Below are 56,216 nucleotides of genomic sequence, written 5' to 3'. Positions count from 1 at the left end.
CAAAGGCCCGCGAGGATGGCCGTTATTCCCGACGTGTCGGCGTCGGTCAGTTCGGTCAGGTTGCCGGTGCCCATCATCATCTCGATATCCGGCCAGCGTCGGCGGGCCTCGATGAAGCGTCCAAGCGAGGCGGCGAAGCCGAAATGAATTGGGTCGAGAACTGGATCAGCGATAAAGGATATACCGGCGCTTTGCGCCGCTTCGATGGCACGGCCGAGAGAAAGGAGGTCGCCGGGCACGGCTGGAACGAGAACCGGTTTGGCCTTGTGACGCGTGGCAATTGCGATGGTTCTTTCGTTGAGGCTCAGAAGATAATCGGCGCCGGAGCGGGCGGCGAGTTCCAGTTCATCGGCATTTGCTGAGTCGACGCTGACGCAAAGCCCCTCGGCCTTGATCCGCCCGATGGCTTCTTCCAGATGGGCAAAGGGCGTATCTGGAAGGCAGCCCAGGTCGATCACATCGGCGCCGCCGTTTGCAAGCGCTCGAGCTCTTGTTAGCAGCGCCTCAAGCGACAGGGTCGATGCGTCGACGATTTCAGCGAAGATGCGCATCTCGTGGCGCGACAGATCCGGTGGCTTTCCTGCCCGGCCAAGGTAAATGGGCAGATCCGCCACCTCGTCAGGTCCGCGCACGAAAGGGATGCCGAATTCGTCGCCCAACAGTTCCAGCCGACCTCTGAACCGACCCGGCAAGACCACTCGGTCCGCCTTCAACGGCCGAGGCAAGCGACGGCTGACGATTTCTTCCGTCATCAGGGCGGCAACCTTCACGCCGATGTCGATGATCTCGTAGGTGAAGGGGGTTTTTCCCAATCCGGCGAGAATGTTTTCAAGCCTGGCCTTTGCCAGGTGCCCGGTCAGGAAGACGAGATGCTCAGCCACGACCGTCGATCTCTCCTTTCCGCCGCGCCACCGCCAGCTCCAGATCCACAAAGGATTCTACGACCTGTGTGCGCTCGAAGGTCCTAAGACGGGCCGTGTTCTCAAGATCGATCGGCCGCGGATAGACCTTCACCATTCCATGCGGGGCCATTGTCTCCAGCTCGGGGGCGGTGTCGCAGGCAAAGACGATTGATGGAAGGCGGCATTTGCCGGCCTGTGCGTAGACATTTGTAGCGATCGTGTCGGAGATTCCCGCCACGCATTTGGCAACGGTATTGGACGTGGCAGGCGCGATCACGACGCTATGATAGACGCCGTGATAGAATTCGCCGACAGGGACTGCGCTTGCCGTCTTGTCGTGAAGCACGCGTGTCGTGTCTGAAAAATCGAGCTTCAGCCCATACATCCTGAGAACCTCGTCTGCGGCCTTGGTCACGAACACGTCGCAATCATCGAGCGAGCGGATCAACTCGAAGCATTCGACGAAGAAATGACCTGACCCGGTCAGCACCCAGGCCCATCGCGGCGTTCGAAGCCGCGTCATCGGCACGTCTCTGTGCGAGCTTCATCGGCCAACCCGACGCGGCGCCCGGGTATGCGGGTCATGGGTAGCGCTAGCAGTTGCAAACGTAGCGACGAAGGCCCCGCAATGTACAAGACAGTCTCCTTCCCTAGCAAGTGCGGCAGCATGGCATCGACGACGCCATTGTCAACGAGCGCTTCCAGATGGTTTGGAACCATTTCCGGATCGACCTGCTTGCACAATAGCAATTTTCGACTTCCGATCTGCCTGCACAGCCAGGCCGCAAGGGAATCCGACGTCACATCCCAAGACTGTGCGATGTCGGCGTTGCGGGTCATCTGGGATGGCAGCCATACCGGTATCGCGCCTTGCGCAAGAATGGCCTCGAGGTCGCGCAGCGACCGGGCCGGTTGAAAGCGCGGATGCCGCTCGGCGATCACGATGCCGAACTGATCCATCGCGAGAATGGCCATCGCATGTGCCGCAGCATTTGAGAAATGCATGGTATTTTGCGAAACGCGCACCTGGTCGGCAAACGGTCCGCCGCCGGGAACGATCACCAATGGCAAGCGCGCCGATGCCAGCACTGAAATCCATTGTTCCATCTCGATGCGGCCGGCCGTGCTTCCTCCAAGCTTGACGACCAGCGGCTTCATATCACTTTCCTTGCTCAATCGGCCCTTGCCGCTACGACGCGAAGCGGCTTCGACAATCGGGCGCTTTCCCTCTTGCGCTCGATCTGCACGCCAACGCCGCCCGGTCCGAGTTCCAGCTTTTCTACTCGCACGACGACACGAGCCACACGGGGGTTCTCAAGGATGAACGCTGCAGCCTGCTCGGCAAGCGTTTCAACCAGTTCGACATGACCACGGCTGACGATCGCCCTTATGCCGTCCATGATGAGGTCGTAAGAAACGATATGATGCATGTCCTTCGGATCGCGGGTGAGGCGAAGGACATCCGCCGTCACATCGAAGCGGACCTTCTGCTTTTTGCCATGTTCAAAGCTGTAAGCGCCGATGTCGACCGGCAGGACGAAATCGCGTACGAAGATCTGGTCGGTGCCGAGATTGTCCCCAGCCGGATCGGGAAAATATCCTCGTGCCGCCAGGAGTTCGAGATCGACGTTCGGCGTTTTTTCAAGTGGCCGCTCCCCAGGAATGAGAGTACGGATCCTCGCCGTGGCTTCAGCGTCCAGATCGGCGTTCCTGGACAGGCCCTCGCACAGCGCTCCGCGAAAGCCTAAGAAATCCGGCTTGCCCGGCAGCAGGCGTGGGATGTCGGGTGCTTCCAGCGAGCCGGCAAGGCCTGTCATCAATCCGTTCCGTTGCCCCTGCGCCACAAAATCCGAAATGCGATCTGGAGGAATGTGATCCAGCAACCGTCCCTTCGATTTGTCATCCGTATCCAGCATCACGCCGTAAAAGCCCGCTTTTGCAAACGATGTCATGGCGTTCTCCTCGTATCGATGGTCGGCAAATACAACGGCGATCAACCTCTTACGGCCAGCAACATCCGCCAGGGCCTGCGCATCCGCGCCGATGCGAGACGATGGAAGAAACCCGATCTTGATGAAGTCAACGCCTGTGGCGGCCACCTCCTCGACCCTTGCCCTGAGTGCCTGCAGATCGCCGCCAAGTTCGCCGCAGGCGGCGCTCACCGGCCGTCTGCCGGACACGAAATCGACGACGTCGATGATTTGCGCGATGTCTGCCGCCCCGAGCGCGCCGCGTAACGGATCCTTCAGATCGATAATGTCCGCACCTGCCTGCAGAACGATCTCCGCCTCCTTGCGATTTTGAACGCTGGCCAACATCAATGTCATGGCATGTCTCCGCAGCCGCCGCATTTTTCCCAACCGTGGCGGGAAAAGGTGAGTGCAAGTATTGAGTTTATGGGGGATTGGACTACAAACATAGTGGGCACCTTATCGAGACAACGCGTCCGCCTTCGTTGAAGCCGGCGCGAAGCGTGGTATGACCATGAAGAGTATGGTGCCGAATACTCTTATCTTTTTATTCGCTTGTTTTTCGCTGCTCGTCAATGCGCCGCAGCCGATGGCACAGCAAAATCCCGCCAGCGAACCTGCGACGGAAATCCGCATAGGATATCTGCGCGCCTATGAACCACAACTTGCGCTGTCGGTCCTGGATGTTCCCCCGCGCGATGAAGGCGTTGCCGGAGCCAACATTGCCATCAACGACAACAACACGACCGGCAGATTTCTGGGCCAGTCGTACAGCCTGGATGTGGTAGAGGCGAAACGGGAGGAGGATGTCGTCCCGGTTTTTAAGCAGATGCTGGCGCGCGGCGAGAAATATGTGCTGACCGACATATCGGCCAAACAGTTGCTCTCCATTGCCGATCTCGCCAAGCAGAACGGCGTGCTTCTCTTCAATGTCGGCTCGACGGATGACATCCTGCGCGAGCAGGAATGCCGCTCCAACGTCTTCCACACCGCTCCGACGCGCACCATGCTTGCCGATGGCCTGGCGCAGTATCTGATCTGGAAGCAGTGGCGCAATTGGGTGCTGCTTTACGGTTCCCACGAACCGGACCAGCTTTTTGCCGATGCCATCCGGCGCTCTGCCAAGCGTTTCGGCGCGACGATCGTCGAGGAGCGGCTCTACAAGGATACCGGCACGGCCCGCAGGACCGACAGCGGCGTGGTTCAGGTACAGCGACAGATGCCGGTCTTCACCCAGGGACTGCCCGACCATGATGTCGTCATTGTTGCGGACGAAAGCGAGGTGTTTGGTAGCTATGTTCCTTTCCGGACGTGGGACCCGCGGCCCGTCGCCGGCACGGCGGGCCTCATTGCCTCGTCCTGGCATCCGGCCAGCGAACAATGGGGCGGCTCTCAGATCCAGAACCGCTTCGTGAAGGCGACCGGACGACGCATGCTTGGCAAGGACATGCAGGCATGGACGGCAGCCCGCATACTCGGTGAGGCCGCGACGCGAACCAACGGCAACGATCCTGCTCAGATCGAAGCCTTCATCAAAGACGAGAATTTCTCACTGGCCGCCTTCAAGGGACAGAAGGTGAGCTTCCGTCGCTGGAACTGGCAGCTCCGGCAGCCCATTCTGCTCGGTGATGGGCGCGGTGTGATCTCCACCTCGCCGCAGGAGGGTTTTCTTCACCAGTTTTCCGAACTCGACACATTGGGCATCGACCAACCGGAGACAGCCTGCAAATTGAACTGAATACGTAATGGGAGGAGAGAATGCGCAGACATGTTTACCTGCTTGCGGGAATGATCGCCGCCGCCTTGTATGCGGGACCGTCTCTGGCCAACACCGTTTATGTTTCGAACGAAAAGGACAACACCGTCACTGTCGTCGACTCCAAGACGATGGAAGTCACCCAGACAATCAATGTTGGTCAAAGGCCGCGCGGCATTACGATCTCGCATGACGGAAAGCACCTTTATGTCTGCGCGAGCGACGACGACACCGTCGAGATCATCGATACTGCAACGCTTCAGATCACCGGGACACTGCCTTCCGGTCCGGATCCGGAGCTCTTCGTGCTCTCGCCTGACGGCAAGACGCTCTATGTCGCAAATGAGGACGACAATCTAGTCACCGTCATCGACGTCGACAAGAAATCCGTGATCACCGAGATACCGGTCGGCGTGGAGCCAGAAGGCATGGGCGTCAGCCCCGACGGAAAGACGATGGTGAACACATCCGAAACGACGAACATGGCGCATTTTATCGATACCTCGACCCATGAGATCGTCGCCAACGTGCTCGTCGATTCGCGCCCGCGCTTTGCCGAATTCAAGCCGGACGGTTCACAGGTCTGGGTCTCTTCGGAGATCGGCGGAACCGTCTCCGTCATAGACAATGCCTCCAGGCAAATTGTCAAAAAGATCACGTTTGAGATCCAGGGCTTGCGCTCGGAGGCGATTCAGCCCGTTGGCGTGCGGATATCGGCGGACGGCAAGAAAGCCTATGTCGCCCTCGGCCCGGCCAATCGCGTGGCGGTCATAGACACGCAAACCTATGAGGTCGAGAAATATATCCTTGTCGGTCAGCGAGTCTGGCAGTTGGCCTTCACGCCCGACGGCCAGCACCTGATCAGCACGAACGGTCTTTCCAACGATATCACCTTCATCGATACGGCGAGCGACGAGCCGGTCAAATCCGTCACCGTCGGCGCCATGCCGTGGGGAGTGACCGTAGCCCCCAACTGATAGCCGTTCTGATTTCCAAGAGGAGGACAACATGAAACTCGCAGTCACTGCTTTTGCAATTCTTATTGGCGCTCTTTCTACGCAACAACCGGCCCTTGCCCAGTCCGGTGATGACGACGACGGCGATCCCGCGCCCAAGGTTACGCGCGCAAGCCAAAACGTGCCGGAATTGGTCCTCGGATCGAAGGACAACAGCTACGCAGTGAACCGGAAGGACTTCGAACTCGTTTCAGGACAGGGCTACCGATGGAAGATTACGTCGGCAGCCGGCCTTGAATACAAGTTCGTGACCGATCTGTTTCGCAATGTGTGGATGAACCAGATCGTCATCAACGATCTAGAGGTTCATATGAATGGGGCCCCGGCATGGCTTGAATTCGATTCAGAAGGAACGATCAACGTGCAGTTTTCGACAGTGCGGCCGGGAGAGTACACATGGTCGGTTCCCGACCTGGCCGACAAGGGCATGACAGGCAAGATCATCATCAAGTAGGACCCCGGGCGTCTTGCTCGCCTGCGGCAAAGCCGCTTGTGAAAGGCATATCCAATGAAGCTTGAATCCCGTTTGGGCGAGACATACGACAGGCAAGAAAGTGTGGCGGTCGCCGCACTCGAACTTGCCTCCGTCAGCTATAGCTATGGGCAGCGAAAAGCGCTCGACAACGTGTCATTTTCCATAGAACCTTCGCGCTTCACCGTTCTCCTGGGGCTTAACGGTGCCGGCAAGACGACGCTTTTTTCACTCGTTAGCCATCTTTTTTCGCCGCCGGCGGGCCGCATCCGTGTTTTCGGCCAGGACATAGATCGCAATCCCGGCCCCGCACTCAGACATCTCGGCATCGTGTTCCAGGCTCGCACACTCGATCTCGATTTGAGCGTCCGACAAAATCTTCTCTATCACGCCTCCCTGCATGGCATCGGTTCGCGCGTGGCGCGACAACGCATCGACGAGCTTCTTCACTCCATCGACATGAGCGACCGCATCGAAGAAAAGGTCCGTGGTCTGTCCGGCGGCCAGATCAGGCGTGTCGAGATTGTCCGGGCCCTGCTGCACCGGCCTTCCCTGCTGCTCCTCGACGAGGCGACGGTCGGGCTCGATATCAAATCGCGTGCGACCATATTGAAGGATATTCGAGCACTCGTGGAACGAGCCGGTATCAGCGTACTGTGGGCAACCCACCTGATCGACGAAGTTGGTCAAGCGGATCAGATCCTGGTTCTGGATCAGGGAAGGCTTATCGCCGATGGTCAGGTTCCGGCCATTCTTGCCCACACCGGCACGGAGACCATCAATCAGGCATTCTCGAAGCTTACCGGCATCACAGACATGAATATCCGCGGAGGAAGGCCATGAGCGACGCGACCGGAATGTTGGGCGGTGCGACCGTCGAGAAATGGAATGGCTTTACGGCGATCCAGTACCTCGTCTGCCTGAGGGGCATTCTGTTGCGCGAATGGCTGCGCTACCTCTCACAGAAGGAGCGTTTCATCTCCTCGCTGGTGCGGCCCCTGCTCTGGCTCTTCATATTTGCAGCCGGCTTCCGGCAGGTGCTTGGCGTTTCGATCATCCCACCATATGAGACCTACGTTCTCTACGAGGTCTATATCACCCCTGGATTGTGCGGAATGATCCTCCTCTTCAGCGGCATGCAGTCCTCCCTGTCGATGGTCTATGACCGGGAGATGGGCAATATGCGTATCCTGCTCGTCAGCCCATTTCCGCGCTGGTACCTTCTCGTGTCAAAGCTTTTGGCCGGCGTTGCCGTTTCGCTTCTCCAGGTCTATGCATTCCTTGCGATTGCCTGGTTTTGGGATGTCAAGGCGCCGATCGCCGGCTATTTCATGATCCTGCCTGCGCTGTTTTTGTCAGGGCTGATGCTCGGGGCGCTGGGGATGCTCTTATCATCGCTTGTCAAGCAACTGGAGAATTTTGCAGGGATCATGAATTTCGTGATCTTTCCCATGTATTTCGCCTCCTCGGCACTTTACCCGCTCTGGCGGGTTCAAGAAGCAAGCCCCCTGCTCTACAAGATATGCCTGTTCAACCCGTTCACCTATGCGGTCGAACTCATCCGCTTCGCCTTTTACGCGCGCATCGAATGGACATCGCTTGCCGTCGTTCTGGCCGTCACGCTTGCCCTGTTGGGGGGAGCCATCCTGGCCTATAATCCCGCGCGTGGCCTGACAGTCCGCAAGCAGGAGATGGGAGCAAGCCAGTGAGCCGACGCTTTTTCGTGATCGCAACGCTCGCTGCGCTGTCTGCGGCATCGGCGGCACATCCCGGGCCAAACAACGATCCCGACTGGCCTTGCGTTCAACGCAAGGTGCCTGAACTTTCAATCGGGCAGGTGTGGAACGCCGGCGAGCTTCCCGAAACGGCCAAGCAGTGGGACAAGGACCCCCGTTTGTCCGAGCTCGCCGCCGAACTCGTCAAGCGCAGCAATCCGATCGATGATGCCCGCAAGCAAATTTCCGATTACATCGCATCGCTGCCCAAGGATCAGGCACAAGAAAAGCTGGAGCAGCTTTTCATGGGCGTATTCGATAAGATCAACATAGAACGCGGCCTGATCATCTCCGGCATTTCCCGCTATGCCGAAAGTCAAAGGCAGCTTGCCGCCGATCTCAGAAAAAAGGCAGCAGAGGTCGACAAGATGCGCACGGCATCTGATGCCGATCAGACCGAGCTTGCCAGGCAGACGGCGCAACTGACATGGGAAACGCGCATCTTCGAAGAGCGTGTCCAGTCACTTTCTTATGTCTGCGAGGTTCCGACAATGATCGAGCAGCGCCTTTACAGCCTCTCGAATATCATCAGCGAGATGATGCAAAGGAACTGATCTTGCCGCCAACAGCACCATCTTCACAAAAGCGCTGATTGGCTGCGAATGGCCGAGCTCTCTCGTGTCGCGATCAAGCCGCCGGCGCGACCGCGACGCGTCGAGGTTCGTTGGCGTATAAGATGCTCAACGCTGACGGGCAAGCGGTTTCTAGCGCGACTGCCGGGGCACTTCAGCGGCGAGCGCAGATGCTGCCGTGCGCAAGCCATCCAGCGGCGAGGGTTCCTGCGAGGCGAAATCGTAGAGACAGGACGTCGAAAAGATTGCCCCGCTTAAGATAGATATGATCAGCAGTCTCATTTGTCCTCCGCAAACCTGGGGGAGCCATGGCTTCATCCGTTGGCGTTGCGCCTTTTCCGGCCGCCGCAGACCTCTGCGCTGCGGCGGCCGCTTGCATTACTCGACGATCTTCAGTTCCACATGGATGTTGTCGCGCGTCGCCTTGGAATATGGGCATGTCTGATGCGCTTCCTCGACGAGGGCCGTTGCCAATGCCGGCTCGATACCCGGCAGGCGAACGTTAAGGCGGGCCTGCAGAAAATAGGCGCCGTCACTGGTTCCGAGATCGACCTCGGCATCAACGGAAAGATCCTGAGGCAGCTTTACCTTTTGCTTGCCAGCAGCAATTCCGATTGCGCCGATGAAACAGGCCGACCATCCGGCGGCAAAGAGCTGCTCGGGATTGGTACCGTCCCGATTGCTGCCGGGAGGCGAGAGCCTTATGTCCAACTGACCATCGTCACTGCGAGACGCCCCCTCGCGGCCGCCGGTGGTCCGGGTCTTGCCGGTATAAAGAACCTTATCGATCTTCGTCATTTCCAAACACTCCTTTGCTGCGTCGCTGGCGACGTCGTTTTGGGAAGTGTGATTTGCCCGATCGACGTATCGGTCATGTTTTCAAAACGACCCGAAGTGTAACGAAACGTAGCGATCCCCTGGTCAGACACCTTGCTGTACAGTTAAGGGTCGTCACAGAAATGGCGTTATAAGGTTTGCTTTCTGTTGCACGAACTGGTGCGAACCGGGCCCCATGAGGCCGCCATCACAGGGATCGCAAAGTTTTCAAAGAGACAAATCGTGTCGCGCATCTTAGCAGTGATTGAAACCTAGAGCTTGATTGACTGGCCCGCTGCCAACAGCATTGAGGTCAATTCCACGGCGCCGGTTGCCACGCCAAAGGCCCCCGAAGAGGCAAGCAATGCCTTCCTTGCCGGCCTCGGGTCGGCAGGATCAACGAAGCCTATGGCGATCATGCCGGCGGAGACGGCTGCCGCAACGCCGTGCGGGCTGTCGTCGACCATGACGCAGTGTGCCGGTCTTGCCGCGAATTTCTCGGCGCAATGCAATAAAAGGTCCGGGGCAGGCTTTGGCAGCGCCACGGCCTCGGCACTGAAGACCCCCGGGTGAAAGCATTGCCAGAGATCGAGCCTGCCGAGGCTCGCGCGAAGCCGGTGCATCGTACTGTTCGAGGCGACACATTTCGGCCGCGTCAGGCTGGCGACGATGTCGCCGATGCCAGCCATTGGCGTCAAGGACCGTGCGAATTCGGCGTATAGCAGCCGATGCCAGGCTTGGAAGACGTTTGCAACATCACCCAAGCCGTAGTCGCGGACGCACATGTCGCGGATCACCGTTTCTGAATTGCCCGTGAATTTTTCATGGGCTTCGGAAGGGGTGATTGCAACGCCCGCCTCCTGCAGGGCTTCGGCAAGTGTGCGGCTTGCGATCGGCTCGCTGTCGATGAGCACGCCGTCGCAGTCGAAAATGACCAGGTCAATGTTCTGAAGGGGATCGGACTTGGATTGATTGGTGGCGCGCGTTTTGTCTGTCGCAGATAAGGACACTGTTCACGAACCCCGTATGCCAAGGGCAAGATCCGGCCTGTCGGTTGTGATCTGCCGGACGGGTTTGGCCAACCAATAGGCAATGTCGGCACTGTGATTTGGCACCCATGCGCCGAGCCGGTCAAAAGGAATGAGGGACGTTATTTCGTCCCAATGCGTGGCAAGAAGAGACTTTTCGACGGCAATGATGTCGGCGAGCTCTTCCATTTTCTTAAGGCCGGATCTGAGCCCAACTCGCTCGGCGGCTGCGTGGTCGAATGACGACAGCGTCCGGATATGAGGCGCAACCTCACGGACAGTTTGAAGAACGCCGGCGTGAAAGCTTGTCAGGAACGAACGGCCGGCAAGCTCAAGGCCATCGACGAGATTTGCCACCCTGCGCTCAAGGCCCGGATAAGCATCCCCCCTAGCATCCGACTTCAGCTCGATATGCAGCTCAAGGGCGCTGCCCTTGAATATCTCGAGAACCTCTTCAAGCGTCGGTATCGCCTGCCCATCGCTGTCTTTCAGCGTGACGCTTCGGTGCTCGCCCGGAGCAAGGTCGAAGACCGGTCCGGAGTGATCGGTCGTGCGATCAAGCGTTGCGTCGTGGATGACGAGAAGTTCGCCCGAACGGGTCAGATGTACGTCGAATTCGACGCCTTCGACTGGCATTTCAGCCAGTTTGCGGAAGCCAGAAAGGCTATTTTCGGGCCAGAGATTGCGGCCGCCGCGATGGCCGATGATGAAAACCATATCGAACTTGTCCTTGTTGTCTGGGCAATGGCTTACTTGCCGGAATCCACCAGCCCCTTGGTGAACCAGCGCTGCATGAGGAGAATGATGAGTGCCGGAGGCAACATGACGAAGAGAGCGGCACTCATGGCGATGTTCCATGCAGGCACCGAATCCGACACCGGAACAAGTTCCTTAAGACCCAGAATTGCGGTGGCCATCGTCTTGTCGGTGGTAAAGAGCAGCGGCCAGAGATACTGGTTCCAGCCAAACAGAAAAAGGATGATTGCAAGCGCCGCGATGTTGGCGGTTGAAAGCGGCAGCAGTACATCCTTGAAGAATTTGAAGGGGCCGGCGCCATCGAGTTTCGCCGCCTCGCACAGCTCTTCAGGCACTGTCAGGAAGAACTGGCGGAAGAGAAATGTCGCCGAGGCGGAGGCAATCAGCGGCAGGATCAGACCTCCATAAGTGTTCACCATGTTCCACTTCAGGGATGTTTCTATGCTGTAGCCGGTCAGATTTTCCAAAAGGCCTGCAAATCCGGTGATGCCGGAGAGCCAGCGGATCGGGCCTGCAGCGTCGGCGACGGCCTCGTAAGTCGGAATAATGCGGACTTCCACCGGCAGCATCAAGGAAACGAAAATCAGCCAGAATGCGGTCATGCGGAACGGGAAGCGGAAATAGGTCACGGCAAAAGCCGCAATGAGCGAAATGGCGAGTTTGCCGATGACGATCCCGCCCGTCACGATGATCGAGTTGAGGAAAAGCTGGGCGAAATCGCCCTGCCTCCATGCGATTGCTACATTGTGGATAAAATGCGAGCCCGGCACGAGCGGGAAAGGAGCCCGCTGCACCTCTTCCAGTGTGAGCGAACCTGCCACGAAGGCAAAGTAAAGCGGCAAGCATACGAAAGCTGCGCCAACCAGCAGAACGGCGTGACAGAAGATCGAAAGCCCGAGATTGCGTTCACCCATGGCTACACCTGATAATTGACCTTGCGCTCAAGCGCACGGAACTGGAGGACGGTGAAAAGGACCGCGACGATCATCAAGATCACCGACTGGGCAGCTGACGAGCCCAGATCGAGCTGCACGAAGCCGTCCTGATAGACCTTGTAGACGAGGCTGTTTGTGGCGCCTGCAGGCCCGCCACGTGTGACGGCATCGATGATGCCGAACGTTTCGAAGAGGCCGTAGACGAAGTTCATGACGACGAGGAAGAACACCGTCGGTGAGACGAGCGGCAGGGAAATCGTGAAGAACCGCCGAACGGGACCTGCCCCATCTAGCTTGGCAGCTTCCAGCAGCGAGACCGGAACTGCAAGCAATGCCGCAACCAGGAAGATGTAGTCATAGCAGACGTTCTTCCAGATGGACGCAATCGTTACCAGCAGCTGTGCATCGAATGGCCGTCTGTTCGGATCCCAGGCAATGCCCAGCGAATGCAGGAACTGTGCGATCGGACCGACAGCCGGATTGAACAGAAAGGCCCAAAGCACGCCGGATATGACCGGCGCAATCGCATAAGGCATCAGGATGATACTCTTGTAGATGCCGCGGCCGCGGATGATGAAATCCGTGGCGAATGCAAAGAGCCCCGCAAGGCCAAGCGTTGCAATGTTCTGAAGCAGCGTGAACCAGAGCGTAAAGAGGGCGCTGCTTCTATATTCAGGGCTTGCCAGCAGCGTCTGAAAATTCTTCAGGCCGACGAAGATCTGCAGGCCACCGAATGGGTCGACCTGTACGAAGGCGAGCGACAGTGCCTTGTAGGAGGGGATGAAGAAAAAAAACAGCAGGATCAGCAACTGAGGCGCAACAAGCAGGGCAGCGAGCCACGGCTTGTTGAAATGCGCAGCCTTGAGACCCGCCTCGGGAAAGCGCGCTGTTGCCAGGCCGGACAATGGCCTTCCCAGGATGCGGAGGCGCCCTGGAGCGCCTCCGATGACCTCCACTGAGCTATTTCCCCGCATGGAGCTGCTCATATTGGCGAAGAATCTGGTTTCCGCGGGCAGCCGCTGAATCAAGCGCCTGTTGGGGGGTTTTCTGCCCGGTCCAGACCCCTTGGATCTCTTCGACAAGAAGCGCCATCGACTGATTGTGGTTGCCAAAACGGAAGCCGCGGGAATTATCGTCCGGCCTACCGCGGGACAGCTGCAAAATGGCGATCTCACGCGTCGGATGCTCCTTGTAGTAGCCCTCCGCCTTGGCCTGCTCGTAGGCTGCGTTGGTGACCGGCACATATCCCGTCTGCTTGCTCCACCAGACCTGTGTGTTCGGCGAAGCGACGAAATTCAAAAAGGCGGCCGCACCCTTGTATTCGTCCTCGGATTTCCCCTTGAGTACCCAGAGCGCACCGCCGCCGATCGTGCTGTTCTTCGGTTCGATGCCCTCCTCGTGCGGCAGGAAGGTCGCGCTCCATTTGAACTTTGCGCCCGCCTCCACAGCAGCATGGGCGGCCGTCGAAGCGACATAGGTCGAGCAGGTGCCCGAGATGAAGAGCTGATCGGGAGAAAGCCCCTGGCCGGCGATCTGCAAGACGCCGTCATCCATCCACTTTTTCAAGCGCTCCACCTGACCGACGATCAGCGGGCTCTTGTTGAAGACGAACTCGGTATCGAGCCCGCCAAAACCATTGGCCTTGGTGCCATAGGGCTGGTCCTGTATGGCCGCATAATTCTCGATCAGGCTCCAGTAGAAGTCGTTGGCAAGCGCCATCTGGCACTTCGAGATGCCTTTTTTCTTGATCGCATAAAGCTGCTCTTCGACTTCCTGCCAGGTTTCACCCGGCTTTTCGAAGCCGGCCGCCTTGAACTGTTCGGCATTGTACCAGAAGATTGGGGTCGAGCTGTTGAACGGCATGGCGGCAGGCTTGCCGTCGATGAGATAAAAGCCGGCAACGGGTGCAACAAAATCGTTCCAGTTGATCTTGTAGCCCTCCCGCTCCATGAGTTCTGGAACCGGAATGATCGCACCGGACCGCTGCATTGTCAGGAAGCCGCGTTCAGCAGCCTGAACCAAAACAGGCTGTTGGCCAACGCGATAGGCCGCAACCATTGCAGCCATCGTTTCCTCATAGTTGCCCTTGCTGACACCGACGATCTCATATTTGTCCTGAGACGCGTTGAAATCGGAAATCAGCTGCTTGGTGATCTCGGCAAGCCGGCCGCTGGCGGCATTCCACCATTCGACTTTGACCCGGTCTGCGGCGAGCGCATTTCCTGCGATGTGTAAGCTTAAGACGAGTGCGGCGGCGCCAGCCGCAACGCTCTTGAAGATCCGTCCGAACTGGCGGTTTTCTGAAGCCTTGTCTGTCATCTCGTTTTTCCTCTCCATCGCCCGCTGTTTGTGCGTCGGCTTTGCCGTGCGCGGCTGACCCCTCCCAAGGTGGCGATGAAAACAGGTTAGGGGCGACTTGTTACAAATGTCAATAGCGTGTTACAAATGCATGACAGGTACAAGGGAGGAACGAATGGCAGCCATAGAACTCATCGATCTGAAGAAGAATTACGGTCAGGTTCCAGCGGTGAAGGGCGTCAACCTGACTGTCGCTGACGGCGAAATGATCGTGCTTGTCGGACCTTCGGGCTGTGGCAAGTCGACGCTTCTAAGAATGATTGCCGGCCTCGAGAGCATCAGTTCGGGGCATCTGCATATTGCGGGAGCCGATGTGAGCAACGTCGAGCCCGCAAAGCGCGATATCGCCATGGTGTTCCAGAACTACGCGCTTTACCCGCATATGACGGTTCGTCAGAATCTCGAATATGGACTGAAAAATCGCCGTGTCGCGCGCGCCGAAATCGACCGGCGCATTGCCGAAACCGCAGCCATACTGGAAATCGGCCCATTCCTCGAGCGCCGTCCACGGCAGCTGTCCGGTGGGCAGCGCCAGCGCGTCGCAATGGGCCGGGCAATCGTTCGCAATCCCGCCGCTTTCCTATTTGACGAGCCGCTTTCGAACCTCGACGCCAAACTGCGCGTCCAGATGCGGGTGGAAATCCGGCGCCTGCAGCGGCGGCTGAAGACGACAAGCCTTTACGTGACGCATGACCAGCTGGAAGCCATGACACTTGCTGATCGTCTTGTTGTCATGAATGGCGGACGGATTGAACAGATCGGAACCCCGGTCGAAGTCTATCAGCGCCCGGAATCGATCTTCGTCGCTGGCTTCATCGGATCGCCGCCCATGAACTTCGTTGATCTTAAAACGAACGGCTCCATTGCGGCGGAAGAACTAACCATGTCCGCGCACGCCGATATGATCGGCATTCGTCCAAATGCCATCAGGTTCGGCAAGACCACCTCGCCTGCCCTTCGTTTCAAGGGCCAAGTCGAGTTCGTCGAAACGGTAGGCGACGAAAACCATGTCCATCTGCGCCTTAACGATGCGAAGAACGAACTGATTGTGGCAAGCATTGCGGGCGACCAGAGACTTTCGGACGGTGCGACGGTCTCATGCTTTGCCCTGGCAGACAATCTTCACCTCTTCAACAGCGCGACGGGCCGGCGGGTCAACTAGCAAAAATGCGCAAAAAAACCGCCGGATCACGGCAATTGACAAGGGCGGCCGATCTGGTGCCCATAACGGCGAAAGCAGAGGTTGCGAGAGCGGTCCAATGACACAGGCAAAGACGGCCGGCGCGCCAGTTGCACTTCCCGACGAGCAGATGCAGGTTCGTGTGGTATGGCTCTACTTCATGGAGGGCCGTACGCAGGGAGAGATTGCCGACGCGCTTTCGACCAACCGGCTCCGTGTCAACAAGATCATCGCCGAAGCCCGACGATCCGGCCTTGTGACGATTACCTTGAATTCCAGGCTTACGTCCTGTGTCGAGCTCGAACAGACGCTGGTCGCGGAGTTCTCGCTGAGCCGGGCGATCATCGTGCCAACACCTTCAGATCCCGATCTCATACCCGTTCTGCTCGGCCAAGCGACGGCAGATTACATCGCCCAGCTGCTCAATAATGGGAAGCTGTCGGGTATTGGCGTCGGCTGGGGAGCTACGCTGCGGGAAATGGTACGTCATATGCCATCCATGCGCCGGCCCGATATTTGCGTGAATTCGGTGATGGGTGGACTCACGCATGGCATCGAGATCAACACATTCGACATCGCAAGCGACCTCGCCCGCCACCTGAATGCGCAGTGCGCCTATCTTGCAGCTCCCATTTACGCCGGCAGTCCGGAATCCAAAACGGCAATCGTAACCCAGGACGTATTCCAGGCTGCTTTTCGGCAGATTACCTCAAACGATCTTGTCGTGCTCAGTATAGGCGACATGACCGAGCGATCGCTTCTGATGCGCTACGGTCTGCCGCAAGACGTCACGATCGACGAGCTTGTCGCGACCGGCGCTTGCGGCGATGTTCTGGCGCAATTCATTGACAGGAACGGAACCCCCATCGACCACCCGCTCAATCTACGGGCAATCGCGCCGCCGCTGGAAGCGTTGCGCAAGATCCCGAACGTCGTCTTCGCGTCAGGCGGAATCAACAAAGTCGAGGTCATCGCCGCGGTCCTCTTGTCGGGGTTGGGAACTGTCCTCGTCTGCGATGAAGACACGGCGCGGGCAGCTCTGTCGGTGGCAGCCCGCGCGCGATCGCCCGCGGAGTTGTCCTGAAATGCATCGGCCCTAAGGACCACGGAGCCGAAGAGGCTGTCGCGATCCCAGCGGGCAGTTTGACAGCTCACGCCTGCGATGGAATCGCATCGGCATGCCCTCGGTCCATCGCAAGCAAAGCGCCTCCCGGTCTGAAAAGTTAAAGTCGGTTTTAAGGATCGGTGCGGTCGTACTTTGGAGGCGCTCATGGATAAGTGCCGCCGCGGCGGCTGCGCCCACCGCGTCGATGTCGCCACTTCCCGATGCGTCGAGAATTTGCGCTGACGCCAGCGTCAGGATGGCGAACTGGCGGAACCCGTCCGAACGGGAATCGAAAGGGGCTGACCGGATCCCGAACTCAGAGCCTGAATCATTGAAGTCTTTGACGTCGTCGCCTGCACGGCGGCGTTCAACGGCGCCCGACCGTTTGAACGCCCGCCTGGGCCGCCTGGCAACTATCACCACCGGACCGCAAAATAGAGAGATTGCCATTCCCTTCTGATAATTCGAGTCAGCAGAGCTCTTTGCGGTATCAAGATTAAGTAGGCATACCGCTCAAAGCCGTGCGCACGTGCAACGTCGCTCAACGCAACCTTCAGGGATTGTTCGCTGGCCGCCGCGACCGTCGTGTCGGTCAACCTGTCGAAAAGGGAATTTCCACGCATAGGTTCACTTGCTCTCCCTGAAAAGTTTGGCTGGCGCATCGCGCTGGGAGTTCGAATAAGGTATCGGCGATGGCCGTTCAGCGATTGGATTGTCAAATCTCAAACGAATGGAGAACCTGATGTGGCTTTCTTATTGCACACACTGATTGAGATGCTTCGAAAATGTCCTGCAACCTGTTGGCGCCCCAGCGCAACAAAACTCAATGAAGTGATCGAAACGGCATGCGTTGTCCGCGGTAACGACATCGAGATGCAAATCACGGCCTTGGGCAGCAAATGAGACATGCGGTAGAACGGAGATCGCTTTCAATTGGTCAACGCTGGAATTTCAAATGGTCGCAGCTTGACTTTCAATTGGTCACGCCTCCCATTTTCAAAACAGTCACCATGGAGGGAAGCTGTGGCGATTTATCCAAGGCTCGTTGAGCAGCGCGTCAACGATAGACACCCGTGGCGTACTACACGCTTGATAACGCAACGACCCTGGGAGCAGCTCAGCAGGACCCTGTGGGCTTTGTACGAGGTATGGATCGCGCCGTCATCGACGAGGTTCAGCGCGCTCCCGAATTGCTTTTGGCGATCAAGGAAAGTGTAGATACCGACCAACGGCCCGGACGTTTCCCTCTTACGGGATCAGCTAATCTTATGATGCTGCCACGGGTGGCGGACTCGTCGTTCGATTGCTTCCGCTTGCCCAAAGCGAAATCAGATCGGCGCAGGGTAACTTCCTTCTCGATGCCTTTCGAAACGAAGTCAAAACCGGCGACTCTGTCATCGGGGACGCCTTAGTGACTACGGTTCTTGCAGGGGGATATCCCGAAGCATTGGGACGGAAAACTTGATCCCGCCGGCAGGATTGGTACTACACCCAGGCGATCGTGCATTCGTGATGTCGCACAAATCGAGCAGATTGCTAAATGAATCGCTTGACTTGCTTCCCCAATAGGAACATTTGAAGAACAAAATGAAAGGCAAAGCCATGTCAATCGCCGAGAAGTTCATCGTCCTGCCCTACAAGAAGAACCGCGGAAATCTCGTGCCAGGGGAGATGCGCCAGGCTTCAAACGCTCCATCGGCTGAGAAAATTGCTGCCTCGATGGCTGCTCGCTTCATCGGGGTCGCTGCCTATGCCGTGATGGTCGATGACGAGACCGGCGACATGACGTCGCCCCGCTTGCTTGCAATGTATGGCGAAATCGCCGATCTGAACATTGCTTAGAGGCAACGCATCCAGAATTCCGGCTCGGTCACGATAATGGCCCTTTGAACATGATTGGTAGTGCTGAGCTATAAGTTGCCATGCGTCAGATGTTGGCGCCTGTGCTCGCCGCGCGTTACCATCAGTGCCATTGGATCTATTTTCTCCTATCGCGGGTTTTCGCATCGATCTGAGCAGCGTGCCGTTCAAAGGCCTGGGTTATCAGGATGGCGAGTTCTTCGTGAATATCGGCGCGCGATCTTCTTGCACCCTGTTCGCAAATGGGATCGGGATCACCTACCGACTTCAGGAAATTCGCTGCGCCTTGCTTGCAAAGGGGCAGGAAACTGAAATGGTCGGAATCGTCGACCTGCGCATAAGTGGCATCCGGGACCTGTTTTGCCAATCGATCAGAAAGCACCGCAAGTGGAATTTTGCCGATGCTGCCGAGATTGATGAAGGTCAGCGGGATATTGATGTTTTCCACGCTTTCAGGACTGAAGGCTGTCGCAAGGCCGGGATCGACCAGCACCGCAGAGGCGATGCGCGGATCTCGGTTCGATTGTTCGAAGCGCTCCCGGTTGATGCTGCGTAGATCGAATTTTTCGACCCTGACCTGGTTGTTGTCGACGAAGCCGCGCCCGCCTTCGAACCAGCGGCAATCCATCATGGTCGGATAGTCGTCGCAATAGCGCGCATAAGCATCGAGATCGGCGCGAGCGCCGGCAAGCTCGATTGCCGTGCTGCCGCCGAGCGAAAAACCGAGAACGCCGATACGGTCCTTGTTAATCGATGCTTGCCATCGGGAATCGCTGACGAGTGCCGTGATGATCGTCGAAATATCCTCGGTGCGCTCCCAGATTTTCGAGGTGGCAGCCGGCGTGGAATCGCCGCTCGTCGTGCCGGGATGGTTGGGGCCGGCCACGATGAACCCCGCCTCGGCCAGCACCCTGGCGATCCAGGCCATACCTTCCATCCGCGAACCGGACCCATGCGAAAGCATCACCAACGGAAAACGGCCCGTTTCGATAGAGGCGTTCTTTAAGGCTGGCGTGCCTTCAAAAATCCTGTTCTCGCCGATCAGTGCCGATTCGCCATCGTCCTTCGATGGATACCAGATCGTCACCGCAAGTGCGCTGCCGCGTTCATGCGAGAAGATGCGGATATCCTGCAGGCCGACTTCACCTGCGAAAACGGGTGCGGTTGAAGTCACGACAAAGAAAAAAGCTGTAAATGCTGTGGTCAGCCGCATGAGAACCTCGTCCGGCTTGAGAAACGATGACTGAGCTTCGATGGAAGACACGGCCGTTTCGACCTCGATCATGTTCCAGGACGTTCTCGAACATGATGCGGTCCTTTTAAAGCGTCGAGCACACGAAGGATTCCCGTCCCGTCAAGCGGCGTGAGGGCCGCGGGTTGGCGATGGGTTTAGCGTAATCGAGCTCTAGGGCACGCCGTCAACGCAGACGAAAGTCTGCGAGGTCGAGACAACCGGTCCACCGACATGCGGCCGCGGGCCGGGATCGATCATCGTGCAGACATGCATATGGTCTTTGAGGGTGACAGAACGACCAAAGATGTTGAACTCCTTGTCTTCGAAACAACTTGACGCGAGCCTGGGCAGCGGCCCCCCCGACAGTTCAAAGCGGCAACCGTGCGCGGCCATCCAACTCGCACATGGCGGAAGGCTGTTATTGGAGCCTGTCGATTGACAGGCGTTCCGGCAGGTCGGAAATTCTCCTCGGGTCAGCGGCTCGAACGTCGGCCAAGGAACACCCTGGACCAACCGACCTCCATGTTCGCAGGAATCACACAAGATGGAGGAATTCTCATTTGGCAACGAGTTTCCTGCCATCCACGAGTTAGAGATCCAGAGTTGGAACGGCCGATCTGCACCCGCAGCTTTGAGGTCTGATTCCTCCCTGAGAGCTAAAGGTGGAGCTGGCCTTATACGAAGAAATACTCCTGCAATGAGCTTCACGCTAGGTTTGCGGGGCCAACGGTGACCCCGTTCGAGCCACGGGTTCACCGCATATGGCCGCATTTGGCCATGGCATTGGGTGTCATGGACGACGCAGGCCACGAAGCTTGCGCTCCTCTGGGTTGCAATGGTATGAAGCACTCGGGTTCGCCGAGCGGGCAAAGACTCGGGCGAGCTGTTCAGCTTGGAACCTCCAAGAGGCGCTAAGGGGTTCTCCAGCGATTAGCGCCACGATCAGTTGGCGGGCGAATAGCTGCGCATGCAAATGGAAACGCGCCATGGGACGGCCGGTACGATTCGGACCTAAGATAACGCGCGGCACCTGTCATTGCGGCGCTGTGCGTTGGGAGTACCGAGGGGACATACCCGATGCCACGATCTGCAATTGCACGGTCTGCCGCCGCTATGGAGTGCTCTGGACCTACGGATATGATGGTCGTGAAGTCGCCGTGGAAGACCCAGGCAATGCTATGGCAGCGTATATTTGCGGTTCTCGCAGGATCTCATTCAATTTCTGCAAACTCTGCGGCAACCTTATCAGCTGGCGCAGCTTGAGGCCAAACGACGACGGCCGAACAAGAATAGCTGTCAATCTTCGCCTTGCTGATCCGCAGCAGGTGGCGGAAGTTCCACTGCGCCGCTTTGACGGCCTCCACAGCTTTCATGACCTGCCGCTTGATGGACGCACGGTTGCTGACGTCTGGTTCTGAAGTTGAAATAGACGATGTAACTTTCACCGGTGCAGCAGGACCGAACAGTCTGCGAATGGGTGAATATCTGAACTGCCGGCCGCAGGTTGTCTCTCAGGCCAAGCTTTTTACCACCGGCTGCCATCTCTTCGGCGAGCCTGAAATTGCCTTCGAGCGCAAGCGTGGAACTAACGGAGGCGACATGAACCGTGCTATTGCGGCAGCGGCCTAGTCGCGATAGCGTTCGAGATCGGCGAGAGCGCTCAGCAGCCGTTGCTGCACCTCCTGCTCCTGTTGACTGATCGCGGTCAATAGCCGGCGCATGGTTCCGCGCAGCCCGTGAAGCTGGTCTACCAGGTCCATAACGACATCGACGCCGGCCTCGTTGAGTCCCATCTTCCGGCTAAGATCGAGGATCAATTGCGCGCGGGCGACGTCGCTGTCGTGGAACTGCAGCCGTTCCTCCACGGCATCAGGCACCAGCCATCCCTCCTCGATCCAAAAATTCAACTCGGTGACGTCGATCCTCAGGAAACGCCGGAATTCAACATCATCCATGCTCAGACTCCATGCTCCTTCTTGGATCCTGCGCGCTCGTTGTGGCCCAATCCTTGACTAATGCGGTCAACCGATCATCCGGCTTGTCGGGCAGGACGATCTTGAGAGTGACATAGACATCGCCTTGTTCACCGCCGCGCCTTACAACGCCTTTGCCCTTCAGTCGCAACACCTTGCCTGTATTCGAATGCGGCGGCAGCGTCAGATTGACGGGACCCGAGGGTGTCGGCACGCGGACCTTGCCGCCGAGCACAGCTTCGCTGAGGGAGACCGGCAGTTCCAGGCGAATATCGTCACCATCACGAGTGAAAAAACGATGCGGGCGGACACGGATATCGATCAGCGCATCGCCCGCCGGTCCGCCGCCAATTCCCGGCTCGCCCTTGCCGCGCAGTCGCAACATCTGTCCGTCTCGGGTGCCTGGCGGAATCTGCACATCGAGGGGCGGGCCATCGGGCAACCTGACCTGCTTTTTGGCGCCGTTGACCGCATCGAGGAAGTCGACCTCCATAGAGAACTGCCGATCCATGCCCTTGGCGCGGAATTGCGCGCCACCTCTGCGGCGCGAAAAGAAACTTGCAAAAGGATCGTCGGCGTCGCCGAAATCGGCGAAGCCGGAGGCATTATGGTAGGGGCCGCCAGGGCCGCTCGCCGAGGCGTAGTCGCGATAATAGTTGCGCGGCGCCTGCTCGGCGCCTGTCATATCGATCTCGCCGCGATCGAAGCGGGCACGCTTGTCCTCATCGCTCAGAAGTTCGTAGGCCGCGGAAATATCCTTGAACCGCGTCTCGGCGCGCTTGTCACCCGGATTGAGGTCGGGATGGAACTTCTTGGCGAGCTTGCGGAAAGCGCTTTGAATTTCCTTTTGGTCCGCATCCGGCTTCACGCCCAAAAGCTCATATGGGTTCTGGTTCATACATGTCTCCTATCGAGGCACGAATACTGCAAAGTTAATTAAACGCTGATATAGGTTGTCGCCGTCTGCTAAAGGAGAGGTGAGAGGAGCATTCAGCTTAAAGAGTGTCTGTTTCACGAGCTGCAACACAACTTCATAACAAGGATCGATGCGGACGAGCTGGCCCTCAACTGCCCCTTACCCCGCTGTGTTCTCAACCGCGACCTTGCCTGCCAGACAATCAAGCCTAAAGAGATGGTGCCTGAAAGCGCCGCGCCTTCTACGTCCGACCAGCTTTACACAGATCGGCGTTACTCCGGCAGTCCCGCTTTCCGAAGAGCCTCCATATACCGAGTACGATCGTCCGGTCGCCGGAACGGTGGGAGTATATCGGCAAGATTTGAAAGGCGCAGCGCAGGGTCGAAGTCGCATAGGCGAGCGATCATTTCCCGGGCTTCCGCAAACCGCCCCGCCAGGGCATGACCGGCCGCCACGACACGCATCGCACTCGGGTAGTTCGGCTGGTGGCGTAAAGACTTGCCCGCCCAGGCGACTGCGTCATCGTAGCGGCCAGCACAAAAATGAGCGAGCCCGGTGTTGAACTGCCAAGCAAACAGGCGCGGATCAAATGGGCTCAGGCGCATGGCAAGCGCGGCGTGTTCGACGGCCTTGTCCGGCTCGCCCAAGCAAGTTTTCACCCAGCTGCTGACGCCCAAAGCAGCGGCCAGATTCGGGTTGAGAGCAAGCGCGCGATCGATGCAAGCCGCACTGTCATCGAGGTCACCACCAACGTAGCCGAGGACGTATCCGCCGTAGGAGAGCGCAATCGCATCGTCCCTTCCAAGCTCGACCGCCTTCCTGGCCAGTCGGGTAGCTTCGGCGATCTCCTGCGCACGGTCGATCATCCAACCGTTGCTTTTTCGGGTCGCGTAACACCGTGCCGCCCGAGCATGGGCCATGGCAAACTCCGGGTCACGGTCGATCGCCTTCATGAACAGCCCCAAGGCATCGTCGATGGTGGATCTAACGGTGATCGTCCGGTCAAAGGCCGCCAGCCCGCGCAGATAGTAGTCGTAAGCGTCGAGGCTCTCTGTCGGCTTGCGTTTGGCGCGCTCGATCTCAGCCTCCTCCACTTTCGGTGTTATCGCGCCCACGATGCTTGAGGCGACCTGATCTTGAAGATCGAATACATCCGCCAGAGTTCCGTCAAAACGATCTGCCCAGAGATGGGCACCGGTCGAAGTGTCGATGAGCTGCCCGGCGATGCGCAGGCGGTCGCCCGTCCGGCGCACGCTTCCCTCGACCACATAGCGTACGTCCAATTCACGTCCGATCTGCTTTATGTCTACGGCATGACCCTTGTAGGCAAAGCTCGAATTCCGAGCGATCACGTACAGGTGACGGAAGTGAGCCAGGGCGATGATGATGTCCTCCACTATGCCGTCGGCAAAATAATCCTGCTCCGTGTCGCCGCTTAGATTCTGAAATGGCAACACCGCAACCGATGCCCGATCGTAATGTTTCGTTGGGACTGAAGGGGCCTGCGGCTGCGACACGAGGTCAAGGCCCGGTGCGCTCCGCTGATATTCGGTCTCCTCCCGCGATCGCAGCGAAGCCGCCAGGAAGGCCGTCTGTGCCTCGGGCTCCGCGCGCAGATGCTTCTTCAAGAGAGCTCGACAGGACTCGAACTGGCGCAAGACCGCGTTGTCGTGCCCCCTCAGAGCGTGGATCCGCATCAATGCTCGATGGGCTGCCTCCATAGTTGGGTCCGAAGCAAGCAGCCTTTCCGCGAGCCCTTCGCAGGCTGTTTCTTCTGAAGAGCCGGGTCCAGAGAGCGCCAGGCTCAGCCGCTCCACCAGCTGCTGCGCCTTGCGTTGATATTTACTCTGATGAGGCCTGAACCATTCATCCAATCCGTCCGGGATGGTGTCGCCAGCAAGCACCTCACCGCGGTAGAGATCCGCAGCAAACGCGAGATCAGTGGACCGGCCGCCGTCCAGTTTCAGGTCGAAGATCGAAATGTCCACGTCATCCGGTCCAGTCACCAGCGCGACGGTCTCCTGGTCCCCATCGATGTAGACTGTGGCATTCTTGCCAGCCGGGAACGACCGCCTGATGTCGACCAGCGCCTGCCGCAAACTATTGCGGGCCTGCCCATTGCTTCGTCCCGGCCAAAAAGCTTCGGAAAGCTGCTCCCGACGATAGCCGCGGCGGCCTCCGAGGACCAAGGCAGCAAAAAGGAGCGAAGTCTTGCGCGTGGTGAAGCGGACTTTCCGGAGTTCCGGAGAAGTAACTTCGAGGCCACCTAGCAACCTGATGCGCACGGATCGTCTCCAGATTCTGACCGCTGCCGCAGAATAGCATTTCGGCAGATAGATTTAACGTCGATTTAGCGGCGGCTTGTCGAACTTTTGCTCCTTCTTCACGCACAGCCGAACAACCCGAAAACACCCGCGTGGCACACTCCCGCCTGCAAACCTCAAAATGGGAGAGTGAAGATGGCTCATACAGAAACTCGCGCTGGCGGCAGCGCGCCGCAAACACAGTGGTTCGGAGCCACCCCGACGTGCGCAGCAACGATAACCGCTGCCTTGCAGCAGTGGCGGCGGACCGTCGCTCGACGAGCGGCACTGGCAGACTTGACGCCCGATCAGCTGAGGGACATAGGTCATCCGCAAACCAATCGGCCCGTGCTCGTCATCAAAGCAGGTCTGATCACGAACTTGATGTCGATGCGGTAGTCAGCAAAATTCAACCGCGCGTAAGACAACAACGAGAAGATCCCAAACAACCGTGCGGCGAAGGCGGGCTTCGAAGTTTCCGGCAGGAAGCTTAAATATGACAGCTTCATTCCTTTCGTTGAGGACGGCTGGACGCCGGATTTCGCCGATGCGCTGGATTACTACACCCAGACCAAGATCGTCTTCCGTCTTCTCAAGCGTCGGGGCGGAGTAGCCGTGTGAGCTCGACGTCGAAATGCGGCGGCTTGTCCGGAGCAACCTCGACAAACCGCCCTTTAACCCGAAATGTCTTTTCGATGAGACCGCTTTGGGCAAGCGCCTTCGGCTCGCCGTCGAAACGCAGCTCACCTTTCTCCAGCAGCGAGATGCCGTCGCTGACGGCGATCGCCTGATTGATGTCGTGGATCGCCATGACGATCGTCACGCCCCTCTCCCGGCTTAGGCGGTGCACGAGGTCGAGTACCTCGACCTGATAGCCGATGTCGAGAAACGATGTCGGCTCGTCGAGCAAAAGAATGCCCGCCTCCTGTGCCAGCGCCGCCGATATCCAGGCGCGTTGCCGTTCACCGCCGGAGAGTTGCTGAAGCGTTCTATGGGCCAAGCTGGTCAGGCCTGTGCTTTCGAGCGCCCACTCGATAGCCGCTTCATCCTTGCGGCTATAGCTGCGGAACAGACCGACATGCGGGAAACGGCCCTGCCGCACCAGCTGCGCGATCGTCATCTCGTCAGGGGCTGAGGGCTGCTGCGGCAGGAAGGCAAGTTTCCTGGCAATGGTCCGTCGCGACATGGACGCCACGGGAACGTCTTCGATTGCGGCGTGGCCTTCGGCGGGAGCGATCAGGCCGGCCATCGCTTGCAGGGCAGTGCTCTTGCCCGATCCGTTCGGGCCGATGAGAGCGCGGATTTCACCCTTTTTCAAGGAAAGCCGAAAGCTGTCGAGCGCCTTGCGACGACCGTAAAAAACCGACAACTGCGAGCAACTCAAAGGCATGGGCGATCTCAAGGGGCATTGCGTAGAAGGGCGAGCAGGACCGGCACACCGACGATTGCTGTGACCACGCCGATCGGAACCTCCTCGGCGCGACCGACAAGACGGCCGATGAGATCGCACAGGGTGACGATGACCGCACCAAGCACAACGGTCAAAGGAAGTACGATCGGGAAATGACGTCTGGCCAGGAAGCGAGCCAGATGCGGAACGATCAGCCCGACGAAGACGATCGGCCCGACCGCGCCGACGGCGCTCGCAGCAAGGGCGCAGGACACCAATAGCGCGACGGAAAACTGTTTGCGATATGACACTCCGAACGAACGGGCGACAGGCGCGTCGAACTGCAACAGGACCAACGGACGGTAGATAAGGGGCAGGACGACCAGGCCTGCCATCGTGAACGGCAGAAGGAAGAGCGCATGCTCCCAGGTGCGCGCGTAAAGGCTTCCCGAGAGCCACTCGAGAATGATCTCGATACGAGCCGACCCCCAACCTGCTATAAGGCCGATGGCAAGAGCATGGAGCACGGCGCCAATCGCAATTCCGCAGAGCGTGATCCGAAGTGGGCTGAGGTCGAGCTTGAAGGCAAGCAGATAGATGAGGCCGCCTGCAGTCATGCCGCCCACCATGGCGGCGGCTGGCAGCCAGGCGATCGGTAGTTCGGCCACTGTGTTCGAGCCGGGATTAAAAATGTAGACCGTGAAAAGAAGGAAGACCGTCACCGTCAAGGTCGCCCCTTGCGACACCCCCATTAATGATGGGTCGGCGAGAGGGTTTCGCGTGATGGTCTGCAGCAAAAATCCCGCAACAGCGAACTGAATTCCGGCAAGGATGCCTGTGGCGATCCGCGGCAGGCGGATATCGAGGATGATGGAGCGGGCTTCCGGTGAGCCATCTCCGGTAAGGACCGCAGCGATGTCCGACGCGGGAATGTCCACTACACCGAGAAAAACCGCGGCTGCGAAGGACAGGAAGACAAGCAGTACGGCAGTCGGCAACAGCCACGGCGTTGGTCTGCGAAGGGCCTGCGAACCCGCCGTCATGCACCCTGCCCCTTGAAGTCGAGACGTCCTCGCTGAATGAGATAGATGAAGATCGGCCCACCTAAAAGCGCAGTGATGATACCGACGGGCAATTCCTTGGGTATGGCAATCGTCCGGCCGATGAGGTCCGCACAGGTGACGATCAGCGCCCCAATGGCCGCAGTCAAGGCGATTTCCCAAACGGCTCCCCGCGGCTTCAGCAGACGAGCTATATGGGGTGCGGCAAGGCCTACGAAGGCGACAGGACCCGCCACAGGGGCAACGCCTGCAACGGGACAGGTTCCCAGAACCAGGAGAATCGGCTTCCAGACATTGCGTTGGAGACCCATGCCCGCGGCAGCATGGTCGCTGAGGGAAAACATGGCGATCACGCGGTGCAGCAACAGGGCGCCTGCCACGCCAACGATAGCCCATGGCAGCATATGAATCACATGTGACCACGTGCGCCCCTGGAAGCCTCCGGACAACCAGAACAGAAGAGCGGTCGATTGCGGCCCTGCCAGGAGCAAGACATAAATCGTGATAGCGTTCAGGAAGAGAGAAATGCTGACGCCGCCGAGGGCCAAGTGCAGCGGACGCCCGTTTCCGCCGCGCGACACCCAGAAGGTCACCGAAGCGGCAGCAAGACCGCCCGCAAGTCCAACGAACGGATAATAGGCGGAAGAAAGCCACGGCAGAAGAACGGAACAGCCAACGATAGGCGCGATCGCTCCGGCAGTCACGCCCGTGATTCCCGGATCTGCGAGCGGATTGCGCGTCAGCGCCTGTAGAAGATACCCCGAAACCGCCAATCCGGCACCCGCGATGGAAGCCGCAAGGCTTCGTGGCAGCCTCAGGGTCCAGACAAGGATCGAGTCGATCTGGCCGTCAGGAGCCCAAAGCACACGCAGGACGCTCTCGAGAGATAGCATTTTCGCTCCTGGCAGCAGCCCCAAGACGATGATCAACAAGCTCGCTACGACGACGAACCCAATGAGTATTGAGGATTTCCGTGCGTCCATCATCGTCGCGATCAGCAGCTTTAATTCTGGGCCTCACGCGGAATGATCTTCGCAGCTTCCGCCTTCACGTCGACGGCAGAAAACACATCGGGATAGAGATAGTGGGCAGCCTCTCGCAAGACGATCTCGCGGGCGATCGGACCGTTCGTCTCGACCCACTGGTCGCCGACGTAGAAGACGCGCTTGTTCTTCACGGCGGTGAGCTCCTGCCAGATCGGGTTGTTCTCATGAGGCCTGTCTGGGCCAGAGTCGTAGATGAAGAGAACTTCGGGATCCTTCTCGAGCATGGTCTCCAGGCTCAGATCGATGCCGAATTCCCCGCCCGGCGTCATGTTTCCGGCGATGTTGTCGCCGCCGATAGCAGCAACGATGGAGGCAGCCGTATTTTCGGTGTGAAAAGCAAAGGGTGTTTCGCCACCCCACATGATCGCGAACCGGGGACGCACGTCCTTGGGTGCCTTTGCTGCAAAATCGGCAAGGTGCGCGCGGAACTCCTTGTTGAGCTGGATGCCGCGCTCAGGATTGCCGAGGATTTTTGAAAGCTCTGCGATCTCGCGGTCGCTCCCGTCCAGGAGCTCCATGTTAAAGGCGAGGAAGGGAGCAATCTTTTCGAGTTGCGTTGCGTTGCCGACCGTGTAACGACGGATCGCGACGATCAGGTCGGGCTTAGCCTCCGACAAGAGCTCGAGATTCGGCCTGGCGCGCTGGCCGATCTGCTTCATTCCTGCGGTTATGCCAAGAAGAAAGTCAGGTTCGCGGCCAGCTGTCATATAGGTGCTGGCAACGGGCTTGATACCCAATGCGAGCGCCACGTCATCGGCAAAATACGAGATCGACGCTATTCGCTTCGGGTGAAGTGGAACCTCGACTTTGGCCCCGCGGTCATCGGTAATTGAAAGGGTCTTGCCGTCCTGGGCATAGACGACAGTGCTGCCGGTCATCACAGTCAGCAGACCAAGAAGTGTGATGATTTTACGTGCGATGTTCCTCATTGCGATATTCCCCCCAAACCAGAATGCGCGACATCGCTTTAGCCGCTAAAGAGGAGTATTGCAATCCACTTTATGTGATACGCGCCGTGGCAGTAAATTGCTTTGCCGGGAGCTGGAGCTCGGCGAGATCACCACATAACTCTGTTGCCCTGTGCTGTCGGCACCCTGTCGCAGGCATAAACTCCTGGGCCAAGCGATCATCGCCATAAGAGGCTGGGGTTTGCCTGCAGTGAAAGGATGACTGCATTGACGACGCGCAAATTCCGGTCTAGCTGTATCCTCATGAAAATCGCAATGGTTCTCGGTGTGGTGATAGGGCGCATGGGCAGGGTGGTGTAGCCATCCGGCGAAAGCACCCCATGCGCGGTAAGCAGGCTCCTGACGGGGCCTTTTTTTATGCCCGCAGATTGGGCCGCGCCTCGTCAGACTTCCGCAATCCTTACTGACAAGAGGGACAAAACCATGACGAGCAAATATTCCGTTCAGACGTCGTGCACCCAACTGACCGGCAAAATGGACATGACCCTGACGACTGCCCCGCCCCGGCTAGCGACCCTCATCTTGCTTTCGGCGCTTGCGGTGCTGCCGGTGAACATGATCTTGCCGTCGCTTCCGAACATTGCGGCCACGTTCCAAGCTGATTTCGCGCTCGTTAATCTTTCGGTTACGGGCTATGCAACCGTCACGGCGCTGACATCCGTCATCGCAGGAGCGATGACGGATCGATATGGGCGCAGGCCGGTCGTATTAATGGCTGTCTTTATCTTCATTGTCGCGTCCGTTGGCTGTGCACTGGCGACCAATATCGGCGTTTTCCTCCTGTTTCGAGCAATGCAGGCGTCCATTGCTGCGTGCTTTTCCGTCGCCCTCGTCCTGATCAAGGAAACATCGGGCGAGCGCGAAGCCGCGAGTAAAATCGGTTACGCCGCCGTAGGATGGGCACTTGCGCCGATGCTCGGTCCGATGATTGGCGGGATATTGGATGAGTTGTTCGGATGGCGGACGAGCTTTGTTGTCTTTGCGGTCCTTGGTGCAGCCATGCTCGCTTTGGCCCGTTTTGATTTAAGAGAAACGGCCACGGGATCACAGAGATCGCATGGGAACTATCTTGCCGCCTATGGAGAGCTCCTGAGCTCGGCGCGGTTCTGGGTCTACACCCTGTGCATGGCCTGGTCCATGGGGACGCTTTACATCTTCCTGGGCGGCGCACCATTGGCCGTCGGTCAAACGCTCGGCGGCTCGAGTGCGAAACTGGGCTTTTACATGGGGTTGGTCCCGGCAGGCTTCATCCTGGGTAGCTATTTGGCTGGCCGCTACGCCTCCAAGCACGCGCTGGGCGCTACCCTCATTGTCGGGCGGCTCGTAACGTGCATGGGGCTGTTAGTTGGCCTGATCCTATCGATGCTGGCGACATCCCACGCTCTTGCGTTCTTTGGGCCTTGCATACTCATCGGCATCGGCAATGGACTGACGATGCCCCCCGCCAACACAGGCGTGCTGTCGGTGCGCGCCGATCTCGCCGGTACCGCGGCGGGGCTGGCCGCTGCAATGACAACTGCTGGCGCAGCATTCATAGCCTCAATTGCCGGCTTTTTCCTTGTGAAGTCAGCTGCAACCCATGTCCTGCTCGGTATGATGCTGATGTCGGCATCACTCGCATTGCTGGCAGCACTTTTGGCCGCATTTGTCGATTGGCGTGCCTCCAAGATGGTTTCCTAGGGAGGCCGATTCTATCAACCCTTGCTCAGTCCACTTAAGCCTTGAGGTTCTACTTGCGAACTCGCTCGCGCGTACTCCCACCTTGATCAAGTCGAATGCCGATCTACCTTCATTTCTAAGAGGCGAGAGCCTGCATCGGTAGATATTATGTGTCCGCAAACGTCCTGCAACCATCGACCGGTCGTCCCTCCATTGAAGGATCGTCCCGCTATCGCTGGTCGTGATTATGATCCACTCCCTTTCAGATCGCGAAGAGGCAGAGGCAACGAAAGAGCGCCGGCGTGTCCGGCTGGCGGAAAAGCAGTCCCGACAGCTTTGGGCAGGGCTTGGTTCAGAAAGGTCGATCACTGACAAACCAGATCGAGGTTCCCAAAAGCGCGTGTCCCGACACCGGTTCTTTATGGAGCGTCAGGAGAAGCCAATCCCCGGTCATCGCGACGGCAATCCATGACGGTCGGCTCATGCGGCACGACTTGCTTCCGCTATGTGCTTTGAGCGAGTCCGAGCGCCTTCGTGAGGAAGACCCCTTCACAGCCTTCCTGATCAGTGGCGTGCCGAACCAGGTGGTCTTTCATCGTTCTCGGTTTGAGATCGATCTCAACCGGAGTCGCGAACAGGCGGTCTATTTCCGTCCTGAGCAAGCCTGGGGGCTAACCGTCTGGAAAAACGGCCTTCCCGCTTCCAAACACTTGGCCTCCCTGACGGTTTACGATGACTACTATGAAATGCTTGGCTCCTTTCTAAAGAGCATCGAGCGAAACCACGGGGAGTTCGTCCTTCTCGACGTCCACAGCTATAACCATCGCCGCGCCGGTCCCGACATCCAGACCGATCCCGAGCAGGCCCCAGATATTAACATCGGCACCTTCTCGATGGACCGCGATCGCTGGGCGCATGTCGTCGATCCGCTGATGGACCACTTCCGAGCCTTCAAGATCAGAGGCAAGAGGCTGGCCGTGAGCGAGAATATCGCCTTCCAGGGCAAGGGAGAGCAAACCCGCTTTATCCATGAGCAGTTCCCCAATACGGGATGTGCCATCGCCATCGAGTTCAAGAAGATATTCATGGATGAGTGGACCGGGCAGCCGGACAAGGCCGTCCTCGGCAAGCTTTGCGACGCGGTAACGGCGGTCGTTCCACTTCTGGAACGCATTGTGGGGCAACCTCGATGATGCGCCAGACATCGGCTGTTCAGGAGAATTGGCTGGAGGAGGTCGCACAGTGTCTGCGTGATGATAAGCCGATCCGCAAGGAGTTGCCGCAAGGCGGGCGACTTCATATTGATCGACTGCTGCCCTTCATCTTCATTTACGTTGAGACCCGCAAGACCGAAGAGGTTGCCCGGTCGGTAACACAGTCAAACGCTTCGTATCTTCTCGCATCGAGCCCAAAGCAGGTGATGCCTGTCATCCAGGCTCTTAGCGCCATCGCGGTTGAACGGTTTGGATCATTCCTGGTCGTCAGAAGCGGCGAACTCGGGCGCGACAAGTTCCTTACCGACGACGCGCCCTATCTGCCGCCCTTCGAGGTTTCGGTCTGGTCAACCGAGAATGCCGTTGTAGCCAAGGAGACATTCTCGCAGGCGGTCATGGCGAGCGAGGCTCGGTTTCGTACGCCAAGGGTGGAGGAGCGAGGAGCTCCGCCATCAATGATAGACGAGGAAATTTCTGTTGTACCCGGTTGCGCCGTCCTATCGGCCGAGTTTGCTCCGATTTACCGCGCGCCGGAGTCCGCACTGATATACCCAGAGCTTCGAGATCAGCTGATTGCAACCCTGTTCGATGCCGGGCTAAGGGCATGCGCCGCTTTCATAAGCTCTCGCGGCATCCTGAAACTGACATCGCATCGATCCCTGGGTCGACGCGCCTTTGTCGATGCCGTGAGCCGTGTCGACCGCGGCATCGATGAAATCGCATCGGCCTTTGACGTGCTCCTTGCGGTTACCCCCATCAACGCTCAGCAGGCGTTTCAACAGTTCAAGTCGAACAGTTTCAAGGGCGAACCAGCCTTCCTCTACCGCCCTTTGACCATCCAGGTCGAAAGCGCAAAGCAGCACCTCTTTTCGGTTTCCTTTGATCATATGGAAGACCCGGTTCTCTACGATCTCTATCGGGAAAAGCAGCGCGAAGTGGATTTGCAGCTTTCCTTGATCGCGGCGCGCCAGGCAGCCAGCTTCACCGAGTTCGGAAGAGCGCTGTACGGTCCTGTCGAACCGCCTCTCCTTGCCGAAGCCGAAGGCATTCTCGGCACGCTTTCGAACGCCGGCCAAGCTGATTTTGACGACCGGACTTCCGACGCGCCAAATGCGGACGCCAACTATGTTTCGCAACGCGCGCAAGCGATGATCGAAATGTATCGGCGCGAGTGGCCGGACTTCAAAGTCGATATCGAGCTCCGCGATGATCTTCCATCAGGGTTGATGGTGACCAATCATCGCCTTCTGATATCAAAAACGACCAACATGGATCGACGGCGCGTGGAGCCACTTCTTTCCCATGAGATCGGCGTCCATCTGCTCACCTACTTCAACGGTTCGTCGCAAGGCCTGCGGCTCTTTCGCTCTGGGCTTTCTGGCTACGAAGGGATGCAGGAGGGCCTTGCGGTTTTCGCCGAATACCTATCGGGCGGGATGACTGTGGAACGGCTGAAGTTGATCGCTGCCCGCGTCGTCGCATGCGCCGACATGCTTGCAGGCGTGCCCTTTGAACATGTGTTCAATCGTCTGGTCGAGGATTACAAATTCACGCACTTCGGGGCGTTCAATCTTGCGCTGCGGGTTTACCGAGGCGGCGGTCTGGCCAAAGATGCGATCTACCTGAGAGGACTGCTTCAGCTCCTGGATCACCTCAAGCGCGGCGGTGCGCTTGAGCCCTTCTGGATGGGAAAGATCGCCTCTTCTCATTTTGGCGTCATGGAGGAGCTTGCCGCACGCGGGTTGCTGAAGCAACCGTCCGTCTATCCGCTGTTTCTCGCCACCGGTGAAGGGCGCGAAAGGCTCGACAGGGCAAGACAGGGAATGCGGCCCATAGACATGGTCCAACCAAAGGAAAGCTAGATGCGCATTGCCTTCTTCGTGAACTCCATCGAGGACGAGGCTCCGTACTATACGACGACCTCTCTGGCGCTTGCGGCAATGGCCCGTGGCCATGATATCTGCTACGTCACGCCTGATGGTTTTGTGCTTCGACCGGATGACCGTCTCTTCATGCGGGCGATCATTCCAGGTGCTGGCAAACCCAAGAACGCCGAAGCGTTCGTCGCAAACCTTAATGAGAAAACCTCGACCGACACGATTGACGTGGTGGATGTCGATGTTCTCTTCTTGCGCAACGACCCATCCCTGGACGCCGATGAACGGCCCTGGGCAGCGCATGTCGGGGCAATGTTCGGACGCCTTGCGGTCGAGCGCGGCGTGATCGTCGTCAATGATCCCGACGCCTTGGCGAAAGCGCAGAATAAGCTGTATTTTCAAGACTTCCCCGAGGTCATACGGCCGACGACCCTTGTTTCCAAGAGCCTGGACGAGATCAGGGCCTTCATCGACAGCCAGAAGCGTGGCGTCGTCCTCAAGCCGCTTCAAGGATCGGGCGGCCGGCACGTGTTCAAGATCAAATCAAGCAAGGAATCCAATCTCAATCAGATATTTGAAGCAGTCAGCGGCGAGGGATACCTGATCGCCCAGGGCTATCTTCCCGATGCCGTCGAAGGCGATATACGATTGTTTCTCATGAACGGCAGGCCGCTGGAAAAGGATGGTTCTTATGCGGCATTTCGCCGGATCCCGGCAAAGGGCGAAGTCCGCTCCAACATCAGTGCGGCTGGAACTGCGGCTGCAGTGAAGATCACGCCAGATATCCTTGAGGTCGCCGAAATCGTAAGACCGAAGCTGGTCGCCGATGGCATGTTCTTGGTCGGCCTCGATATCATTGGTTCCAAGATCTTGGAGATAAATGTATTTACGCCGGGAGGGCTCCAAAACATTGAGCGGCTCTACGGCGTGAATTTCTCCTCCATGGTAATCGAGGCGTTGGAAAAGAAGGTGAGCACACGTGCGAATTATGGCAGCCGGTTGTCGAATGCAGTCCTGGCCACATTGTGATCGACCTCTCATACGAATTTCAAATGTCACGCCAAGGCTGGTTGAGCCCCAGAGCGTATGAATGAGGCACCCCCGGTACAAGTGCTCGCGGCAACGATTGCCACCGGGGCCGCCATCTAGGCACCGGACGTGATTTCGGCTACCTTTGAACGGTCACTCCAGTCGTTGGGGCCGTATGGATCGATTTGATGCGATGCGGGTACTGCTTGCGGTCGTCGACGCCGGCAGCTTGTCGGCTGGCAGCCGCAGGCTGAATGCTCCCCTGCCCAGCGTCAGCCGTAAGGTCGCCGATCTTGAACGGCACCTCGGCGCGAGTCTCATCATCCGAACAAGTCGAAATCTGCAGCTTACCGAGGCGGGGCGCGATTACGTCGAAGCCGCACGCAAGATTATGGCAGACCTCGAGGAGGTTGAACGCCGAGCCTCCGGCGAATATCAAACACCGCGTGGAACGCTCACGATCACAATGCCAGTGGAGTTCGGAAGTCGGTACGTCTTGCCTATTGCGCTGGAGTTCATGAAAGAGCACCCGGAGGTGACGTTGAACCTCCTGTCGCTCGACCGTACAGTTCATCTTGTAAACGAGCAGGTGGACGTCGCCATTCGGCTTGGCGAACTCGCCGACAGTTCCCTCTATGCGGTCAAGGCCGGTGAATTTCGCCTGTTGACATGCGCCAGCCCAGCCTATCTGGAGCGGCATGGCGTTCCTCAACATCCCGCCGAATTGCCGAACCACGAGGGCATCATTTTCAACAGCCGGTCATTCTTCTGGGGATTCGAAGTCGAGGGCAAACCGATCGAAGCGGTGCCGCGAAGCCGCATCGAGGTCAACACCGCGGCCAACTGTGTTGCCGCAGCATTAAGCGGCGTCGGCATCGCCCGCCTCTTCGACTATCAGGTTCCCGACGAATTATCGTCTGGCGCGCTTGTACCGATCCTGAAAGGCTACGGCAGCGAGGCGAGGCCGATCCATATCGTCTATTCGCGTCAAGGGCTTCTTGCCTTGAAGGTGCGGACATTCATCGACTGGGCATTGCCACGGTTCCGCGCGACGTGCAGCAACTATGCTGGTATTGCACACTCACCGCAGTGACGCGCGGACCTCGTCGGTTGTCCGCTCCGGATACCACATTCGCCGGTGTTTTGAGCCAGCCGAGAACCGCCTGCGGGCCGATCGAACGCATGGCCTTCGTAGTCTTTGCGAGAGCAAGGGAACGCCCCTGCACGCGTACAAGGTCCCGGAAAAGCCGTGCAGGCAAGAGAACGGTCCCTTTGGGGTACGGTTTGCGTCCGACCATTCTTCTCGGCGTGAGATCGTTTTCGATTTCGAAGAACCGATATCCGCGTCCTGGTACTGTTTGGGATGATCTTGAGCGTCTCCCGGCGCGATGGAAGAGCCTCAGCGACCGCAACGAGTTTTTTCAAGCGATGTCGTGTCGGCGGTCCTTTCCCCGCAACCGGATCATCGGACAAGTCGATCGACGTGCACCTGTAGTCGCGGTCCGATCAGCAGAATGGCGGGAATGACGATCAGATACCCGATGCTCCACGAGCGCAGCCAGGTCAGGACAAATCCCTTTGAGAAGCCGAGGTTGAGAGCAAGAAGGACGAAAGAGATAATTCCGGTTGTTATGATTCCCATCGACAGGGCGAAGGCGATCTTGCGTTTCAATTGCGTGTTCATTTTCTTCTCCTTGAAGGTTCAAACCCTCGATATGACCGCTTTGCACCGTTCGAACCGGTCGGTCACCATCTGGTTGATGATCGGCGCCGAGAATCGAGCATTGCCGCCTGGGGCGGTAGAGAAAGAATGCGAGAGGCTGCCTCTTGAATTCGGCAAGTGCCAAGCTCTGGGCAACGGACTAGATCTGTCGCGAAAGCACCAAGCGTCATGTCGCGAACTCACGCCAAGGCCTCGTCATTTACGCGTCCTGCGCGATCAGCTGCTATATGCCGACCGCCTTGCGCGCCACGGATAGAATCTCGTGCGTGGCGGCGCGCTTTGCCGAAGAGAAGTGCCTTGACCTTGTCATCAACAATCTCTGCCGGCCGGCAAACCGCTTGTCGAAGACCGGGCGATTAACTTCAACCGCCTGAATATGAGGGCGCGCAAGGCGCTGCTTGACGACCTCATGACCGGTGAGCCAGGCACCTTGGATCGGCGCCAAAGCTGATGGCCTCTGTCAAACGAGAGGCTGGCTCTCATTTTTGCTCGCTACCGGGCAGCTTCTCCCGAGCTCATATTCTTAGCCATCGCAGTCCTCAAGTCGCAACTGGAGTGTGTTGACGACAACCTGAAGGGAAACACCATGCAGGAAACGTTGGGAACAGCCGTCATTACCGGCGCATCGGGCGGTATCGGCGCCCTTTATGCGGATCGACTTGCCCGCCAGGGCTATGACTTGATGCTCGTTGCGAGAAACGGCAACCGACTACAACGAGTGGCGGCCGCTATCCGCGCACAGACAGGCCGCACCGTCGAGACCGTCACTGCCGATCTCACGATAAGGGACGACGTAGCCCGGGTCGCAACTCTGATCACTGACGACCCGCGGATCACGATGCTGGTCAACAATGCCGGTGTCGGGGCGACCGCGCCGCTCGTCCAGTCCGACGTCAACGCCATGAGCGCGATGATTGCACTCAATGTCGATACGCTCATGCGGCTCACTTATGCCGCAGTCCCTGGATTTGTCGAGCGGAACCAGGGTACGATCGTCAATATTGCTTCGATCGTGGCGGTCGCACCTGAAAGATTGAACGGCGTCTACGGTGGCACGAAGGCCTTTGTTCTCGCCTTCAGCCAAAGCCTGCGCCACGAACTGGCCGACATCAACGTCCATGTCCAGGTTGTCCTCCCAGGTGCCACCGCGACTGACTTCTGGGATATCGCAGGGCTTCCGGTGCAGCACTTGCCCCAAGAAATAGTCATGCCGGCTCAAGCCCTGGTCGACGCTGCCATATTGGGGCTTTCGCGCAAGGAGTTCGTGACCATCCCGAGCCTTCACGATACCGGCCAATGGGATGCCTTCGAAGACGCGCGGCGAGCCATGGCGGGAAATTTGTCTACCAATAAGCCAGCAGCACGCTATCGGGCTGGCTGACCACCCGATCAGGAGCAAAATGAAATGTCGAAGGCCATGCGCGGCAACATCGAGCTCAGCGTGGCTTGATCGAATCTCGGCAAATTTTTCAACCCAGACATCGCGCCGTCGAGCGGAAATCTCCCGTCGGCGCGGCTATCACAGGACGATATTTATCATGATCACGACCATTAGAGCCCTCGGCCTTGCTGCAACCGCCTTCCTGCTTGCAGCAACGGCGACTGCCCAAGCCCAAACTCCAGGCAGTGTCCAAACTCAGTTTCTACCTATCAAGGGTGAGCCTGCGCCGAAACTTTTTGTCGATCAGCCCCTTGCTGAACCACTCACCACGCGAGGGGTGGCCATTATTCCGTATCGGACCGAAAATTTTAGAATCCTGCCGATTTTTGGGCCCGGCGCAAGCGACGTCTCGCCACGGGCGGGCCACCTGCACGTCAACGTCGACGATCTGCCGTTTCGCTGGGCGGATGCAGGAGGCACAGGTGCTATTGTCCTGACGGGGCTACCGGCTGGCAAACATAAAGTGCTGATCGAGATTGTCACGCCTGAACACCGTGCGCTTGGCGCAAAGGCTGTCTCGTTCACAGTTCCGGCGATCCATGGCCAGCATCATTAGAAAGGCCATCGCCCTGTGAAACGTCGTTCCGCAAGGCTGGGAGGCTAGTCCAATTTGCGGGAAGGACGATCCAGGCAACTTGCACTATTGCAACTTGCATGGCCTGTCAGCCTGCATGTTTGAAGAACTCGATGAAAGCGCGCAGTGCTGGCCGCATCTGCCGCCGGCTTGGGTAATAAAGATAGACACCGGGAAACGGCGCGCACCAATCGACAAGAATCTGGCGCAGCCGCCCTTCTTCAATGGCGGCGTTCACCATGTTTTCTAGCAGGAACGCGATGCCGGCGCCGTCGAGTGCGGCCTCGATAACGAGCCGGTCGTCGCCTAAAATGAGCGGGCCGTCGACATCGAGGACCAGCTCTTCGCCATCTTTTTCGAATTCCCATCTATAAACCTTTCCGCTGGCAAATCGTCGCCGAATGCAAGCGTGATCCATTAGCTGACGCGGATGGACCGGCATGGTCTTTCGCTCGAAATAGGAGGGTGAAGCAACGACGCTTGCCCGTATAGGAGCGCTCATTTTGACGGCGATCATGTCCGGCTCCAGGCTCTCTTCGAGGCGCATGCCGCCATCAAGGCCCGCAGCGACGATGTCATTGAATGGCTCCTCGACCCGGACTTCCAGAACGACGCCCGGGTAAGCCCTGCTAAAAGCCGCAAGACGTGGCGCCACAAGCCAATGCGCCGCAAAGGGCGGCACGCTGAGGCGAAGATTGCCGGCCACACGATTGTTGATTTCCTTCACCGCATCAAGCGCCAGGTCGATCTCGTCCAGCGCCGGCCCCAGCCGTTTGAGAAGCAGTGCGCCCTCATCCGTTACCGCAACGCTTCGGGTCGTGCGAGAAAAGAGCCTAACCCCAAGAGCCGCCTCAAGGCTCGAGACGGCGTGGCTTACAGCAGAAGGCGCTATTCCCAGCTCCTTGGCCGCCCCCCGAAATCCCCCGCATGCGGCCACTGTGGCGAAGATTGCGAGTTGAGGTAGGCGACTTCTGTCCATTGTTCTATACTATAGAACAGCGTGTGAATTTCCAATCGAATTAACGAACAACCTTGCTTGTCCTATCTTCCTTTTCATCACAGAAGGAGATCAGTGATGAAAAAACGGAAGCTCGGAAACGAACTCAACGTCTCGGCGGTAGGCCTCGGATGCATGGGTATGACTTTCGCCTATGGCGGTCAGGATGAGGCAGACGCTATTCGCACGCTGCGCCGCGCTGTCGAGATCGGCGTTACCTTCTTCGATACCGCAGAAGTCTACGGCCCTTTCGATAATGAAATTCTGGTGGGCAAGGCTTTGAAGCCGCACCGGGACCGTGTCGTTATCGCGACCAAGTTCGGTTTCAAGATCACCGATGAAGGCAAAGGGCCGTCGCGCATGGTCGGCGTCGACAGCCGCCCCGAACATGTAAAGGCCGTAGCCGAAGCCTCTCTCGGACGGCTCGGAATCGAGCAGATTGACCTCTTTTACCAGCACCGCGTCGACCCCAACGTGCCGATTGAGGAAACTGTCGGAGCCATGGCGGACCTCGTCAAGGATGGCAAAGTGAAAGCGATCGGCCTTTCGGAGGCAAGCGCTGCCACGATAAGGCGCGCTCATAATGTGCACAAAATTGCGGCGGTGCAGAGCGAATACTCGCTGTGGAGCCGGGATCCGGAGCAGGAGGTCTTGGCGGTCTGCCGCGAGCTCGGCATCGGCTTCGTCCCCTACAGCCCGCTCGGTCGTGGTCTCTTGACCGGCGCAATCAATAAGCCCGATGAACTTGGTGCCGATGACTGGCGCAAGAACCTGCCACGCTTTCAAGCTGATGCCATGGCCGCGAACGCTGCTCTTGTTGCAACGTTGAAGGACATGGCGCAGGCAAAGGAGATAACGGCGGCGCAACTTGCACTGGCCTGGGTGCTGCATCAGGGCGACTTCATCGTGCCTATCCCCGGCGCGCGCAAGCTCAAGCATCTGGAAGAAAATGCTGCGGCAGCCGACATCACCTTGTCGGACGATGAGGTTAGACAGATCGGCGAGGCGCTCGCTCCGGCAAAGGTCATCGGCAGCCGTTACCGCGAGCAGGAGCTTGCCCTTGTGAACGGGTAGAGTTTCTACGCCTCGGCGTTCGACAAGGCGTTCCTTCCATTACGTCTTGCCCCCTCGGGCTTGCCTGCGTTGCCCGAGGGTCCCGACACACCTGATTTTCTTGCGGCACCCGCGCATGCCAAAGGTTAGTCATCGGACGTCGCTAGCGCGCGGTCGACTTCGAGAGCCTCGAAAAGTTCGGAGATGTTGTCCGTCACGTTAGAACTCATCAACCAGACTGAAGCACTCGTGCCCGGAGCTAGAGGCTGATCCGATCCGGGAAAGCCTGCTGAAGCACGCCGAAAAGCGGAAAGCGGTGGGGGCGATGGAACCTGAAGGTATCTACTGAGCAATACATACCGACCTGACCCGGGGAACCTTTCCCCTGCTCGCACGCTTCGCTCCCCGGACCACCACTTCCCAAGGAGCATGTTTGTGATCAACGACCTCTGGTACAAAAACGCCGTCGTCTACTGCCTTTCTGTTGAGACTTTTATGGATGCGAATGGCGATGGCATCGGCGATTTCCAAGGACTTCAGCGCCGACTGGATTATCTGGCCGGGCTTGGTGTCACCGCGATCTGGCTGATGCCGTTCCAGGCCTCTCCGGGTCACGACGATGGCTACGACGTTTCTGATTACTACAATGTCGATCCCCGCTACGGAACGCTCGGCGATTTCGTCGAATTCACTCACGGTGCCAAGCAACGTGGAATTCGCGTGCTCATCGATCTCGTCGTCAATCACACATCCGATGAACATCCATGGTTCAAAGCGGCCTGCTCGGACAAGAACTCGCGCTATCGCGACTGGTATGTCTGGTCGAAGACAAAACCCGCCAATGCCGATGAGGGAATGGTTTTTCCAGGTGTCCAGAAGACGACATGGACGCGTGATGAGAAATCCGGCGAATACTACTTTCATCGTTTCTACAAGTTCCAGCCGGATCTCAATACCGCCAATCCGCATGTTCAGGCAGAAATCCTGAAGATCATGGGCTTCTGGATCCAGCTTGGCGTTTCCGGCTTCCGCATGGATGCCGTGCCCTTCGTCATCGCCGAAAAGGGCAGCAAGGTGAAGGCGCCGAAGGAACAGTTCGACATGCTGCGAACCTTCCGCGAATTCCTGCAGTGGCGGAAGGGCGACAGCATCATCCTGGCTGAGGCCAATGTCGTGCCGAAGGAAAACCTGCAGTATTTCGGTGACGACGGTGACCGCATGCAGATGATGTTCAACTTCCACGTCAACCAGGCGCTTTTTTATGCGCTTGCCAGCGCAGACACCCGACCGCTCGCCAAGGCGATGCATGACACACAGGAACGCCCGCAGACTGGTCAATGGGGCATTTTCCTACGCAACCACGACGAATTGGATCTAGGCCGCCTGACGGAGAAGCAGCGCCAGCAGGTGTTTGCAGCCTTTGGGCCGGATAAAGAGATGCAGCTCTACGACCGCGGTATCCGTCGACGCCTCGCCCCCATGCTTGGCGGTGATATGCGCCGCCTGAGGCTTGCCTACAGTGTGATGTACTCACTGCCCGGAACACCAGTTCTGCGATATGGTGACGAAATCGGGATGGGAGACGACCTGTCGCTGCCGGAGCGAAACTGCGCCCGCACGCCGATGCAGTGGTCGGACGAGCCGCAGGGTGGCTTCACCAAGAGCGACATGCCGGTCCTGCCGGTCATCTCGAAGGGGCCTTACGGTTTCGACCATATAAATGTCGCCTTCCAGCGCCGTGATCCAGAATCCATGCTTAACTGGACCGAGCGGATGATCCGCATGCGCAAGGAGGCGCCCGAGATCGGTTGGGGCGACTTCAGCTTTATTGATTGCAACAATTGCGGCGTGCTCGCCATCCGTTACGAATGGCGGAACAATGCCGTTGTCATCGTCCATAATTTTCACGCCAAGCCGGTGGAGATTACCTTCGACGCCGGCCTCGGTGACGCCGGCCATCTATTGATTGACATAGCCGACGACGGTGACAGTCGCGCCGACGAGAAGGGTAAGCACCATATGGTGCTCGAACCTTATGGCTATCGTTGGTATCGCGCCGGCGGCCTGGACTACTTATTGAAGCGGAGCGACACATAAGATTGCGCTGCAGGGGCGCCTCGGCCTCAGGCAACGGACCATCCACCATCCACCAGCAAGTTCGCGCCCGTGATTAAGCTTGCAGCCGGTGATGCAAGGAAGACTACGGCACCCACCACATCATCGGTTTCACCGATCCGCCCAAGTGGAATGTGAGCGAGCGTCGCTTTGCGATTGTCGGCATCGGATAGAAAAGGCTCTGTACCATCCGTGTGGATGAACGTCGGCGATACGGTATTTACGGTGACATCATAGCGTGCCCATTCGGCTGCAAGGCAGCGCGTGAGGTGATTAATTGCCGCCTTGCTCATGCAATAGATTGCCTCGCCGCGCAGTGCCACAGTACCGGCCTGCGAGCTGATGTTGATGATCCGGCCCCCATTGCGCTTGATCATGTGACGTCCTACTGCCTGCGTCATCAGAAAGGTGCCCTTGATATTGACATCGAGTATCTCGTCGAGGTCCTTCTCCTCAACGAGTTCCGCCAGATTGCCCGGAGCCACGCCGACGTTGTTGATGAGAACGTCGATCCGACCGAACGCAGCAAGCGCCGCGTCGACGGCTTGTGCAATATGGGCCTTGTTGGGAATGTCCAGTTTAACAGGCAGGACTTTTCGTCCCGCACCTTCGAGTTCGGCAACCAGGCCTGCCGACGCTGCGACATCGCGGACCCCCAAAACAATATCGGAGCCTGCTGCGGCACAGGCAAGTGCGCAAGCTCGCCCGATGCCACGGCTCGCGCCCGTCACCAAAGTCACCTTGCCCACAAGACTGAAGTCCGGCACATTCTTTTGCATCATGATCCCTCCCTCGATGAAGCTCATTTATGGCAGCGTCGGCATGCGGATGCCAGACGGTCTGTGAATGCCGAGGTGCGTCCCCCTTTGACCAGTAAGCGATCCCGCAGCGTCTATAGAGCCAGATGCAGTCGTTAGGCGGTTTGCGCCCGCCCTGCACTCTTGCGCCACTTCATCGAGGGGGCGCGGCCAGACCGGCTGCGTGTACGGTCACCGCATGTTGGCAGCCTTGATGAATCCGCGGCAGCGGACCTTGCTACCAATGATCGCGATGAATGCGGGCCGGAATCATCGAGACCGCGGGACTGCCTGGCCCATGGCGGAGATGAAGCATCCACCGACCGAGCACGATCGCGGTAACTACCGCTACCCCCATGCGAAGCCACGGAAAGGCGCCGACACGGTTCCCAGCCACAGCTTTGTGCTGACCAGGGAACAGAGCCAGCTGCTCACGCAGGTCGGCAACGTCCTTCCGGAGCCAGGCAACTTCCCGCAGGGCCGATTGCAGCTCATCCTCGCCGGGTATGTCTTCGGCCAGATTGTCGGCCGGGGCGCCTTCTTCCACGTCCGCAAGGTGTTCACGAAGCTGGGTTGGACTGTCAAAGCCCTTGAAACGGATGTTCGTCATTGCCTTTGCCTCAGTGCGCTTTCGCTATCGTCGTCCTCTCCCTTGCTTGTGCGGCGACTAGCGGCGCAGGGAGCGGAGGTTTTGTCGCTTGGCACGTAGCGCTTTCCCGTACCGGTACCGTTGAATTCCCGGATTGCCATGGTGCGTCTGCTTGCTGTGCGTGGAGAACGCTTCACGCCGCAAAAAGATGCATCGGCAGCGATCGAAGGCGCAGGTCGATTGCGCACGTGCACAGAACGATAAGCCGCCTTCAACCCGAAACAGGCGCACCAGACAGGCTGACGGCGCCCACGATGACGCGACCCGATCGGTATCCAATGCCATCTGTCGACCTGGAACGCGCCGGCCACACGCAAAATCGTCCAAGGCTCGATTATGTCGAAGCCCGTCTCACGCCAAGAGAACACGCGGAAGCCTTAGAAGGCGGCTAGCTTGCGTAGCTGGACCCGCTCCAGTTTTCTTTCACCGTTTCCATGGCGACATTCGTCGATGTGCTCGCCACAAACGGCAAGTTTGAAATCCGTTCCCCAAGGACATGTCTGTAGCGGCGTATGTCACGCGTTCTGATCTTCAGCAAATAATCAAAGCGTCCGGCAATCATGTGACATTCCTCGACTTCCTTGATCTTCTTGACTGCCGAATTGAAGGCGCGAAGCGCGTCTTCCTGCGTGTTTGAGAGTTTGACTTCCGCAAATGCAATATGCTCCAGATTCAGTTTCGAGGGGTTGATGACGGCTTTGAAACCTTCAATGTAGCCGTCAGCAATGAGCCGCTTAAAGCGCAGCTGGCACGGCGTTTTAGAAAGCCCGACGCGCGCCGCAAGGTCGGTGATCGACATTCTTCCGTCGTCAGAGAGCGCCTCGAGAATCTTCTTGTCGAATAGGTCAATTTCACTAAGCTCGTACTCATTTTTAGTCATTTCATACGACTCCTCGCACAGAAATAAATCTATAAAGACTATAAACTAGGAAAATCAAGTCTGAACGCCTTGACTGCGCGTGCTAAAGTGGGTTGCTTGATGAGGAGGGACGCCATCAGGATCCGCAACCACTGAGATTGTCATTTCTGGAAAGCCTCGAGACTGACGTGGACCGCGCGCTCGCCAGCTTTCCTCTGCCCGAAGGTTTGCTGAACGCATCCAGGCGTACAATTCGCCGCATTGGGCTTGTTTCGGCAACCGGTTGGGCGGGCGGATTTTACCCGCCCGATCCTTTCGTGAATGCAAGTGGCGTTATCTTGTCGTATTTTGAAGAGGTAGTGAACGTGATGCATATTCCATTCGGTCTCATGGAACGTTCGCAGCCGGAAACGCCGCAATCTTCAAACACGCAGGCACTCGAGGATATGACGGGCAAGAAGGTCCCCACCGACATCGCCGATGACTTACCGAAGCGCGGCAGTGACATCGTTTTGCTCCGCTTTCGCACGGTTGGCGTTATGCGCGGCGCTTGCGGCCTCACGGTACCGCGCTGCACGCCTGTCGGCCAGATCAAGGACTCCCGAGCGGGGGCGCGTATCATTGCCCTCCAACCGCATCACTGGCGCTAAAAACGCAATCGGCATCCAACACAGGGAACTGAAAGGCACCAAAATGTCGAGCCAATCCAACAAAATCCTCAAGGACAACATTTTGCCGAACCCGGTGCCTTTTTCAATGTTTGCACCACCAATCAGAGCACAGACGCCCCTGCGGCAGGCAATCACGGCAGCGTATCGTCGGCCCGAGCCCGAATGCCTTCCTCCCCTCGTCGAAGCGGCAAGGGCGCCTTCCTCGGCGAAGGCCGATGCGGCTAAGACCGCGCGCAGGCTCATCAAAGCTCTGCGTGCCAAGCACAAGGGCACCGGGGTCGAGGGGCTTGTCCATGAGTATTCTCTATCAAGCCAGGAGGGTGTCGCCCTCATGTGCCTTGCCGAAGCCCTGCTGCGCATCCCCGACGCTGAAACCCGCGACGCGTTGATCCGCGACAAGATCGCCGAGGGAGACTGGAAGTCGCATCTGGGCGGCACGAAGTCGATGTTTGTGAATGCCGCGACCTGGGGCCTGGTTGTCACCGGCAAACTGACCTCCACCGTCAACGACCGCAGCCTGGCTGCAGCGCTTACCCGTCTCATCGCGCGTGCCGGCGAGCCTGTGATCCGCCGTGGTGTCGACATGGCGATGCGCATGATGGGCGAACAGTTCGTCACCGGCGAGACGATCGACGAAGCGCTGAAGCGCGCCCGTCCGCTCGAAGCCCGCGGCTTCCGCTACTCCTATGACATGCTCGGGGAAGCTGCCACAACTGCTGTGGATGCAGAACGCTATTATCGCGACTACGAGGCAGCGATCCATGCCATCGGCAAGGCCTCCAATGGCCGCGGCATATATGAGGGTCCCGGAATTTCCATCAAACTCTCGGCGCTGCATCCACGTTACGCCCGCGCTCAGGCGGACCGTGTGATCGGCGAATTGCTGCCTCGGGTAAAGCAGCTCGCGCTCCTGGCAAAAAGGTACGACATCGGTCTCAACATCGACGCCGAGGAAGCCGACAGGCTCGAGCTTTCGCTCGACATTCTCGAAGAATTGAGCCTCGACCAGGATCTCAGCGGCTGGAACGGCCTCGGTTTCGTGGTGCAGGCCTATGGCAAGCGCTGCCCCTTCGTCCTCGACTACATCATTGATCTTGCACGGCGTTCCGGTCGCCGGATGATGGTGCGGCTGGTCAAGGGCGCCTACTGGGATGCCGAAATCAAACGCGCTCAGCTCGACGGCCTTGAAGACTTTCCCGTCTTCACCCGCAAGGTTCATACCGACGTTTCCTACATTGCCTGTGCGCGCAAGCTGCTCGCTGCCGTCGATCTCGTCTTCCCGCAGTTTGCCACTCACAACGCGCAAACGCTTGCGACGATATATCATCTGGCCGGTCCCGAGTTTCAGGTTGGAAAATACGAGTTCCAATGCCTGCACGGCATGGGCGAACCGCTCTATGACGAGGTCGTAGGCAAGGCCAAGCTCAATCGTCCGTGCCGCATCTATGCGCCAGTCGGCACGCATGAGACCTTGCTCGCCTATCTTGTCCGCCGCCTTCTCGAAAACGGCGCGAACTCATCGTTCGTAAACCGTATCTCTGATCCCAACGTCTCGGTCGATGAGCTTGTTTCAGACCCTGTGGACGTCGTCGAGGCCATGCCCGTCGTCGGCATGCCGCATGACCAGATCGCACTTCCGGCTGCGCTTTTCGGAAAGGACCGGCTCAATTCGAAGGGGATCGACCTTTCGAACGAAGCAGCCTTGGCGGAGCTTTCCGCTCATCTCGCCGCCACCCTTTCGCAAAACTTCCATGCCATGCCTTTGCTCGCCGACGGCTCGCAGGACGGTGAGACACGGCCGATCGCCAATCCAGCCGATCACTCCGATATCGTGGGTCACGTTACGGAGCTCAAGGCTGACGATGCGCCCAGGGTTGCACGTATGGCTGCCGATGGTGTCGCACAGTGGGCTTCGTTGTCGCCTCGCGAGCGAGCAGCCTGCCTTGATAGAGCAGCCGACATCATGCAGGCCCGCATCGAGATCCTGATGGCCATTGCCATGCGGGAAGCAGGCAAGTCAGCCGCCAATGCGGTCGGCGAGGTCCGTGAAGCAATCGACTTCCTGCGCTATTATGCCGTACAGGCACGCAAGACGCTCGGTCCAGCACATGCACCGCTCGGCGCGATCGTCTGCATCAGCCCCTGGAATTTTCCGCTGGCGATTTTCACGGGCCAGGTGGCGGCTGCCCTCGTTGCCGGCAATTCGGTGATGGCAAAACCGGCCGGCGTCACCCCGATCATCGCCTATGAAAGCGTGAAGATCCTGCATGAAGCCGGCGTACCGCGCGGCGCGCTGCAGTTCGTGCCCGGCAGCGGCCGCCTCGGAGCTGCACTGGTGGCGGCCCCGGAAACGGCCGGGGTCATGTTCACCGGCTCGACCGAAGTCGCCCGTCAAATCCAGGCCCAGCTCAGCGAGCGCCTTTCGCCGGCCGGAAAACCGATACCGTTGATTGCGGAAACGGGTGGACAGAACGGGATGATCGTGGATTCCTCGGCGCTCGCCGAGCAGGTCGTTGCCGACGTGATTGCCTCCGCCTTCGACAGTGCCGGCCAGCGTTGCTCGGCTTTGCGAGTTCTTTGTCTCCAGGATGAAGTCGCTGACAGGACTCTTACCATGTTGAAGGGGGCGTTGAAGGAGCTCAGGATCGGACGCACCGACCAGCTCAACATCGACGTCGGGCCGGTGATATCCGAGCAGGCAAGGGCCGAGATCGACCAGCACATCGAACGGATGCGGTCGCTCGGTTGCAAGGTAGAGCAATTGCCGCTGCCCGACACTGCCGCTCGTGGCACCTTCGTTCCGCCTACGATCATCGAACTGAAGCAGATGTCGGACCTGACGCGCGAAGTGTTCGGACCTGTGCTGCATGTCATCCGATACCGCCGCGAAGATCTCGATCGCCTGATCGACGATATCAACAATTCCGGCTACGGCCTCACTTTCGGGCTCCATACGCGACTGGACGAGACAATCGAGCACGTCACGGGACGGGTGAAGGCGGGCAATCTCTACGTCAACCGCAACATCATCGGCGCCGTGGTCGGCGTCCAGCCCTTCGGCGGACGGGGCTTGTCCGGCACGGGACCCAAGGCCGGCGGGCCACTCTACATCGGCCGTCTCGTACAGCGCGCGCCCGTCCCGCCGCAACACAGTTCGGTCCATACCGACCCTGCGCTTCGCGATTTTGCATCCTGGCTGGGCCGAAAAGGCCATAACGACGAAGCGGAAGCAGCCCGTGAGCTTGCCGCGATTTCCGCGCTCGGGCTCGAAAAGGAATTGGCGGGACCTGTGGGCGAACGAAACCTATATGCCCTTCATCCAAGGGGGCGGATCCTCCTTGCGCCGGCAACGGCAAAGGGCCTTTTCCGTCAGCTTGCGGCGGCATTGGCCACCGGAAACCAGATTGTGATCGATCTTGCGTCGAACCTTGAGACCGCCCTTACCGCGCTTCCAGCGTCCGTTTTGGCTAGGGTTTCCTGGAGTTCGAATTGGGAATCCGACGGACCATTTTCGGGCGCCCTGATAGAAGGGGATATCGAACGCACAGCCTCGATCAACAAAAGGATCGCGGCCTTGAAGGGTCCTCTTGTCCTCGTTCAGTCGGCCACGACCGATGAGCTTGCAAGGGATCACGAGGCATATTGCCTCAATTGGCTGCTGGAAGAGGTTTCGATTTCGATCAACACGGCTGCGGCCGGCGGCAATGCAAGCCTCATGACGATCGGCTGACACGGGGAAGTGCCGCGCGTGTCCGGATCAGACCGCGCGGCCGCTTCCGCCACTGCGACCTCGGAGCTGAGAACGCTCATGTCCACTTAACCGAAATCCGAAGAAAGTTGTGACGAGTTCCTGAAGCATTGAGGCCATTGTCGCACTGCGGGCCCTATTGGCAGCATGCGCGGTCAAGAGCGAGCAAACGAAACCGGCGGCCGTTCAACATCTTGCCATATGCGCGACCTTGCCCGTCAAGAAGCCGCTTGCGGTTTGCGCCCTGCGATATTCTGTGGGATGAACCGATAGTGGATGAGATCCATGACAACAGTCTCACTTTGCGTCCGATTGCGGTAGCCATGGCGGCGGTCGGCAGGGAACCTCAGCGACTGCCCTTGCTCCACCAGTCTCCACTCTTCCTCCACCAGCAATTCGATCTCCCCGCGCAGGACGCTCACATGCTCCACAACCCCGATGTCATGCGGCTCTGAGATACTCTCGAAGTCGGGCGCGAAGGTCAGTTCATAGAGTTCGAAACCGAAACGGGTCTCATAAGGGAACAACAATGCGCGTTGCATCCCCTCCTCCGACGGGCGCACCCGCAGACGACTGGCGTCACGCAAAAGCAATACATCGCCTACTTCGCGATCCGGCTCAAGCAGGGCGGTCATCGGAACCCGCAAGCCCGTCGCGATCTTCCAAAGCGTCGCGACCGTCGGCGTGGATTCGCCACGCTCGATCTGGCCCAGCATAGCCTTGCTCACTCCAGTATGCGCTGCAGTCTTGTCGAGGCTCCATCCAAGGTCGTGTCTGATCGTTTTCAGCAGCTTGCCCGTGTCAACGGGACTGATGGACTTCATATGTGACTTTCCTCGCGTTTGTGCGTTATAGCGTACACTTCCAACGTGCGCTATAACGTACAAATGCGCAACCCCAACAGCGTCGGAGGATGTCACATGCAGCCAGTCAGTGAAAGTCCCGCAGCATTCCGGGAAGCCAGACAACCAGACACCAGGCTCGACCTCGGACGCATCTTTGAGGCGAGAAAACAAATCTCACGGATGTTTCGCGACACGCCCCAATTCGGCTGTCCGTCTCTTGGCGATCTTCTGGGCTGCGAACTCGTCATCAAACTTGAGACCGCAAATCCGATCCGATGCTTCAAGGGACGTGGGACCGAGGTCGCAATGTCCCGCCTCGCAAGAAGCGCTGATCAAAGGGCCGCGGTCTGCGCCAGCGCCGGCAATCTCGGGCAGGCGCTCGCATATAGCGGGCGGGAACGCAGTATTGGCGTGACAGTGGTCGCCGCCAAAAGCGCCAATGCCGCCAAGATCGACCGCATTCGCCGGCTTGGAGCCGCCGTCGAACTTGTCGAGGGCGACATCGAGGACGCGCGAAAGCGCGCTCGCGAGATCGCGGCCAGCGGCAACGCTTTACTCGTGGAGGACAGCGAGAACCTCGACACCTGCGAAGGCGCAGGCACTATCGGGCTGGAGCTTGTCGAAGGGTTCGGCCGCATCGATACGATCCTGCTCGCGCTCGGCGGCGGTGCGCTCGCAACCGGCGTCGGCCACGTTTTCAAGTGCCTGTCGCCCGCGACGGAGGTTGTATGCATCCAGCCGAGCGGGGCGCCCGCCATGGCCCTGTCTTGGCGGGCGCGATCAATCGTCACCACCGACCGCGCCGATACCATCGCCGACGGTGTCGCCGGCCGGTTCCCAATCGCAGTGGTCCTTCAGGACCTGCTCGCCGTCGCCAATCACGTGCCGCTGGTTGAGGAGGCAAGCATCAAGGCGGGCATGCGCCTGCTCCTTCGGCACGCCGGTCTCGTGGTCGAGCCATCGGCCGCCCTTGGCGTTGCAGCGATGCTGGAAGATCCCTCGCGATACCGTGGCAAGCGTGTGGTCACGGTGATCTGCGGGTCGAACGTACTGCCCGAGGCTTTTTGTCGGTGGACACAGGACCAGAGTAGAAGCGCGATCGCTTCCAGTGAAGGATCGAGGTGACCACAGGTCGAATGCCGAACCCGGACCGAGTGCTGAGGCCTACGGGTCGCGAACAACGCGGGCGTACGGATAAAGGCGATGAGATTTTTCCAGCTTACATCTGAAGCGCCTTCATATCGCACCTGGCCCCGCGATCAACGCTGAGAGTGAGTTTCTGACGCCGACGCGACATCGAGATCAAGAGGTTGCTTCATCGCTGGGGCCAGCCTCTATACTCATGACAAGCTTGCGCAGCAGGGCGGCGAGTGCCGCGCGCTCTTCGGCATCCAAACTTTTCAGGAACAAGAGTTCACTGGCCATATCGGCGCGAAACGCCTTTTCGGCTAGCGCGATGCCCGATGCGGTCAGACAAACGACAACACTCCGACCGTCGCGGGCGGATTTTTCGCGCACAACCAGACCAGCCTTTTCCAGCCGATCGAGGCGGTGCGTCAACCCACCCGACGACAGCATGAGCGTCGTATACATGGCCGTCGGCGTCAGCTGGTAGGGTTGGCCAGATCTGCGCAGGGTCGCGATGACGTCGAACTCGCCGCGATCGAGGCCGAATTTGGCAAAGGTCTCCTCAATGGAGGGCGACACCAGGTTTGTTAGCCGTTTCGCGCGTCCCAGAATCGCCATCGGCTCGGTGTCGAGGTCTGGCAATTCGCGAGCCCATTGCGCGCGGAGCCGGTCGACATGGTCCTCGACAGCGCCCTCTTTTGAGCCGCGGTTGTTGTCTGGCGCCACCCGCCTGATCCTCGTTTGCTTCGTCGTGCCCACAATTGCGTCGTGCTGTTCCATACACCATGGAGCCTCTGCGGCAAAGATATCTTTGCGAGAAGATATTTATCTTGACGAGAAGACAGTTTTGCCAATATGTCTTCCTGTGAAGATAATTGGTAACGACTGGAGGATCAGGATGTTTTCGGTATATCGCTATCAGCAGCCCGAACCCGGCACGAGCCGTACTGTCCGCTTCGAAGGTCGTAACTTCGGCAGCGAGGTGTCGCTTTTTATCGTGGATGCGGATCCGGGCCGCGGCCCGGCGCTGCATGTTCATCCCTATGCCGAGACCTGGGTGGTTCGAAAGGGAGAGGCTGAGTTTACGGTTGGCAATGATAGGATGCGCGGTTTTGCCGGCGACATCATTGTTGGCCCCGCCAACGTTCCTCATCGTTTCGAAAATGTCGGTACCGACCGGCTGGAGATCGTCTGCATCCATCCGAGCCAGACGTTCGAGCAGACTTTTGTCTAAGCCATCTCTGAGAGGAGCAAGATAATGACTAGAATGATCTTTCTGAACCTGCCGGTGAAGGACCTGGCTACCGCGACGGCCTTCTACGAGGCCATCGGATGCGTCAAGAACGAGCAGTTCTCCAATGCAAATGCAAGTTCGATGGTGTGGTCTGAAACGATCACGTTCCAGCTTCTGCAACATGGTTATTATCAGACTTTCACAGCAAAGCCGATTGCTGACGCGCACGCGACAAGCGGGATGCTGATCGCTCTGTCTCGCGACAGCCGCGAGGAGGTCGACGCCATGGTGGAGGCTGCCGCCAGATCAGGCGGCCAAGCGGACGTCCGCGAGCCGCAGGATTTGGGATTCATGTACCTGCGCAGTTTTGCTGATCCGGACGGACACGTTTTCGAACCGGCTTACATGGATAGGGCCAGCGCCATTTGAAATCGGAGGGTTCCCCGAGCTTCAACGGCTCTCGGCAGACCTAGATTTTCTCATACCTGAGCCCAGATTTCCTCGTTTGTTCAGGGCGCTGACGACGGCCTATATAGTTTGTCGCGCCCTGGTGCGGCCGCGCGTGCCTTGGCGGCATGCGCGCGGGCCGCAGCTGCGGGCCTTTCACATTGAGCAAGCCCGCGTTCGGGAATGCGGCCCATTAGGATACGAGGAGCTATGAGTACAATATCCAGCAGGACTTATGCGCTTTGCGCAGGTGCCTGTTTCTCCCTTTTCGGCACCTTTTTCGCCTGCCATGCACAAGCAGACGCTGTTGAAGGCAGGATCAGGCCCGTGGTCGACCGGACCGTCAAGACGTTGATGGCCGAAAACGGCGTAGCCGGCATGGCGGTGGGCATCACTGTCGATGGCCGCCGGTTTATTTTCAACTACGGTCTCGCCGACAAGGAAAAGGCAACGCCCGTCACCGCTGACACGCTGTTCGAGATCGGCTCCGTCAGCAAAACCTTTACCGCCACGCTCGGCGCCTATGCCGAGGCTAAAGGCGCCCTCGCCTTCTCCGATGCTGCAAGCGAGCATATGCGGGAGCTGGCGGGCAGTGCCTTCGACCATATCAACGTCCTCGAACTGGGCACCTATACGGCAGGAGGCCTGCCGCTGCAGTTTCCCGGCGAGGTCAGCAACAGCACGCTCACGCGCTATTTCCGCGGATGGCGCCCCGGCTATGAACCCGGCACATATCGCGTCTACTCCAATCCCAGCATTGGTCTCTTCGGAACCCTCGCAGCTGCGAGCCTCAGAACGCCCTTCCCCGAGCTCATGGAGGACACGCTCTTTCCGGCACTTGGTCTCGTCAACAGCTATATCCGCGTCCCCGAGACGGAAATGAAAGATTATGCCTTCGGCTACAACAAGCAAAACAACCCCGTGCGAGTAAGCCCAGGAGCACTCGATGCACAGGCCTACGGGGTCAAGACGACTGCGGCTGACCTGTTGCGCTTCGTCGAGGTGAACATAGATTCCTCCGGGCTTGAACCCTCGCTGAAGAAGGCGATCGGCGCAACCCAGATCGGCTACTACCGGATAGGTGATACGTTCCAGTCCCTGGGGTGGGAGCTTTATGCCTGGCCGGCGAGACTGGATACACTCCTACATGGAAACTCTTCCGACATGGCGATGAAGCCTCACGCGGTGGCCCCGCTGGTGCCGCCACAAAAGCCAGCAGAGAACGTGTTTCTCAATAAGACAGGTTCCACCGGTGGCTTTGGAGCCTATGCCGCGTTCGTGCCGACGCGCCGGATCGGTGTAGTACTGCTTGCCAACCGAAACTATCCCATCCCTGAGCGGGTTAAGGCCGCCCACTCGATCCTCAAGATGCTTGATACCGTATCGCAGGACGAGAGGCATCGGTGAGCTGACCGATGCCTCTCTAAGGCAAAAAAGCGGCGGGCGGCCGGCTGCCTCGAACCTAGTGCCGCTGTTCGGGCGCCGCCCCGTCGGCAGCACTAATACACGACCACGCCGCGGATGCTTTGACCGGCATGCATAAGTTCGAAGCCCTTGTTGATGTCCTCGAGCGGCATTGTATGGGTGATCATCGGATCGATCTCGATCTTGCCTTCCATGTACCAGTCGACGATCTTCGGCACGTCGGTTCGCCCGCGCGCGCCGCCGAAGGCCGTGCCCATCCAGCTGCGGCCGGTCACCAGCTGGAACGGACGCGTCGAGATCTCCTGGCCAGCACCGGCCACCCCGATGACGATCGACTTGCCCCAGCCGCGATGGCTGGCTTCCAGCGCCTGGCGCATCACGCGGGTGTTGCCGGTGCAGTCGAAGGTATAGTCGGCACCGCCGATCTGGTCGGCGCCGCGCTTCGTCAGGTTGACGAGATAGGCCACGATGTCGCCCTCGACCTCCTTCGGATTGACAAAATGCGTCATGCCGAACTTTTCGCCCCAGGCCTTGCGGTCATTGTTGATGTCGACACCGATGATCATGTCGGCGCCGGCAAGCCTGAGGCCCTGGAGAACGTTCAAACCGATGCCGCCGAGGCCGAAGACGATGGCCGTGGCACCGATCTCCACCTTGGCGGTGTTGATGACGGCACCGATGCCGGTGGTGACCCCACAGCCGATATAGCAGATCTTGTCGAAGGGGGCGTCGGCATTGACCTTGGCAACGGCAATCTCCGGCAGCACCGTGTAATTGGCAAAGGTCGAGCAGCCCATGTAGTGATGGATCTTGTCCTTGCCGATCGAAAAGCGGCTCGTGCCGTCCGGCATCAGGCCCTGGCCCTGGGTGGCGCGGATCGCCGTGCAGAGGTTGGTCTTGCGCGACAGGCAGGACGGGCATTCACGGCATTCCGGCGTATAGAGCGGAATGACGTGGTCGCCCTTCTTGACCGAAGTGACGCCCGGTCCGACATCGACGACGATGCCGGCACCCTCATGGCCGAGGATTGCCGGAAACAGGCCCTCCGGATCGGCGCCAGACAGCGTGAAATCGTCGGTGTGGCAGATGCCGGTCGCCTTGACCTCGACCAGAACCTCGCCGGCCCGCGGGCCTTCAAGCTGTACGGTCATGACTTCCAGCGGTTTTCCAGCCTGAACGGCAACGGCGGCGCGAACGTCCATGGGTTTGCTTCCTTCCTGATTTCGTTTCAAAGTTCACATATTATTCGGTCAAATCATCCTGCCGATCAAAGAGACGCGTCCTCGACGTGGCACCAGACTGCCAACAGGGGTTCAGCAGTGCATCGCATCGCGAACTT

55 protein-coding genes and 2 pseudogenes (2 of these 57 cut by a window edge) are annotated in these 56,216 nt (G+C 58.5%); 29 read left to right on the top strand and 28 right to left on the bottom strand.

Going from position 1 to position 56,216, the window contains the following annotated elements; translation table 11 throughout:
* The 4 genes in view from AM571_RS27915 to AM571_RS27900 are tightly spaced (at most 14 nt apart) and all read right to left on the bottom strand, a layout consistent with a single transcriptional unit that may run on beyond the window.
* Positions 1–881, bottom strand: the 5' portion of a protein-coding gene (locus AM571_RS27915) for a DUF6513 domain-containing protein (RefSeq protein WP_074064251.1). Its footprint begins 517 nt before the window's first position; only the first 881 of its 1,398 coding nucleotides appear in the window; its start codon is at positions 879–881; its stop codon lies beyond the left edge, outside the window.
* Complete coding sequence (locus AM571_RS27910) at positions 874–1,425, bottom strand: flavoprotein (protein WP_074064250.1); 552 nt, start codon at positions 1,423–1,425, stop codon at positions 874–876. The genes AM571_RS27915 and AM571_RS27910 overlap by 8 nt, the downstream gene beginning before the upstream one ends.
* Positions 1,422–2,060, bottom strand: a complete 639-nt coding sequence (locus tag AM571_RS27905; RefSeq protein ID WP_074064249.1) for a hypothetical protein — start codon at positions 2,058–2,060, stop codon at positions 1,422–1,424. The genes AM571_RS27910 and AM571_RS27905 overlap by 4 nt, the downstream gene beginning before the upstream one ends.
* A 14-nt stretch (positions 2,061–2,074) precedes the next feature.
* A complete protein-coding gene (locus tag AM571_RS27900) occupies positions 2,075–3,229 on the bottom strand; it encodes a (5-formylfuran-3-yl)methyl phosphate synthase (protein WP_074064248.1) in 1,155 nt (384 codons plus the stop codon).
* A 157-nt stretch (positions 3,230–3,386) separates the two neighbouring features.
* On the opposite strand from AM571_RS27900, the gene AM571_RS27895 reads away from it, so the two are divergent.
* Genes AM571_RS27895 through AM571_RS27870 form a run of 6 tightly spaced genes read left to right on the top strand, consistent with a single transcriptional unit; the run spans position 3,387 to position 8,445 of the window.
* Positions 3,387–4,610: an ABC transporter substrate-binding protein gene (locus AM571_RS27895; protein WP_420493405.1), complete on the top strand. Its 1,224-nt coding sequence runs from the start codon at positions 3,387–3,389 to the stop codon at positions 4,608–4,610.
* A gap of 20 nt (positions 4,611–4,630) precedes the next feature.
* Positions 4,631–5,605 (top strand): YVTN family beta-propeller repeat protein, encoded by a 975-nt coding sequence (locus AM571_RS27890; RefSeq protein ID WP_074064246.1) that lies wholly within the window; start codon positions 4,631–4,633, stop codon positions 5,603–5,605.
* Positions 5,606–5,636: 31 nt separating this feature from the next.
* Positions 5,637–6,098, top strand: a complete 462-nt coding sequence (locus AM571_RS27885; RefSeq protein ID WP_074064245.1) for a hypothetical protein — start codon at positions 5,637–5,639, stop codon at positions 6,096–6,098.
* A 54-nt stretch (positions 6,099–6,152) separates the two neighbouring features.
* Complete coding sequence (locus AM571_RS27880) at positions 6,153–6,959, top strand: ABC transporter ATP-binding protein (RefSeq protein ID WP_074064244.1); 807 nt, start codon at positions 6,153–6,155, stop codon at positions 6,957–6,959.
* Positions 6,956–7,825 (top strand): ABC transporter permease, encoded by an 870-nt coding sequence (locus tag AM571_RS27875; RefSeq protein WP_081377226.1) that lies wholly within the window; start codon positions 6,956–6,958, stop codon positions 7,823–7,825. The genes AM571_RS27880 and AM571_RS27875 overlap by 4 nt, the downstream gene beginning before the upstream one ends.
* Positions 7,822–8,445: a hypothetical protein gene (locus AM571_RS27870; protein ID WP_074064243.1), complete on the top strand. Its 624-nt coding sequence runs from the start codon at positions 7,822–7,824 to the stop codon at positions 8,443–8,445. Before AM571_RS27875 ends, AM571_RS27870 begins: the two co-directional genes overlap by 4 nt.
* A 150-nt stretch (positions 8,446–8,595) precedes the next feature.
* Here AM571_RS27870 and AM571_RS37120 read toward each other — a convergent pair whose 3' ends face one another.
* The 7 genes from AM571_RS37120 to AM571_RS27840 form a co-directional block, all read right to left on the bottom strand.
* A complete protein-coding gene (locus AM571_RS37120) occupies positions 8,596–8,745 on the bottom strand; it encodes a hypothetical protein (protein ID WP_165918540.1) in 150 nt (49 codons plus the stop codon).
* A gap of 96 nt (positions 8,746–8,841) precedes the next feature.
* A complete protein-coding gene (locus AM571_RS27865) occupies positions 8,842–9,261 on the bottom strand; it encodes an organic hydroperoxide resistance protein (RefSeq protein WP_074064242.1) in 420 nt (139 codons plus the stop codon).
* Positions 9,262–9,551: 290 nt separating this feature from the next.
* Positions 9,552–10,289 (bottom strand): HAD family hydrolase, encoded by a 738-nt coding sequence (locus AM571_RS27860; RefSeq protein WP_074064241.1) that lies wholly within the window; start codon positions 10,287–10,289, stop codon positions 9,552–9,554.
* A 3-nt stretch (positions 10,290–10,292) separates the two neighbouring features.
* Positions 10,293–11,024 (bottom strand): glycerophosphodiester phosphodiesterase family protein, encoded by a 732-nt coding sequence (locus AM571_RS27855; RefSeq protein WP_074064240.1) that lies wholly within the window; start codon positions 11,022–11,024, stop codon positions 10,293–10,295.
* A gap of 32 nt (positions 11,025–11,056) precedes the next feature.
* Positions 11,057–11,977: an ABC transporter permease subunit gene (locus AM571_RS27850; protein WP_074064239.1), complete on the bottom strand. Its 921-nt coding sequence runs from the start codon at positions 11,975–11,977 to the stop codon at positions 11,057–11,059.
* 2 nt (positions 11,978–11,979) lie between these two features.
* Positions 11,980–12,972: an ABC transporter permease subunit gene (locus AM571_RS27845; RefSeq protein WP_074064238.1), complete on the bottom strand. Its 993-nt coding sequence runs from the start codon at positions 12,970–12,972 to the stop codon at positions 11,980–11,982.
* Positions 12,959–14,317: an extracellular solute-binding protein gene (locus AM571_RS27840; RefSeq protein ID WP_074064237.1), complete on the bottom strand. Its 1,359-nt coding sequence runs from the start codon at positions 14,315–14,317 to the stop codon at positions 12,959–12,961. Before AM571_RS27840 ends, AM571_RS27845 begins: the two co-directional genes overlap by 14 nt.
* A gap of 154 nt (positions 14,318–14,471) precedes the next feature.
* Between AM571_RS27840 and AM571_RS27835 the strand changes: the two genes are divergently transcribed.
* The 4 genes and pseudogenes from AM571_RS27835 (at position 14,472) to AM571_RS27810 (ending at position 18,483) form a co-directional block, all read left to right on the top strand.
* Positions 14,472–15,518, top strand: coding sequence for a sn-glycerol-3-phosphate import ATP-binding protein UgpC (locus AM571_RS27835; RefSeq protein WP_074064236.1), 1,047 nt, complete (start codon positions 14,472–14,474; stop codon positions 15,516–15,518).
* A 97-nt stretch (positions 15,519–15,615) separates the two neighbouring features.
* A complete protein-coding gene (locus tag AM571_RS27830; protein ID WP_074064235.1) occupies positions 15,616–16,620 on the top strand; it encodes a sugar-binding transcriptional regulator in 1,005 nt (334 codons plus the stop codon).
* A 1,100-nt stretch (positions 16,621–17,720) separates the two neighbouring features.
* Positions 17,721–18,182: pseudogene (locus tag AM571_RS37830) on the top strand (AAA family ATPase); the annotation flags it as partial.
* A gap of 61 nt (positions 18,183–18,243) precedes the next feature.
* The gene (locus AM571_RS27810; protein ID WP_074065614.1) at positions 18,244–18,483 is read left to right on the top strand and encodes a hypothetical protein; all 240 of its coding nucleotides are present in this window, start codon (positions 18,244–18,246) and stop codon (positions 18,481–18,483) included.
* A 136-nt stretch (positions 18,484–18,619) separates the two neighbouring features.
* Here AM571_RS27810 and AM571_RS27805 read toward each other — a convergent pair whose 3' ends face one another.
* Positions 18,620–19,714 (bottom strand): alpha/beta hydrolase family protein, encoded by a 1,095-nt coding sequence (locus AM571_RS27805; protein ID WP_074065613.1) that lies wholly within the window; start codon positions 19,712–19,714, stop codon positions 18,620–18,622.
* A gap of 1,232 nt (positions 19,715–20,946) precedes the next feature.
* Positions 20,947–21,108, bottom strand: coding sequence for a hypothetical protein (locus tag AM571_RS38290; protein WP_155774550.1), 162 nt, complete (start codon positions 21,106–21,108; stop codon positions 20,947–20,949).
* 25 nt (positions 21,109–21,133) lie between these two features.
* Between AM571_RS38290 and AM571_RS36665 the strand changes: the two genes are divergently transcribed.
* Positions 21,134–21,364, top strand: a complete 231-nt coding sequence (locus AM571_RS36665) for a hypothetical protein (RefSeq protein ID WP_155774549.1) — start codon at positions 21,134–21,136, stop codon at positions 21,362–21,364.
* On the opposite strand, the gene AM571_RS27790 is transcribed toward AM571_RS36665, so the two are convergent.
* The 3 genes from AM571_RS27790 to AM571_RS27780 form a co-directional block, all read right to left on the bottom strand.
* Positions 21,361–21,690 carry a chaperone modulator CbpM gene (locus tag AM571_RS27790; RefSeq protein ID WP_074064230.1) on the bottom strand — a complete coding sequence of 110 codons (330 nt, stop codon included), beginning with the start codon at positions 21,688–21,690 and terminating at the stop codon, positions 21,361–21,363. The two genes, AM571_RS36665 and AM571_RS27790, sit on opposite strands and share 4 nt — an antisense overlap.
* Positions 21,683–22,606: a DnaJ C-terminal domain-containing protein gene (locus tag AM571_RS27785; protein ID WP_074064229.1), complete on the bottom strand. Its 924-nt coding sequence runs from the start codon at positions 22,604–22,606 to the stop codon at positions 21,683–21,685. Before AM571_RS27785 ends, AM571_RS27790 begins: the two co-directional genes overlap by 8 nt.
* A gap of 290 nt (positions 22,607–22,896) precedes the next feature.
* Positions 22,897–24,909: a BTAD domain-containing putative transcriptional regulator gene (locus tag AM571_RS27780; RefSeq protein ID WP_074064228.1), complete on the bottom strand. Its 2,013-nt coding sequence runs from the start codon at positions 24,907–24,909 to the stop codon at positions 22,897–22,899.
* A 174-nt stretch (positions 24,910–25,083) separates the two neighbouring features.
* Between AM571_RS27780 and AM571_RS27775 the strand changes: the two genes are divergently transcribed.
* Both AM571_RS27775 and AM571_RS37820 read left to right on the top strand, forming a co-directional pair.
* The gene (locus AM571_RS27775; RefSeq protein ID WP_074064227.1) at positions 25,084–25,326 is read left to right on the top strand and encodes a DUF1127 domain-containing protein; all 243 of its coding nucleotides are present in this window, start codon (positions 25,084–25,086) and stop codon (positions 25,324–25,326) included.
* A gap of 60 nt (positions 25,327–25,386) precedes the next feature.
* A pseudogene (locus AM571_RS37820) lies at positions 25,387–25,548 on the top strand (SAM-dependent methyltransferase); the annotation flags it as partial.
* On the opposite strand, the gene AM571_RS27765 reads toward AM571_RS37820, so the two are convergent.
* Genes AM571_RS27765 through AM571_RS27750 form a run of 4 tightly spaced genes read right to left on the bottom strand, consistent with a single transcriptional unit; the run spans position 25,520 to position 29,353 of the window.
* Entirely contained in the window at positions 25,520–26,317 is a 798-nt protein-coding gene (locus AM571_RS27765) for an ABC transporter ATP-binding protein (RefSeq protein ID WP_074064226.1), read from the bottom strand. The pseudogene AM571_RS37820 and the gene AM571_RS27765 overlap by 29 nt on opposite strands.
* A gap of 8 nt (positions 26,318–26,325) precedes the next feature.
* Complete coding sequence (locus tag AM571_RS27760) at positions 26,326–27,360, bottom strand: FecCD family ABC transporter permease (RefSeq protein ID WP_074064225.1); 1,035 nt, start codon at positions 27,358–27,360, stop codon at positions 26,326–26,328.
* A complete protein-coding gene (locus AM571_RS27755) occupies positions 27,357–28,361 on the bottom strand; it encodes a FecCD family ABC transporter permease (protein WP_074065612.1) in 1,005 nt (334 codons plus the stop codon). The genes AM571_RS27760 and AM571_RS27755 overlap by 4 nt, the downstream gene beginning before the upstream one ends.
* A gap of 20 nt (positions 28,362–28,381) precedes the next feature.
* Positions 28,382–29,353, bottom strand: coding sequence for an ABC transporter substrate-binding protein (locus AM571_RS27750; RefSeq protein WP_074064224.1), 972 nt, complete (start codon positions 29,351–29,353; stop codon positions 28,382–28,384).
* 462 nt (positions 29,354–29,815) lie between these two features.
* Here AM571_RS27750 and AM571_RS27745 point away from each other — a divergent pair, with 462 nt between their 5' ends.
* The 5 genes from AM571_RS27745 (at position 29,816) to AM571_RS27725 (ending at position 36,264) form a co-directional block, all read left to right on the top strand.
* Positions 29,816–31,072 (top strand): MFS transporter, encoded by a 1,257-nt coding sequence (locus AM571_RS27745; RefSeq protein WP_074064223.1) that lies wholly within the window; start codon positions 29,816–29,818, stop codon positions 31,070–31,072.
* Between the two features lie 431 nt (positions 31,073–31,503).
* Positions 31,504–32,244: an N-formylglutamate amidohydrolase gene (locus AM571_RS27740; protein ID WP_237358682.1), complete on the top strand. Its 741-nt coding sequence runs from the start codon at positions 31,504–31,506 to the stop codon at positions 32,242–32,244.
* Positions 32,241–34,127, top strand: a complete 1,887-nt coding sequence (locus tag AM571_RS27735; RefSeq protein WP_074064222.1) for a flavohemoglobin expression-modulating QEGLA motif protein — start codon at positions 32,241–32,243, stop codon at positions 34,125–34,127. Before AM571_RS27740 ends, AM571_RS27735 begins: the two co-directional genes overlap by 4 nt.
* Positions 34,128–35,171: a glutathione synthetase gene (locus AM571_RS27730; protein WP_074064221.1), complete on the top strand. Its 1,044-nt coding sequence runs from the start codon at positions 34,128–34,130 to the stop codon at positions 35,169–35,171.
* 175 nt (positions 35,172–35,346) lie between these two features.
* A complete protein-coding gene (locus AM571_RS27725; protein WP_074064220.1) occupies positions 35,347–36,264 on the top strand; it encodes a LysR family transcriptional regulator in 918 nt (305 codons plus the stop codon).
* A 369-nt stretch (positions 36,265–36,633) separates the two neighbouring features.
* On the opposite strand, the gene AM571_RS27720 is transcribed toward AM571_RS27725, so the two are convergent.
* The gene (locus AM571_RS27720; RefSeq protein WP_074064219.1) at positions 36,634–36,855 is read right to left on the bottom strand and encodes a DUF2798 domain-containing protein; all 222 of its coding nucleotides are present in this window, start codon (positions 36,853–36,855) and stop codon (positions 36,634–36,636) included.
* Between the two features lie 625 nt (positions 36,856–37,480).
* On the opposite strand from AM571_RS27720, the gene AM571_RS27710 reads away from it, so the two are divergent.
* Both AM571_RS27710 and AM571_RS27705 read left to right on the top strand, forming a co-directional pair.
* Entirely contained in the window at positions 37,481–38,275 is a 795-nt protein-coding gene (locus AM571_RS27710; protein ID WP_074064217.1) for an SDR family NAD(P)-dependent oxidoreductase, read from the top strand.
* 157 nt (positions 38,276–38,432) lie between these two features.
* On the top strand, positions 38,433–38,891 hold the full coding sequence (locus AM571_RS27705) for a DUF6130 family protein (protein ID WP_074064216.1): 459 nt from the start codon (positions 38,433–38,435) through the stop codon (positions 38,889–38,891).
* Between the two features lie 106 nt (positions 38,892–38,997).
* Here the strand turns inward: AM571_RS27705 and AM571_RS27700 are convergent, their stop codons facing one another.
* Positions 38,998–39,888 carry a LysR family transcriptional regulator gene (locus AM571_RS27700; RefSeq protein WP_074064215.1) on the bottom strand — a complete coding sequence of 297 codons (891 nt, stop codon included), beginning with the start codon at positions 39,886–39,888 and terminating at the stop codon, positions 38,998–39,000.
* A 96-nt stretch (positions 39,889–39,984) separates the two neighbouring features.
* On the opposite strand from AM571_RS27700, the gene AM571_RS27695 reads away from it, so the two are divergent.
* Together AM571_RS27695 and AM571_RS27690 are read left to right on the top strand one after the other, a co-directional pair.
* Complete coding sequence (locus AM571_RS27695) at positions 39,985–40,980, top strand: aldo/keto reductase (RefSeq protein ID WP_074064214.1); 996 nt, start codon at positions 39,985–39,987, stop codon at positions 40,978–40,980.
* Between the two features lie 414 nt (positions 40,981–41,394).
* Positions 41,395–43,056: an alpha-amylase family protein gene (locus tag AM571_RS27690; RefSeq protein WP_074064213.1), complete on the top strand. Its 1,662-nt coding sequence runs from the start codon at positions 41,395–41,397 to the stop codon at positions 43,054–43,056.
* A 26-nt stretch (positions 43,057–43,082) separates the two neighbouring features.
* Here the strand turns inward: AM571_RS27690 and AM571_RS27685 are convergent, their stop codons facing one another.
* Complete coding sequence (locus AM571_RS27685; protein ID WP_074065610.1) at positions 43,083–43,853, bottom strand: SDR family NAD(P)-dependent oxidoreductase; 771 nt, start codon at positions 43,851–43,853, stop codon at positions 43,083–43,085.
* Between the two features lie 316 nt (positions 43,854–44,169).
* Here AM571_RS27685 and AM571_RS36660 point away from each other — a divergent pair, with 316 nt between their 5' ends.
* A complete protein-coding gene (locus AM571_RS36660; RefSeq protein ID WP_155774548.1) occupies positions 44,170–44,580 on the top strand; it encodes a hypothetical protein in 411 nt (136 codons plus the stop codon).
* A gap of 328 nt (positions 44,581–44,908) precedes the next feature.
* Here the strand turns inward: AM571_RS36660 and AM571_RS27675 are convergent, their stop codons facing one another.
* On the bottom strand, positions 44,909–45,400 hold the full coding sequence (locus AM571_RS27675; protein WP_074064211.1) for an Lrp/AsnC family transcriptional regulator: 492 nt from the start codon (positions 45,398–45,400) through the stop codon (positions 44,909–44,911).
* 347 nt (positions 45,401–45,747) lie between these two features.
* On the opposite strand from AM571_RS27675, the gene AM571_RS36655 reads away from it, so the two are divergent.
* Together AM571_RS36655 and putA are read left to right on the top strand one after the other, a co-directional pair.
* Positions 45,748–46,029, top strand: coding sequence for a hypothetical protein (locus tag AM571_RS36655; RefSeq protein WP_155774547.1), 282 nt, complete (start codon positions 45,748–45,750; stop codon positions 46,027–46,029).
* 43 nt (positions 46,030–46,072) lie between these two features.
* Entirely contained in the window at positions 46,073–49,780 is a 3,708-nt protein-coding gene (putA, locus tag AM571_RS27665) for a trifunctional transcriptional regulator/proline dehydrogenase/L-glutamate gamma-semialdehyde dehydrogenase (RefSeq protein WP_074064209.1), read from the top strand.
* 236 nt (positions 49,781–50,016) lie between these two features.
* On the opposite strand, the gene AM571_RS27660 is transcribed toward putA, so the two are convergent.
* Positions 50,017–50,622: a helix-turn-helix domain-containing protein gene (locus AM571_RS27660; RefSeq protein ID WP_074064208.1), complete on the bottom strand. Its 606-nt coding sequence runs from the start codon at positions 50,620–50,622 to the stop codon at positions 50,017–50,019.
* Positions 50,623–50,718: 96 nt separating this feature from the next.
* On the opposite strand from AM571_RS27660, the gene AM571_RS27655 reads away from it, so the two are divergent.
* The gene (locus tag AM571_RS27655; RefSeq protein ID WP_074064207.1) at positions 50,719–51,768 is read left to right on the top strand and encodes a threonine ammonia-lyase; all 1,050 of its coding nucleotides are present in this window, start codon (positions 50,719–50,721) and stop codon (positions 51,766–51,768) included.
* Between the two features lie 177 nt (positions 51,769–51,945).
* Here the strand turns inward: AM571_RS27655 and AM571_RS27650 are convergent, their stop codons facing one another.
* Entirely contained in the window at positions 51,946–52,497 is a 552-nt protein-coding gene (locus tag AM571_RS27650) for a MarR family winged helix-turn-helix transcriptional regulator (RefSeq protein WP_237358648.1), read from the bottom strand.
* Positions 52,498–52,669: 172 nt separating this feature from the next.
* On the opposite strand from AM571_RS27650, the gene AM571_RS27645 reads away from it, so the two are divergent.
* The 3 genes from AM571_RS27645 to ampC all read left to right on the top strand — a co-directional run bounded on the left by AM571_RS27645 (position 52,670) and on the right by ampC (position 54,859).
* Positions 52,670–53,005 carry a cupin domain-containing protein gene (locus AM571_RS27645; protein WP_074064206.1) on the top strand — a complete coding sequence of 112 codons (336 nt, stop codon included), beginning with the start codon at positions 52,670–52,672 and terminating at the stop codon, positions 53,003–53,005.
* Positions 53,006–53,029: 24 nt separating this feature from the next.
* Positions 53,030–53,434, top strand: a complete 405-nt coding sequence (locus AM571_RS27640; protein WP_074064205.1) for a VOC family protein — start codon at positions 53,030–53,032, stop codon at positions 53,432–53,434.
* Between the two features lie 228 nt (positions 53,435–53,662).
* A complete protein-coding gene (gene ampC, locus AM571_RS27635) occupies positions 53,663–54,859 on the top strand; it encodes a class C beta-lactamase (RefSeq protein ID WP_074064204.1) in 1,197 nt (398 codons plus the stop codon).
* A gap of 92 nt (positions 54,860–54,951) precedes the next feature.
* Here the strand turns inward: ampC and AM571_RS27630 are convergent, their stop codons facing one another.
* Together AM571_RS27630 and AM571_RS27625 are read right to left on the bottom strand one after the other, a co-directional pair.
* On the bottom strand, positions 54,952–56,079 hold the full coding sequence (locus AM571_RS27630) for an S-(hydroxymethyl)glutathione dehydrogenase/class III alcohol dehydrogenase (RefSeq protein ID WP_074064203.1): 1,128 nt from the start codon (positions 56,077–56,079) through the stop codon (positions 54,952–54,954).
* Positions 56,080–56,144: 65 nt separating this feature from the next.
* A protein-coding gene (locus AM571_RS27625) for a dimethylsulfonioproprionate lyase family protein (RefSeq protein ID WP_237358647.1) crosses the window boundary here: on the bottom strand, positions 56,145–56,216 show its end. 453 nt of this gene lie beyond the right edge of the window; only the last 72 of its 525 coding nucleotides appear in the window; the start codon falls outside the window, past its right edge; the stop codon is at positions 56,145–56,147.

Source organism: Rhizobium etli 8C-3 (assembly GCF_001908375.1).
GTDB lineage: Bacteria > Pseudomonadota > Alphaproteobacteria > Rhizobiales > Rhizobiaceae > Rhizobium > Rhizobium etli_B.
The sequence above is the reverse complement of the archived record's forward strand: the minus strand, read 5'-3'. Positions and strand labels throughout refer to the sequence as shown.

Coding starts and splice junctions, on each gene's coding strand:
- AM571_RS27910 (WP_074064250.1), bottom strand. CDS start 1,425: ATGACGCGGCTTCGAACGCCGCGATGGGCCTGGGTGCTGACCGGGTCA.
- AM571_RS27905 (WP_074064249.1), bottom strand. CDS start 2,060: ATGAAGCCGCTGGTCGTCAAGCTTGGAGGAAGCACGGCCGGCCGCATC.
- AM571_RS27900 (WP_074064248.1), bottom strand. CDS start 3,229: ATGACATTGATGTTGGCCAGCGTTCAAAATCGCAAGGAGGCGGAGATC.
- AM571_RS27895 (WP_420493405.1), top strand. CDS start 3,387: ATGAAGAGTATGGTGCCGAATACTCTTATCTTTTTATTCGCTTGTTTT.
- AM571_RS27890 (WP_074064246.1), top strand. CDS start 4,631: ATGCGCAGACATGTTTACCTGCTTGCGGGAATGATCGCCGCCGCCTTG.
- AM571_RS27885 (WP_074064245.1), top strand. CDS start 5,637: ATGAAACTCGCAGTCACTGCTTTTGCAATTCTTATTGGCGCTCTTTCT.
- AM571_RS27880 (WP_074064244.1), top strand. CDS start 6,153: ATGAAGCTTGAATCCCGTTTGGGCGAGACATACGACAGGCAAGAAAGT.
- AM571_RS27875 (WP_081377226.1), top strand. CDS start 6,956: ATGAGCGACGCGACCGGAATGTTGGGCGGTGCGACCGTCGAGAAATGG.
- AM571_RS37120 (WP_165918540.1), bottom strand. CDS start 8,745: ATGAGACTGCTGATCATATCTATCTTAAGCGGGGCAATCTTTTCGACG.
- AM571_RS27865 (WP_074064242.1), bottom strand. CDS start 9,261: ATGACGAAGATCGATAAGGTTCTTTATACCGGCAAGACCCGGACCACC.
- AM571_RS27855 (WP_074064240.1), bottom strand. CDS start 11,024: ATGGTTTTCATCATCGGCCATCGCGGCGGCCGCAATCTCTGGCCCGAA.
- AM571_RS27850 (WP_074064239.1), bottom strand. CDS start 11,977: ATGGGTGAACGCAATCTCGGGCTTTCGATCTTCTGTCACGCCGTTCTG.
- AM571_RS27845 (WP_074064238.1), bottom strand. CDS start 12,972: ATGCGGGGAAATAGCTCAGTGGAGGTCATCGGAGGCGCTCCAGGGCGC.
- AM571_RS27840 (WP_074064237.1), bottom strand. CDS start 14,317: ATGACAGACAAGGCTTCAGAAAACCGCCAGTTCGGACGGATCTTCAAG.
- AM571_RS27835 (WP_074064236.1), top strand. CDS start 14,472: ATGGCAGCCATAGAACTCATCGATCTGAAGAAGAATTACGGTCAGGTT.
- AM571_RS27830 (WP_074064235.1), top strand. CDS start 15,616: ATGACACAGGCAAAGACGGCCGGCGCGCCAGTTGCACTTCCCGACGAG.
- AM571_RS27810 (WP_074065614.1), top strand. CDS start 18,244: ATGTCAATCGCCGAGAAGTTCATCGTCCTGCCCTACAAGAAGAACCGC.
- AM571_RS27805 (WP_074065613.1), bottom strand. CDS start 19,714: ATGCGGCTGACCACAGCATTTACAGCTTTTTTCTTTGTCGTGACTTCA.
- AM571_RS38290 (WP_155774550.1), bottom strand. CDS start 21,108: ATGAAAGCTGTGGAGGCCGTCAAAGCGGCGCAGTGGAACTTCCGCCAC.
- AM571_RS27790 (WP_074064230.1), bottom strand. CDS start 21,690: ATGGATGATGTTGAATTCCGGCGTTTCCTGAGGATCGACGTCACCGAG.
- AM571_RS27785 (WP_074064229.1), bottom strand. CDS start 22,606: ATGAACCAGAACCCATATGAGCTTTTGGGCGTGAAGCCGGATGCGGAC.
- AM571_RS27775 (WP_074064227.1), top strand. CDS start 25,084: ATGGCTCATACAGAAACTCGCGCTGGCGGCAGCGCGCCGCAAACACAG.
- AM571_RS27765 (WP_074064226.1), bottom strand. CDS start 26,317: ATGCCTTTGAGTTGCTCGCAGTTGTCGGTTTTTTACGGTCGTCGCAAG.
- AM571_RS27760 (WP_074064225.1), bottom strand. CDS start 27,360: ATGACGGCGGGTTCGCAGGCCCTTCGCAGACCAACGCCGTGGCTGTTG.
- AM571_RS27755 (WP_074065612.1), bottom strand. CDS start 28,361: ATGGACGCACGGAAATCCTCAATACTCATTGGGTTCGTCGTCGTAGCG.
- AM571_RS27750 (WP_074064224.1), bottom strand. CDS start 29,353: ATGAGGAACATCGCACGTAAAATCATCACACTTCTTGGTCTGCTGACT.
- AM571_RS27745 (WP_074064223.1), top strand. CDS start 29,816: ATGACGAGCAAATATTCCGTTCAGACGTCGTGCACCCAACTGACCGGC.
- AM571_RS27735 (WP_074064222.1), top strand. CDS start 32,241: ATGATGCGCCAGACATCGGCTGTTCAGGAGAATTGGCTGGAGGAGGTC.
- AM571_RS27730 (WP_074064221.1), top strand. CDS start 34,128: ATGCGCATTGCCTTCTTCGTGAACTCCATCGAGGACGAGGCTCCGTAC.
- AM571_RS27725 (WP_074064220.1), top strand. CDS start 35,347: ATGGATCGATTTGATGCGATGCGGGTACTGCTTGCGGTCGTCGACGCC.
- AM571_RS27720 (WP_074064219.1), bottom strand. CDS start 36,855: ATGAACACGCAATTGAAACGCAAGATCGCCTTCGCCCTGTCGATGGGA.
- AM571_RS27710 (WP_074064217.1), top strand. CDS start 37,481: ATGCAGGAAACGTTGGGAACAGCCGTCATTACCGGCGCATCGGGCGGT.
- AM571_RS27705 (WP_074064216.1), top strand. CDS start 38,433: ATGATCACGACCATTAGAGCCCTCGGCCTTGCTGCAACCGCCTTCCTG.
- AM571_RS27700 (WP_074064215.1), bottom strand. CDS start 39,888: ATGGACAGAAGTCGCCTACCTCAACTCGCAATCTTCGCCACAGTGGCC.
- AM571_RS27695 (WP_074064214.1), top strand. CDS start 39,985: ATGAAAAAACGGAAGCTCGGAAACGAACTCAACGTCTCGGCGGTAGGC.
- AM571_RS27685 (WP_074065610.1), bottom strand. CDS start 43,853: ATGCAAAAGAATGTGCCGGACTTCAGTCTTGTGGGCAAGGTGACTTTG.
- AM571_RS36660 (WP_155774548.1), top strand. CDS start 44,170: ATGGCGGAGATGAAGCATCCACCGACCGAGCACGATCGCGGTAACTAC.
- AM571_RS27675 (WP_074064211.1), bottom strand. CDS start 45,400: ATGACTAAAAATGAGTACGAGCTTAGTGAAATTGACCTATTCGACAAG.
- AM571_RS36655 (WP_155774547.1), top strand. CDS start 45,748: ATGCATATTCCATTCGGTCTCATGGAACGTTCGCAGCCGGAAACGCCG.
- putA (WP_074064209.1), top strand. CDS start 46,073: ATGTCGAGCCAATCCAACAAAATCCTCAAGGACAACATTTTGCCGAAC.
- AM571_RS27660 (WP_074064208.1), bottom strand. CDS start 50,622: ATGAAGTCCATCAGTCCCGTTGACACGGGCAAGCTGCTGAAAACGATC.
- AM571_RS27655 (WP_074064207.1), top strand. CDS start 50,719: ATGCAGCCAGTCAGTGAAAGTCCCGCAGCATTCCGGGAAGCCAGACAA.
- AM571_RS27645 (WP_074064206.1), top strand. CDS start 52,670: ATGTTTTCGGTATATCGCTATCAGCAGCCCGAACCCGGCACGAGCCGT.
- AM571_RS27640 (WP_074064205.1), top strand. CDS start 53,030: ATGACTAGAATGATCTTTCTGAACCTGCCGGTGAAGGACCTGGCTACC.
- ampC (WP_074064204.1), top strand. CDS start 53,663: ATGAGTACAATATCCAGCAGGACTTATGCGCTTTGCGCAGGTGCCTGT.
- AM571_RS27630 (WP_074064203.1), bottom strand. CDS start 56,079: ATGGACGTTCGCGCCGCCGTTGCCGTTCAGGCTGGAAAACCGCTGGAA.